The organism is Pseudoalteromonas sp. TB64, assembly GCF_000498095.1.
In the GTDB taxonomy this organism is placed as follows: Bacteria; Pseudomonadota; Gammaproteobacteria; order Enterobacterales; family Alteromonadaceae; genus Pseudoalteromonas.
Genome location: NZ_AUTQ01000216.1, coordinates 1 through 40,549, shown reverse-complemented (window position 1 = coordinate 40,549; position 40,549 = coordinate 1). Strand labels below are relative to the sequence as shown.

Genomic DNA, 40,549 nt, shown 5'->3' with positions numbered 1-40,549 from the left:
GGATAGCTTATCTGCACATATCGGTCAGCGAATTCGCTGGGCGCGAGGTATGGCACAAATATTTAGGTTAGATAATCCTTTACTTGGCAAAGGCCTTAGCATCCCTCAACGTATGTGCTATATAAATGCAATGCTGCACTTTTTATCGGGCGTACCGCGTATTGTATTCCTAACCGCTCCTCTAGCATTAATATATTTTAATGCATACATTATTTACGCACCATTTATAGCTATATTTATTTATGTAGTACCAACATTAATACAAGTTAAAGCAACAAACTCACGTATACAGGGTAAGTACCGGTATTCTTTTTGGGGCGAAGTTTATGAAACTGTTTTAGCTTGGTATATATTAAAACCAACTACAGTCGCGTTATTTAATCCTAACAAGGGTAAGTTTAATGTGACTGAAAAAGGTGGGCTAAATGATAAAGAGCACTACGACTGGGGTATCTCAAAACCGTATCTCGTATTACTTAGCGTTAACTTAATTGGTATAATATATGGTGTTTTACGCTTAATATTTGGCGATCCATCTCAAGTTGGTGTGTTAATTATAAGCATGTGTTGGGCTATTTATAATATTATAATTTTAGGCGCAGCGGTTGCTGTTGCAGCAGAAGCACGACAAGTTAGGCACTCACATAGAATAAAAGCCAACTTTCCAGCGGGTATTCGATTAGCAAATGGTCATACATTAAAAGTTAAAATTACCGATTACTCAGATAATGGTGTAGGTATTGAAACCGAACACGCTCATTTATGTAGAGTTAACGATAAAGTTGAGCTATTAATGAGCAGAGGTAATAAACAGTTTTCGTTTACAACTTATGTATGTAACACACGAAAAAAACAAATTGGTCTTACTATTAAAGACTTATCGCTCGAAAAACAAAGAGCCTTTATACAATGTACTTTTTCAAGAGCGGATGCTTGGCTTGATTGGCAAAATAACTTTAGACATGACCGTCCGTCATACAGCTTTAAAGAAGTACAAAAAACGAGTTTAAGAGGCTTTAGCAATTTATTGTTTCATGCTCCAAGACCGTTACAGCCTATTATTAAACTTTTTACTCGTTTAGTGATTTACATAAATTCATTTATTCCAAAAAAACCTATAGTGCAAAATAATTATGATCAAAAAGCTGCTTAATACACTCGTTATATTTTTGCTTATTAGCATAGCTTGGCAAACTAATGCTATAGAGCCTATGCACGATAAATCTATGTTCATCAATGGCTATCCTGAGAGCGCTCAAGTTACTAGCTTGCGTCTTGATTTTGAAGCCCTCGGATTTACTGACTATAAGTTGGATGGAATAAACAATAATTCACGTGTTGATTTCACTAACCGTATAGATAAGTTAAGTAAAAATTTAATGCTTAATTTTTCATATACAAACTCACCTTCACTTATTGCTAATGTTTCGCATTTGAAAGTGTATTTTAACGAGAGTTTAGTAACAGTATTACCTATCAATAAACACTCAAGTGTTGTTAAAAACACGGTTAATCATAACCTTGCTCTAAACTCAAAATATATCCAAGATTATAATCAAATACGTTTTGAATTAGTTGGTTACTACGATTTAACGTGCCAAGACTATTTTAGTCGTTCAATTTGGACCGAAATAAACAAATCAAGTAACATTACACTTGATGAGACATCGCTTGCTATCGATAGCCGTTTAGAATATTTACCAGAGCCATTTTTTGATAGTAAAGATTACAGCAAACTTATGCTTCCTTTTGTGTTTGCAACGACACCTAACAAAGAAACAATTGAAGCTGCTGCGACTCTTTCTAGCTGGTTTGGTGCTCAAGCTGATTGGCGCGGTGCTGACTTTCCAGTATTAATAAACAAAACACCTGAACAACACAGTGTTGTGTTTATTACTAATACGTCTAAACCAGACTTTTTAGCTGACTATCCAGATGTAGAAAAACCAACAATAGACATCATTTCTAGCCCAATTAATCGTTATAAAAAAATGCTACTTATTTTAGGTCGTGATGAAAAAGACTTAAAAACAGCAGTTAACGGCTTAGTATTTGGTCACAAAATAATGACAGGTCGAAGTGCTAGTATAGAAGGCGTTAATCAAATACCTATGCGTAAAGCTTACGATGCTCCTCGCTGGCTTAGAGGTGACCGACCGGTACATTTTAGTGAACTAACTGACTACCCAACACAACTACAAGCAAAAGGACTTAATAACGGTCCTATTAAACTAAATATTCGCTTGGCACCTGATTTATTTACATGGCGTGAAAAAGGTATTCCAATTACTTTGCAATACCGTAATACACCTGAAGACGAAACGCTTGATTCACGCTTAAATATGCTAATAAACCAAGAGTTTATTAGTGGGTTCATATTAGAAAGAAATGATTCAGCACTAAGTACAACTAAAACATTATTACCTCTAATAGCTAATAGTGATACAACTCAAAACACTGAAGATTTTTCGCTTGATGGTATTGATTTAGCAAAGCGTAATGAACTTAACTTTGATTTTCGTTTTGCAGTATTAAAAAAAGGAGAATGTGCAGTTGCTCCTCCTGGTGGTGAGTACGGTGTAATTGATGGTCACTCGAGTATTGATGCAAGTGGTTTTGATCACTACATTGCACTACCTGACTTAAATGTATTTGCAAATAGTGGTTTCCCTTTCACTAAATATGCAGACTTACAGCAAACACTTGTTGTTTTAGACAATAATCCAACACCTAAAGCAATCTCTGTATTACTTAACCTAACCGGTCACTTTGGTGCTATTACAGGCTACCCTGGTCACCGTTTAACAGTGCAGCATTTAAATGACAATATTGACTATGATGATAAAGACTTACTTGTTATTACCAAGCATAATACGACTACAAATAACGTAGACGATGGTTCACAAACTAATATTTTACTGCACAATAATCAGCGTGCTATTAAACAAGCTATTTATAATGGTGCTTATGACGATGATGACGCAGAAAAAATACAAATTAATGTGAAAAGTAGTGGTGATATGGCCGTTATAACTGGCTTTCAATCTCCATTTGATTCAGAGCGTTCAATTGTTTCATTAACAGCAACCACAAATAAGGCTTTTACTTTATTAGATAATGCCTTAATGAGTTCTGAAAGCTTAGAGCTAATTAAAGGAAGTGCTGCAATAATTAACACTCAGGGCATCAAAACCATCAAAACAGATAAACAATACTTTGTTGGTCATATACCTGTACATACACTTATTTGGTTTCACCTATCTGATCACCCATTTATATTGGCGCTACTTTCAATTTTAGTGTTGCTTTTAATCTCATTTATTTTGTGGCGATTATTGCAAGCTCTTACTTACAAACGTTTAGCTGAAGGAGATAAATAATGAAGTCTGTAATTTATGCATTATTTTTAGCACTTAACTTATCTTCCTTTGCCGCAAGTGCACAAGTTGAACAATGTGCCCCTTGGCAAGGATGGAGCACCTTTAAAAGTAACTTTATCAGTGAAGATGGTCGTGTAATTGATTTAGGAAGTAAGCAAAATATAACTACTTCTGAAGGTCAATCTTACGCTCTCTTTTTTGCCTTAGTCGCAAATGATAAAGCAATGTTTGATTTAGTACTCGATTGGACTCAAGAACACTTATCAGAAGGTGATTTAAGTACGCGGTTACCTGCATGGCAATGGGGTGAAGATAATAATAGAGTAGGTACTATTTTAGATTCAAATCCAGCATCCGACTCAGACCTTTGGATTGCATACAGCCTATCTCAAGCAGCTATTTTGTGGGACGAACGTCGTTACAGCATTTTAGCTTCAGTACTTGCACAGCGCGTTATGCGTGAAGAAACAGCTCATATTCAAGGTCTTGGCTTAACACTACTACCTGCACCATCTGGATTTGAATTTGCTAATGAACAGTATAAATTAAACCCAAGTTATTCACCGTTATTTATATTCCAACAGTTTAGCAAGCTATACCCTCATTCACCGTGGCAACAACTACACGATAGTTCAGCTAAATTAATACTAGAGACAAGTAAAAAAGGCGTCAGCCCTGATTGGATTATGTATGGAACAAATAAAGGTTTTTACTTTGATAAAAAAGTAACTGATGTTGGCAGCTATAATGCAATACGTGTTTATCTTTGGGCGAGTATGATGGCTGATGATGCTCCATATAAAAAAGATCTTGTTAAACAATTTACTCCTTTTATTGAAACGATTAAAAATCGAGGTTATGTACCATTAAATACATACTCGCAATCGGGTAAATCAGAGGATAAGGGTCCAGTTGGCTTTAATGCTGCTTTACTTCCTTTATTAGCAAGTCAAAACGATAATGCTTTAGTTATGTCTATACAGCAAAAGTTAATGGTTGATAGCTCGTTTAGTCAATCTCGTTATTACGATAGCGTACTTAATTTATTTGGTACAAGTACCTTAAATAAACGCTTTTTAATTTCAGCAGACGGAACACTGCAGCCAAAGTGGAGCTCTGAATGCCGTTAAGGGCTGCCTTAGTTTGTGCACTAACATTGAGTCCAATGTTAAGTGCCAAAACAGTAAACGACATTGATACCAAGTCGGTTGAATGGCTATTAAGCCAGATAAATATTGGTGAAGCACAGCAAAATAAAAAGCTTATTGAAGATAGCTTACAAAAGCTAGTTGCTATAGCCCCTGCCCGCATTGAAACTCAATGCGCGTTAGCACGCCATTACTTTACCAACGACGATGTTAATAAAGCAAACCAGTTACTTAGTAAAGTAGATAATGGACTTTCTAAACAGCATCCGTGTGTTAAAAAACTCAGAGTTATATCTCGGGTTGAAGGTAAAGATAAAGCACAAGTTCAGCAAGCAAAATTACTTGCTCGTGCAGGGCAATACGTACAAGCACGCCAAATATACAATTCTCTTTTTAAAGATATATACCCAACTCTTGACTACGAGCTTGAGCATTTAAGTTGGTATGCACAAGATAGTGCTCAGTGGTTAGGCGTAAAGAAAGGGTATGAAGAGCTATTAAAGCAATACGCTAATATCGGAAAAGTTGAAATAGCCTACGCACGTCACTTATTAAGACGTAAACCTAATGATAAGAAAGCCATTGATATTTTAAGTACATACGCTTCAACTTCTCATTTTAATAATGATGTAGAAAACATTTGGTTAAGCGCCCTGTCTAATATGTCTATTAGCAGCAATACCGAGCAGCAGTTTCAGCGTTATTTCACACTTTACCCTTTTAGTAGTAAAGGTGAATTACAATATCAAGATTTCAAAAAGGTTTTAAAGGATCGCCAAAAATTACTTGCCGATCCGGCTTATCAGCTTTGGGTTAAAGGTGATGCTTTACTTGAAAAAAATAAGCTCAATGCAGCTGAACCCATATTATTAAAAGCGCTTAAGGGTCGCCCTGAAGATGGCGCTATAATGCGCAGTTTAGGCACTCTTTATCTACGCTCTGGAAATAATCAAAAGTCTTACCAATACTTTACACTCGCACAAAAATTCACTGCTGATTTTGGTGAGCGTGAAACATTAAAAGATTTAGCTAAAACGGCAAAGTTTTGGCTTTATATCCGTCAAGCTAAAGATGCAATAAGTAGCAGTGAATTTAAAATAGCACAGTTAAAGCTTAATTTAGCTGATGCCTTGGAGCAAGACCCAAGCACTGTTTTATATAATAAAGGATTACTAAAGTTTTATCAGGGTCAATACTCTCAAGCAGCTAACATTTATAGAGTTGTATTAAAAAGTGATCCTCTTAATAAAAGCGCTTTATTAGGGTTATTAGAAATTGCAGAATTAGAACAAAAAGAGCAATCTCTAAAATCATTTTACAACAGTCTCTCTGCTTCACAAAAAAGCTTAATACAACCATCATATCAAGTTTCTATCAGTAGCAGTTTACGTGCAGAAGCGACTTTATATTCACAAGCTGGTGAGTTAGATAAAGCAGAAAAAACATTAAAACATGCCATTGAGTTAGCGCCAGAACAACCATGGTTATACTACGACTTAGCTTTTATTTATCAGCAAAAAGGCCTTACCAAACAAGCTCGTTCTTTGTTTAATAATGTATTGTGGCAGTTTCCTCTAGATTCATCACTACGTTATAGCCACGCGTTATTTTTACGCTCGATTGATGATTATCAAGGCGCTATTAATACTTTAAAGTTCATTCCTGTTAAAGCCAGAAACGAAGATATAATTGCCTTAGAGCAACAGTTACAGCTTAGCGAGTCACTTGCACAAAGTGAGCGTCATCTAAATACAAAAAACAAAGCGACTGCCATTTACCATCTGAGCAATCTAGAAGCTCAACCTCTAACACCAATTATGCAAGCTGAGTTATCACGCAGCTGGCATAGAATAGACGAAAAGAAACATGCTCTTAAGCTACTCGAAAAGGCACTAGTGGCTGAGCCAACTATTTCAGCATATTGGCATATGCTCTTTGGGGAATGGGTATTAGAGCAAGGTGATGAAAACTTAACAACACAATGGTTTAACCAATATATATTACCTGAAGCGGCTTCAGAGAGTGAAATCGCACAATATGTACAGCTACAAAATAGTTATATAGGTCAGTATTATAATGGAAGTGATTTGATTGCTAAGCTTAATCAGCTTGATCAAAAATATAAAAATTCACCAGCAACAACAACTGCATTGATTAATGCAAACTTAGCACTTGAACAACGCGAAGCCGCTATTATTATATACAAACAAAAAGTACAAAATAAACACGTTATTGAACCACAAGCATTAATGGCAATAGCTAAAGCTTACAGAGAGCTTGGCGATGACTTTCAAGCTAAAAAAGTAACGCAACAAGCTATTACTCAAACTACGTCTCAAGAAAACTATTTACAACGCCAAATTATGTCATCGCTAAATGAGTTTAATTTCTCTGGCGATGCTCTTTATTTAGCTGAGCAATTAGTTAATAAGTCGCCTAACGATCAAGAGCTACGTTATTTAGCGGCGCAAGTTGCAGATAAATTCAATGAAAACGAGCAAGCACAAAACTGGTATAAGCAAACGTTGTCACCTAATCAAACTTTAAGTGACAAAGAACTTTATAGCACGCTTGCTCGCGTAAACGATGATGACCCTTGGTATGTTAATGGGGCAAAAAGAGAACTAATAACACAACAAAATAAAAACCAAGCCTATATTGCAATTGGTGTTAATTTTAGTGGTCAAACTAGCACTGAAAGCGATGCAACACTTGGCGCAGGCTTAGTTCCTATAGAGGCTTATTTTCCACTTTGGCAAGGTCAGGGTTTTGTAAAGGTAGACCCAACAACTATTAGTGCTCAAACTACGCGTTTTGACGAACAATTTGCGGGTAGTCGCTATGGTCAAGGTGCTTTGTGCATATTTACTTGTCCTTTAGATGAGGTAAGTCCTGAAGCAACCGGTGTCGATATCGGATTTGGCTGGCAAAACGAAAACTGGCGCTTTGATTTAGGCACTACTCCGCTTGGCTTTTTAATTGAAGACATAGTGTGGGGTATTAATTATGCAGATAGCTTTGGTGACTTTGGATATAGCCTTGAGCTTGAGAAGCGCCCTGTTACCAGTTCGGTACTTTCATATTCTGGGTTAGAAGATGTAAGAACAGGTGAAGTTTGGGGCGGTATACGCTCCACTGGTATCACGGCTAATATTTCACATGATTTAGGTGGCGATTGGGGCTTTTGGTCAAGTGCAGACTTTCAGCTTTACAAAGGTCAGAATGTTAAAGACAACCAACGGTATCGCGTTATGGGCGGTACTTACTATCGCGTGATTAGTAATGAAGAGCGAGAGTTTACTGTCGGCGCGAGTTTATTACACTGGGCTTACAAGTATAACTTAAGTGAAGAAACATTCGGACACGGTGGTTATTACAGCCCGCAAAATTATGTAGGGTTATCTATTCCGTTAAGTTACGACGCTCGCTGGGGTAATGATTTTGTGTATCGTTTAAAAACCGGTATTTCATATTCACAAACAGACACCCAAGCAATTGACTTCTTCCCGAACGATCCTGATTTACAAAATGAAGCGTTTATCAGGCAGCTTGAAACAGGTGTAAATCCATCATTCGAAAGCGATAGCAGCTCAGGTGTTTCATATAATCTTGAAGGTAGCTTTGAATACAGAGCCACACCTCACTGGTCTTTTGGTGGCTACTTAGCAATAGATCGTTCTGATTTTTATGAACCGAATTTTGGTCAACTCTATTTACGTTATTACTTTAATCCGGTATACGGAACATTAGAGTTCCCAGGCACACCAATAATTCCTTACGCTGATTTTTAAACTATTGCACGGTGTTTATGACAACCACCGTGCAATACTTCCCCTCGCACAAAGGTCTATGTATACTAATGCGCAATTGTAGCTAGGATAAGGGTGTGACTCTTACCTGATGGTATAACAGCCATACAGCAAATCATTATCTTAGATACAAATAAATATACTGATGGTCGAGCAATTTAGCCTTTGAAAAAATTAGGCTAATTTTGCTAAAGCAAAAAATTATAAGCCCATCATAACAATAATATGAATTAGGAAGTAAATATGAGTTCAGCTCCAGATAGTGGTTGGTTTGGCCACCCTAAAGGACTTTCAACCTTGTTTTTCACTGAAATGTGGGAACGAATGAGTTATTACGGTATGCGAGCTATGCTCGTATTATTCATGACCGCAAGCTTACAAGAAGAAGGCTTAGCTTTTACTGTAGCATCTGCTGCAGCAATTTATGGTTTATACACAGGCGCAGTATACTTTTTAGGCTTACCAGGTGGTTGGCTAGCTGACCGTTTATTTGGTGGTCAGAAAGCGGTTTGGTACGGTGGTATAATTATTATGGTTGGCCATATTATTTTGGCTATTCCTCATGATTATTCATTCTTCATTGGTTTAATATTTGTAGCAACAGGTACTGGTTTACTTAAGCCAAATATAAGCGCCATGGTTGGTCAGCTATACAGCGATTCTGATGAACGTCGCGATGGCGGTTACGCTATTTATTATATGGGTATCAACTTAGGCTCTTTAATTGGTTACTACGTTTGTGGTTACTTTATGGAAAATGTAGGTTGGCACTGGGCGTTTGGTGCAGCAGCTGTTGGTATGGCTATTGGTTTAGTGCAATATAAACGTTCACTTAACAACTTACCTGAGCATAGTGCTCTACCAGCTAACCCATTAGGACCAAAAGGTACTTCGCGTGCATGGGTTGGTATTGCTGCATTCGTAATTATTGCAGCTGCAATCACTACAGCCGCAATGACTGGTGCACTCATAATTGACCCAATAACTGTTGCAGGTTACGTTGCTGTTGTATTCACTATTATCTTTTTTGTTTATTTTGGTCTTATTTATTTTAACGGTAAATTAACAGATGCTGAAAAACAAAGAATGTGGGCACTATTTTTAGTATGTATCGCATCAGCATGTTTTTGGTCTGGCTTTGAACAAGCCGGTTCATCTTTAAACTTATTTGCTCGCGATTACACTGACCGCCTTATCGGTACTTTTGAAATCCCTACAACATGGTTTCAATCATTAAATTCTTTGTTTATTATTGTTTTATCGCCATTTTTTGCAGCTCTTTGGATTAATTTATCTAAAAGCTTAGTATCGCCTAGTTATAGCGTTAAATGTGCTCTTGGTTTAATTATCATGGCATCGGGCTTTTTAGTTATGTTTATGGCGGCTCAGTATGCAGCTGAAGGTCTAAAAGTAGCGCCTTACTGGCTTGTTACCACTTACTTTTTACATACTGTGGGTGAACTTTGTTTAAGCCCTGTAGCGCTAAGTGCCGTAAGCAAGTTATCGCCTAAACGCTATACAGGTCAAATGATGGGTGTGTTTGTATTAACTTACTCTATCGGTAATATCATTGCAGGCTTACTTGCTGGTAATTTCGACCCGAATAAAGTTGAACAAATCCCTAACTTATACTTACAAATTGCATTATTTAGCATTGGTGTTGGTATTGTTTTAGTACTAATGACATTTAAAGCTAAAGTATGGGAAAAACAAGGTTTATCAAACGAATAGTTTTTTAAATTAAAAACGCCCTCCTCCCTTCATATAAAAATATATGAAGGGAAATTTACTCATTCATCTTTGTTGCTTCCTTTGTTAACTGGTATTATGTGTTAATTGATCATTGAATACATATCAGGGCAATAGTCCATGCAATCATTAACTTTTACTCAAAAGAGTTTACTTTTCTTTTTCTCATTATGTTTAACTGCCTGCGGTGGCGGTGATGATGTAACTCTAAATCCAAATGATCCCGTTGAGCCTACACCATCTCAATTGAGCATCTCTAACACCTCTGGTTTATCTGTTGTACTTGATGATGGAAATTTCGAACTCAACATTTCAGCCAATGCTGTAACAACCAATGCAGAACTCACCTTCGAAAAGTTATCTTCCGCTGAAGAGAACCAAAGTGAGAATATAGTTTCTGGTACGTATTTACTTTCACCTAGCACTATTACATTTTTTGATTCAATAACGATTACTATAAAAATACCCGAAGACTATGAATTAGGTGGTCAGCTATTTATTGCCCGTTTAAACGGTAATAGTTGGGAAACTGTTAATAACTCAATCGTGTCTGAGGGTTTTGTTAGCGCACAAGTAAGTACATTAGGCACATATGCAATACAATTACAGCGCAAGGAAGCCTTTGCTGATATTGGTCCTACATGTGATATTAATGCCACAGAGCAATCTGTTAGGTTTATTCACGTTGCAGATATGCATGCCCGCTTTGGTTACAAAGAACAACTTTTTAGTCGTATTAAGGCATATCATAAAAAAGCACTTAGCGAGTCGCCGTATACATTATTTACTGATGGCGGCGATGATTACGAAAAAGGAACTGTAGCAGAGCAAGTCTCACAAGGGCTCGCTACTGATGAAGCAATAAAAGCGATGGCTTTTGATTTGCGTGTATTAGGTAATCATGACTATGCATGGGGACCTGAAAAATTACTTGAATTTTCAAAAGACGAAAACGCGATTGTTCTTGCTAGTAATACTCGTTACGAAGGTGCTCAGGCACAAGATTTTGACGGTGTAGACTTTGCTAAAGTACAAGTAGGTTGTATTACTTTTGGTGTACTTGGTATGACGTCTGTACCATGGAATGAGCTCGACAAGCCATTCGATGACGAACCAATCCCTGATTTTATAAAACAATTTAAAATGAGTTGGAAGTGGCAACAAGTTGCACAGAGTATTGTAAGTCAATATAGAGATGATGTTGACTACATGATAATGCTGAGCCATTTAGGTAAAGGCACCGATGTTGAAATAGCAACCAATGTTACAGGCATTGATTTAGTGCTTGGTGGTCATACTCATGGCGGTGAAGAATTAGTTGAACTCGATAATGGCTCTCTAGTTATTCAACCTGATTTTTATGCTCGTGGCGTTACTGATTTAAACTTAGTTTTTAATACTACCGATAAATCATTAAATCGTTACGACTATCAAACTGTAGATACAGAAACATCTATTGAACCTGACGAAGATACTAAACAAGCTATCGATGTAATTATGGGGCGTTACGCACCTGATGCTCAAACAGAAATAGCTATTTCAGAAAACTATCCGAATGCTCAAGAGCTCGCTGAAATCACAGCTCTAGCAGCAAAGCACTCAAGTACAATTATTGCGGCACTGCTTAACCCTGAATTAGTACAAAAACGTTGGACACCAGGCACACTTACTCAAGAAGACTTTCATAAAGCATTTTATGTTGAAAGGCAGCCTTCAAACACACCAGGTTTTAATTCTTTATATCAAGTAACCGTAAGTGGCACAGACTTAAATAGTATGTTTGCCAGCCAACCAGACTGGTTTTTACTAAAGCCAGAAAATGTTCAAGCAACAACTAATTACGATGTAGCATTATTTAAAGGCGCGGCGCTTAATCCTGAATTATTTTTTAACGGTGTTACCTTTACTAATATAAAACCGATTGCCGAAGCATGGTGGCTACTTGATCAATACGCACGCTTTAGAACAACTCAGTGTCTTCACATCGATACAGATACACAACTTAATGCCTGCCAAGATGACGCGAATGTCACTATTTGGAATTTTGACGACCCAGAAAACCCATTCACTCCTGACTTTGGTCCATCTGTATTAAGCTACTTTGACCCAGAAAATGAAAACTGGGGACCAGAAGAAACAGTATACGACACAACCACAGCACTCAATATTGCAGATTTAAATGATGGTCCTTCTGGCGTTATGGCTTTTTCTCGTCATGCACCAACAGAAGGCTTATTAATTAATTTAAATACCGCAGCAAATGGTGATTTTAAAAATGAAGGCTTAGTTTCTGACTACACAATAGTTATGGATATAAACTGGCCATTAGGTACACAAGATATCTACCGCGCTATAATNCGATACAGAAAATTACGCTACAGATGATGCCGATATCTTTGCAAGCCCAGACGGCGGCTATGGCGAAGCAACCAGCAGCAGTGGTTACTTTGGTACAACAGAGCCTGATAGTTGGCACCGTGTTGCTTTTGTATTTTATACCGCACCAACAAATGGCGTATTTGAAATATACGTTGATGGTGAATTTGCAGGCGTTAAAGAAGAAGGCGAGATAAATCGCCGATGGGCACTTAATAAAACAATGCTATTACTGACTGATAACAACTACGAAGCCCGACCTGGTTATTTAAACGCATTACTTTATGCTGGTCGTGCAATGACACGTGGCGAAATAAAAAGTATGGGAAGTGCGCAGAAAAAACTTAACTATGAGCAAGCAACGCGAACACTAAATCAGACCATTGAACGTCATTACAAAACAGCCCCAGCTATTAAAACTAACTTATGGATAGAACAGAGAAACAAGTTTTTCAATTCTCATAGTGAAACTGTAAATAATTAATTACAAAAAAGGTAAGTTTTATACAAATACTGAAGAGGTTTAGATATACCTAAACCTCTTTATTAATTTAAAAATAACAATTAAAATCAATAGTATAAGATAAACATTATCGTATTATTAAAACTCTAATACACTTAAATTAATGTCATCTGTATTTCAAAAAAGCAACTTGCGTGTAACCGTCCCATTAAATTTACAAACTCGCTACGTACTAAATAACACCTCCCTCTTCCCCAAATCAAAAATCTGGTTGATTATCTACTGCAATATGACAACAACACATAATCGCAGTGCTTAATTGCGGGAGTAATAATAATGAGTGAAGTAAATAATTATTTAGGTTTAGTTGGTATCGAGTTTACCGAATACGCAACACCTGATGCTGATTACATGGATAAAGTATTTACTGATTTTGGTTTTTCAAAACTAAAAAAATTCAAAGGTAAAGACATTGTTTATTACAACCAAAACGACATTCATTTTTTATTAAATAATGAACGTGAAGGATTTTCTGCCGAATTTGCTAAAAGTCATGGTCCTGCTATTTGTTCTATGGGCTGGCGTGTTGAGAATGCAAAAAAAGCATTTGAAACCGCAGTTGAGCGCGGTGCAAAACCAGCAACCGATTCAACTCATAAAAATCTACCTTACCCTGCAATTTACGGTATTGGCGATAGCCTTATTTACTTTATTGAACAATTTGGCGACAAAGGTACTATTTACGAAAGTGATTTTGAAGACTTAGAAACGCAAAGCGTTGTTGAAGATAAAGGCTTTATCCGAATCGATCATTTAACTAATAATGTTTATAAAGGCACCATGGAAAAGTGGGCTAACTTTTATAAAGATGTATTTGGTTTTACCGAAGTACGTTACTTTGACATTAAAGGTCAAAAAACGGCGCTTATTTCGTATGCACTTAAATCACCATGTGGCACCTTCTCTATCCCTATTAATGAAGGTAAAGGTAACGATAACAATCAAATCGACGAATACCTTGGTGAGTACAACGGTCCTGGCGTTCAACATTTAGCATTTTTAACAGATGACTTAGTAGGCTCTCTTGATAAGCTTGATAAATCAACAATTGCAACGCTCGATATTATTCCTGAGTACTATGACACTATTTTTGACCGTGTACCTTGGGTTGCAGAAGACAAAGAAAAAATTCGTCAGCATCAAATACTCGTAGATAGCCAAAGTGAAAATTGCTACCTATTACAAATTTTTTCTAAAAATTTATTTGGTCCAATCTTTATAGAAATGATCCAACGCGTTGATGACGGTGGCTTTGGTGAAGGTAACTTCCAAGCATTGTTTGAATCAATCGAACGCGATCAAGAGCGTCGCGGCGTTTTATAATATATTTGAGTAGATTAAAAGCAGCGATATTCGCTGCTTTTGTCGTTTTAGTATTTAAAAAGTATTGCGCTAAGTACAAGTATGATTAAATAAATTGCACCTTGTCGCTATATTGTAAAGTCCAAAGGAAATGTAATGAGCCTAATTAACGAAACCCATAATATTAATTTAACTAGCTGGGTTGAGTCAGCTAATGTTGCAAATTGTGACTTCCCTATTCAAAACTTACCATTTGCAGAGTTTCGACTCAAAGGCACCAATGAGGCTTTTCGTGGCGGTGTTGCAATTGGAGATCAAGTAATTGACTTGGCACAACTAAGTAAACTCAATATATTAACTGGTGATGCACAAATAGCAGCAGACGCAGCAAGTGAATCAACACTAAACTCATTTATGAGCTTAGGTCAGCAATATTGGTCAGCATTGCGATTGGCGCTTTCAAAAGCTCTACGAGTAGGTTCTGGGCATCAACAAGCACTTAGCAGCACTTTTGTACATCAATCTGATATTGAATTTTCTTTGCCTTGTCGTATTGGTGACTATACCGACTTTTACACATCTATTTATCATGCAACCGCTGTGGGTCGCTTATTTCGTCCAGACAACCCGTTACTGCCAAACTATAAATGGGTTCCGATTGGTTACCATGGCCGCTCTTCATCTATTGATGTATCGGGTCAAACGTTTCATCGCCCAAAAGGTCAAACTAAAGCGCCTGATGCAGAAGCACCATCATTTGGTCCATGTAAACGTCTCGATTACGAACTAGAAATTGGTATTTATTTAGGCAAGGGTAATGCATTAGGTGATGCAATCGCTATCGAAAATGCTGAAAATCATGTGTTTGGCTTTTGTGTATTTAACGACTGGTCTGCACGGGATTTACAAGCGTGGGAATACCAACCATTGGGTCCATTTTTAGCTAAAAACTTTGCCTCAACTGTATCTCCTTGGATTGTGACAACAGAAGCATTAGCACCATATAGAACAAGTTGGACCCGTGATAAAAACGACCCGCAACCTATGGATTATTTAGAGTCAAAAGCAAACCGAGAGCAAGGTGCTTTTGATATTCAAATGGACGTTAAAATTCAAACACAAAAAATGCGCAGCGAAGGTCATAACCCAACACGTGTATCAACATCTAGCTTTAAACACTCTTATTGGACTGTCGCGCAAATGGTTACTCACCATACTGTAAATGGCTGTAACTTTATGCCAGGTGACATGCTGGGGTCTGGGACTCAATCTGGTCCAACGCATGAAGAGGCAGGTTCCCTACTTGAGCTTTCTCGTGGCGGCAAAGAAAAAATAACTCTCAGTAACGGTGAACAACGCAGCTTTTTAGAAGATGGCGACAACGTTATTATGCGTGGCTGGTGTGAAAAACAAGGATATGCACGAATTGGCTTTGGTTCAGTAGAAAGCAAAGTACTTCCAACTAAGTAACACATTTTTATAAATTAAATATACAAAGGACTGCTTTTAAAGCAGCCCTTTTTTATTAATTTTTGAACAGTTACAATTTTTTTCTGGCTTTTTAAGCTCAGATTGATATCTTAATCCGGTTAATAGCCAGTGTTTATATGCCATGTCAGTATTTATAAAGTCTTTTTATCATAAATTTTTTCCAACTCGTCAGCTACTTATACGCCAAAATGGCGAAGTTAAGCATGTTGTTTTAGCGTCTTGGTTCCAACTTCTTGTAGCATTGCTTATTTTAGTTACTTTCGCTTGGATGAGTGTTTCTAGCTTTCGTGTTTATATGCAAACTGGCAAAATTTCCGATATTGAACAAAGTCGAATAGATACGCAAACACTCTGGCAAAAAAAGGCCGATGAACAGCAACGCCTTCACTCAAAACAATTAGAACAACTTGCTATACTTGAACAAAAGCAGGTTCTTTTACAAAGTATGATCGAGTCACTCCCTGCTTCTATTAGTAAAGATTCTATTAAACTTGATGATGAACTCGAATCGCCAATTAGCGAAGATAATAATGACTTCCATGAGCCACTCATTGGCAGTGAATCAGAAAACAAACACGCAAACCTAATTACTCCAATAACATTTGCAGCAAGATCAGCCAATTTAGAAAAACAATACGAGCAAGATTTTGCGCTACTCAGTCACGAAATAGATAAACGCCATAACGTTATTTTAACGATGCTAAAAGGTGCAGGACTTGAATCGGCGTTAGAGCAGCATTTAACTCTCGACACACAAAAAACAGCTCAAGGTGGTCCACTTGATATATTTGACGAGACTAAAATCCCAAGCAATTTTTTAGCTATAGTCGACAAGCTTCTTGTATTAAATAACCTAGAAAAATTTTTAACTGAATTACCAAACACACTACCTTTAGCCAATTCCAAGTATTATGTTTCGAGCAGCTTTGGGCTTAGAAAAGATCCTATGAACAGTCACCATGCGTTTCACAAAGGTATTGATTTAGCTGGTTGGCACAAAACCGAAATATTTGCTCCAGCAGACGCTGTAGTACTTCGTGCTGGCCGTAACGGTGGTTATGGTAACTTTATAGAGCTTGAACATAAAAATGGCTTAGTAACACGATTTGGTCATTTAAATAAAATTAAAGTTAAAAAAGGTCAATTAATTACTAAAAATGATGTTATTGGCTTAATGGGCAGCACAGGAAGAAGTACCGGCACCCATTTACATTACGAAGTTTTGCTTAACGGCAAACAAGTTAATCCTCTAAAAATAACAAAGGCGCTTTCTCGTGTTCGGTAAAAAAAAGCAAACAACAAGTAACACATCTTTGAAAAGAGTGAATCATACGCCGTCTATTATTTCACAAGACGTGCGTTTAACGGGTACATTAGTTAGCCAAGGAGAAGTTCAACTTGACGGTCGAATAGATGGCGATATTAAAGCAGAGCACTTAGTTATTGGCTCAACGGGTATGGTTGAAGGCATTGTTGAAGCTAAAAGCGTTATTGTTAAAGGTAAAATTATTGGCTCTATAAATGCCGAAGAAGTAAAAGTTCAAAGCGGCGCACATGTCCACGGTGATGTATTTCACGATACGTTGAGTATTGATGCTGGCGCTATTATTGAAGGCAGTTTAAAGCAACGCTTCGAAAAAGAAGATGTTGAACTAATTAGCGAAAAATTAAAGCCGGCAAGCGAAGTAAAAGCATTATTAGAGGAAGACGACAGCAGTTTGTCTTTTGTAAATAAACAAGCTGCTGATAAAAAGCACACTACAGAGAAAAAATAAGTTATTTTTTCTCTGTTATATACATTGTAATATCTGCAGTGAAAACAAGTTCATTGCGGGTATTATAAAGTTTTACCGGTACAATTAAATCTTCTTTATCAATCCACTCATGTGGTAAATCAATTTCAGCAATCGCTGTCACATCGGTATCTACTTTAGCTAAATATTGCACTGTCATCCCTTTTGGGATCCAGCGATGTGTTTTAACGGGCACGGTGGCATCAACCATCACTCCAGCGCACAGTTCAGCTAAATTACACTGCGCAATAGCATGAATAGTTCCAATATGATTATGGACGCTGCGACGGTTTTTAACTACCGCGCTGCAATGCCCTTCTCGCAAATCAAGTACATAAGGTTTCATAGAAGCAAAGTAAGGTGCTTTAAAGCAAACGGCTTTAGTAAAAAGCCAATTTCCAAAAGGCAACCACTTAAATTTAAGCCATGTTTGTACAAGTGCAGATTTATTACTCATTAATATTTTCCGTCAACGATTACTTTTCTCAAATTAACACATCAGACCAGTTTAAAAAAGTGCATTTATGCTGTCTTTTTAGCTTAATCTAATCAAAAAATTAAAATCACACCCTATGCAGGGGTCATAAGCCCTTTCTTTTTTATGAGTGCACACCTAAAATACTCGGCAAAAGGAGACTAAATGCAAACACAGCCCGCTAAACCAAATATGACCTTGTTACTTATCTTAGGGTTACTCGTTATATTTTGCCCTATGGCAATCGATATTTATTTACCCGCTTTTCCTACCATTGCAGAGCAATTTGCAGTTACAGAACAACAAGTACAACAAACTGTTGCTATTTTTATGCTAACAGTAGGTTTGGGGCAATTAATTGCAGGTCCTCTTGCTGATAAATTTGGCAGAAAACCTGTTGCCGTTGTTGGTATTAGCTTATATGCAAGTTCAGCATTACTTGCTTACTATTCCCCTTCTTTTGAAGTATTAATGGCTGCACGCGCCCTTCAGGGCTTAGGAGCTTGTGCCACATTTGTGGTGGCATTTGCTATTGTTCGTGATAAATATGGTGCGCAGCGCAGCGGACAAATGATCACTTACCTTAATGGTATTGTGTGCTTTATTCCTGCAATGGCACCAATTTTAGGCGCGTGGCTCACTGTGCAATTTGGCTGGCGAATGAACTTTATGTTTTTAACCGTTTTTGCTGTTGTAGGGCTTATTGTCACGTTATTCTTTTTTAGAGAAACCCGCCCTGCCGATAGCCACTATCAAGGACATATTTTAGATTTACGTCGCTTTACACCGATAATTAAAACACCTGTATTTTTGTTTAATAGCTTGATTTGTATGGTCGCTATGTCGGCTATATTAGTTTATGTGACGCTTGCACCAGGTTGGATCATTACGTATTTAGGCGGCACAGTCGCCGATTTTACTTTTTGGTTTACGTTAAATGCAGTAATAAGCATTGTCGCAAGCTTTATATTACCAACGTACATAAAACGAAATAGCCAACGTGCGTTACGTGTTGGTGTTAGCTTGTTGGTTTTCTCTGGTTTGTTAATGCTTGCCCTTAGCAATATCGAAACCGCATTTGCACTTATGCTTCCTATTTTAATTGCTGCATTAGGTTTTGCATTAAGCTTAGGCTCTGCAGCAGGCATGGCACTATCAAGCTTTCCTAAACAAGCAGGAACAGCGTCTGCACTACTAGGTGCAATGCAAATGAGTGGCGCTAGCATATTAGTCGTGCTAACCCAGTTTTTAGATATGAGTACACCGTGGCTTATTGCCTTTCATTTATTATTATTAACTCCATTGTGGCTTATTTTAATGAGTAAAAAAGCGAACACGCTGCACCCAGCTAAAACCTAATGATGATTAATCCTGATTTTTTAGTCTCATTTTTACTCGCTAGCTTTTTAATGGCTGTTGCACCGGGTCCATCTAATGCATTTTTAATGGCGCAAACATTTGCCAATGGAAGAAGCGCCGGTATGCAAAGTGCTTTTGGCTTTGCATTGGGTGGCGTAATACATACTTTTTTTGCTGTAGTAGGCTTAACAGCTGTATTAAGAGCTTCACCGACGGCTTATACAGCAGTCCAATATGTTGGTGCAGCATACTTATGCTATTTGGGACTTATGATGATTAAAGGGACATTAAAACAGCCAGAATCAGTATCTAAAAGTAAGCAAACTGATAAGCCCCATGTAAGCACTAGTAAAAAAAGTAATGTAATGTTTCAGGCAATGATGACTGAAGTACTCAATCCTAAAGTTGCATTATTTTTTATTGCATTTATTCCACAGTTTGTAGATCCAACGCTTTCATCTGCCACATTTCAGCTCGCTTTTTTTGGTTTGCTTTATCCTATTTTTGCTTTTCCGATCGACTGCACGTATATTTATTTTGGCGATAAAATCGCACAATTTTTTAGACGAAATCCGAATAGTCAGCTTTGGATTGATAGGATCACCGGTATTGTATTTATTGCCCTTGCTATCAATCTATTATTTTAACTAACCTACGCTTTGGTTAAGTAATTTATTACCCAGAGTTTAGGTTAACTAATAAAAAAGAATCAGCATGGAACAAAAAAGACAATCTCTTCCCGCACAAAAAAATATCGCTTTAGTTGCTCACGATGGTAAAAAAGCAGCATTAAAACTATGGTGTGAAAAACACAAAAGCATTTTAAGTAAACATACTTTATATGGCACAGGTACTACGGGGCATTTAATCCAAAAAACCACGGGACTGGATGTAATTCAACTTTTAAGTGGTCCAATGGGCGGCGATCAACAACTAGGTGCTAAAATTGCAGAACATGAAATACATGTTTTAATATTTTTTTGGGACCCATTAGCATCGCAACCTCACGACCCTGATGTTAAAGCATTGCTGCGCTTAGCAGCTGTTTGGAATATTCCGGTGGCGTGTAATGAAGTCAGTGCAGATATGTTGTTAAGCTCACCGCTTATGGACGTAGAACTTGAACGTACATTGCCAGATTACGAAAAATATCTCGCAACCCGACAAATAGATCTTTAAACCTGAGTATCATTCAGGTTATTTATAAAGCATGCTGGCCCATTTAGTCAGGCCAGCAGTTACACTACCAAAGTGATCTCCGTTAACCATTTTTATATCACCTAAATGTTTACTCAACGCAGCTTTAATTAATGGTGATTGCGCGCTGCCACCGGTTAAATAAATAACGTCTGGCGTTGTTGCAGCATCACTAATAGCTTGCTTGGCAAGCGTTACTATTTGGCTAATACTACTCTCTACTGCAACAGATAAATCATGCACTGATAAGTTTTTATAAAGGTCTGTATCTAAAAAGCTTAAATCACAGTTAAATTCGTTCGCTGACGAAAGTGCAATTTTTGCGGCTTCGCCTTGCTGTACTAACTGATGACCTTGTTTATTTTGCTGTAAATGTATTAAACGCTTATAAAGATCAGGTGCACTTACATCTCGTAATTGTGCGCTTAACTCACGAGCATGGTTTGCACTATAAAACTGACTTTGTAGATTTACGTCATTAATTTTACACGCTTGCCAAAATGCTTGGTTTGGTAATGGAAGCCCTGATTTAAACGTGCTACCTAAGCCCAACAGTGGCATTAATCCATGGTAGCTCAATGCAATATCTAAATCATTACCACCAACACGTTTACCACTGTGCGCTAAAAAGTCTGCATCGCGCTCACTGTTACCTCTAAAGCTTGGTCCCATTTGCACAAACGAGCAGTCACTCGTACCACCGCCTANCTTTCGTAATCTATACCGGCGGCTAGTGGTTCATATAAAAATGCCACATCTTTAAAACCAGCGCGTTTAGCTGCACGCTCTAAAATACCAACGGCTTGCTGATTTGACTGCTCACCACCAACAGCCTGAAAGTTAACCGGGCGACCAATCACTGTTTGCGTAAGAGATTGACCTAAAGAGTGCTCTGCACGTTGCTTTATTTTTAAGATCATCGCCGTAGCAATGTCTTCAAAAAAGTTAATTTGACCTTGCTTTAAGCCAGTCGCGCCAAAAAATGATTTAGGGGACTTAACAAAATAACCTTCTTCAGGAAACTGCACATATTCGCTAATCGCTTCACGACCAATAAATAGGGTTTCGTCTGAAGGGTGTAAATCAAGATCTGATTTAATACGAGGAAGTGTATTTAAAAGCGCTTGGCGCTGAATTTTAAATTCATGTTCGTCAGCAGTGCCTTGTAGATGCTTAGCAACAAAGTCAACTACCAACGCACTGTGATGAGTGTAAAGCGTAGAAGGTAAGTAATGTTTTCCTTGCTCTAATGGCACTAATTGAACGTTGCCCTCGTTCATAACACCCATAGCACAATTAGAACTACCGTAATCAAAACCTACAAACATACTTCACCACGCATTACCAAAAAGGTCGCGTAATTTAGCACACTTTGTAAAAGTTTCAAACGCTATAAACCAGCCCTTACGCGTAAATAACTCGCAAAACGCGGTAATCCATTTTTTGTTAAGCCATGATATCGGTACGTAACGACACTTCCTATTGGAGGCGGGCTCCTTCTGTCATCATCATTAAACCCTGTACCAATTGAAAATATAACTCCCTCTGGTGTTTTTACTCTAAGCGCGCCAAGCATATCTTGATATTTTCCTTTCCCTGGTAAATATGCAATCACAACGGCTTCCGCATCTAAATATGGTTTCAACTTTAACAACTCATTACTACGTCCACTGGTATGTTTAGCGCTTGCAAGATGTAGCATTACACCCTCCCCACCTTGCTTGGTTATGCTCTCAAAGTAATCTGTTAATAACTGATTATTGATAAAACGATACTGCTTAACCGCTTTTATATGTGGCGAGTTTAAATTAGTAATAAGTTTATTGTAGTTTTCGTAGCGAATGCTAAAAGGAAGATTTGTATCGGGCATATCAAACACCTGATAAGTAACACTTTGCCAATCATGATTGTTCGGGATTTTAGTCCTTACAATACCACTGAGTGATGCAAAATCGTTTTGCTTAGTCCACAGCTCGCCATCTAGCCACACATTAGGTAGTACAGCGGTAAACCAGCTTGGTGCATTAATAGTATTCCCTTTTCGGGTTACTAAGTGTGTACCTGTCCAAATAGCTCTAACACCATCAAACTTTTCACTAACCAAGTATTTGCTTACATCGTGATGCTTAGTTTCATCATAAACTTTAGCTAATAATACGCTTGGTTGCGCAGCACTTAAAAGTTGCGAAAAAAAGAGTGTTGCAATTAAAACGATTAATTTTATAACAGGCATTTACGCATCCAAGCTGAACAAAAGTGTTTTAAACTATAGTTGAGATTGCACCCATTGCCAAAATTCATCTAAGTTGTTCATGCGATACGTAGCCTGACTAAAATCATGTTCTTGGGTGTGGCTATTAGCAATTGCCACCACACGTAAAAATGCATTATTTGCAGCTGTTACACCTGTAAATGTATCCTCTACTGCAATTGCATTATCAGCCACTGTATTTATCTGCTCAAGTGCTAGTAAATAAGGATCCCCAGCTGGTTTGGGATTAACTACATCATCTTTTGTTACAACGGTATCAAATAACTCATAAAAACCTAAACCTTTAAGAATCGGCAAAGCCTCGCTACGTGCACTGCCTGTTACCAAAGCAATTTTGAGCCCGCTATTTTTTACCGCTTTTAAGGTTTGCTCAGTAAATGGCATGAGTGGCGGTAAGTTTGTTTTTACATATTCGCTAAACAAGCGATATTTTTCATCAGCTAAATAAGCAGCGCTAACAGACAAGTTATGCTCGTTCTTAATCTCAATAGCGGCTTCTAAAGTAGGACGACCTGAAAAGCGCTGACAAAATATATCTTCTGTATAGCTCACATTATATGGTGAAAGTACCTTATTCCAACACACAAAGTGCATAACTTCTGAGTCAACTAATGTGCCATCCATATCAAACAATACTGCTTCTAAAGTCATCCTCATTCCTTATTTAAACTAAATTTAAGTAACTTGATTATTGAATAATAAATATCTTAACCAACATTCAGATTAAGTAATAAAAAAGGCGCCTTAAGCACCTTTTTATTTAATTACAGTTATTCACTCAAACCTGCAGGTGGCTCGCCTGTGGCTTCTTCACCGGTTTCAACATCAACAAGCTCATACCCACGAGCTTTGCGCATAACTTTAAGTACTGGCTTTTCAAACGCTGTTTTTAAACGTTCCGAGTCATCTTTTAACCCATCAAGCGTAGTACCAAAAGGTGCAGCGCCGGTTTCTGACCAGTTAGTTACTTTACCATTAAGGTTATATTCTACTTCGTGTATTTGATACTGCGCAGCTTCATCTTTAGTTGCTTCACAATAAATAACACGGTAATTCCAAAATCCAACCATTTTCTTACCTCATTAAATTAATTAACGCTACTTTACCAGCTTTATAAAAACATAAAAGCCTGCACAAGGCAGGCTTTTAAAATTAAATGTAATTTAAAGTTAAATTATCTTATTAGAAAAATCTAACTTTAAATTCAGCGCCTACGTAGCGTTCTTCGTTAACAATACCTGTATTGTTATTAAAATCAACAGCACCAATAACTTGTTGCTCGTCGAATAAGTTACGAACAAAAGCAGCTACTTCGTATTCGTAATCACCTTCAGACCATGTGTAACCGGTACGAAGACCCGTTTCAATAAGCTCTTTACCTTCAAATTCTACTGATTCGTAAAGGAACATATTGATTTTACTGCGGTAAGAAAGATCACCGCTAGCAAAGAAGTTACCATCAGCTAATTCTTTAGTGTAGCGAAGAGTAAAGTTAGAGATCCACTCAGGAGCATGCGGTAAACTGTTGCCATCAAGTACAGCAAGTCCTGAAGCATTAATAGGGTCAGTTACTGTACATTGTGCACAAACAGCTACGGCTAAATCGTTATCTTTAATTTCAGTCTTGTTGTAGCTTAAGTTAAATGTAGCATTAAACTCATCGCTCAATACCCACTGACTGTCTATTTCAAAGCCATAACCAGTTGTTTTATCAGCATTAACCAAACGGTTAAAGTTAGCACCGCCACCAACAGCAGTAAGTTGCTGGTCGTCCATTGTGTAATAAAATACAGTTGCGTTAATACGACCTTGACCGTCTAGCACGTCTGATTTAATACCCGTTTCGTATGAAGTAACTGTTTCTGATTCAGCAGTTGTTACGTCATCACCAAACAAAATACGACCTTGTAAACTAGGAGCGCGGAAGCTATTTGCTACACGACCGTACCAGTTAACATCATCATTTACTTTATAGTTTGCAGATAAATCCCAGCTAACATGATCATCACTTACATCACGTTCTACAAGTAAAGCTCCGCCACCAATTGGGCTAAGAGTACGGTTTGCTACAAAATCTTTATCGTCATCAGAATAACGAAGACCAGCTGTTACTTTAAGCTTTTCAGTAAAAGTATAATCAACAGAGCCAAACACAGCCCAAGCAGTTGTATCTTGTTGTTGACGTACAAAACCATCTAACTCACCAGCAGGTGACGAAAATGTATTGTAGCTGTAGTTTTCAATTGTTAGCTCTTCATCAAAGTAAAATACACCAACTTGATAATTTAAATCACCATCGAAGTTACTAGATAAACGTAGCTCTTGCGTTAACTGGTCATGATCTGGAATACCATCAGCACTTTCTGAAGCAAATGGGATTATACCAGGTCCTTGAAAGTTACCGTCATCAATAAATGCTGCACCGTAACCGCCGTCGATATCAGCGCGAGAATATATTTCAGCACTTTCCCATGCAGAAATTGAAGTGATTGTGTGGTTTTTAAGTTCCCACTCAAGCTTTAAGCTTGCACCTTCAGATTCTACTTGTTGAGTAGAACGTGATGCTGCATCTTGAAAAACAACATCGTTTTCAAAGTTATCTACTAAATCATTGGTGCCGGTTTTAATTACGTTTGCACGAAACGCAATAGGCGAGCCATCTAAATCACGTGTGTGATAGTTTAATAAAGCAGTAAAATCATCGCCTTCGTATAAAAACTGAACGCGCGCTGCTTTTTCAGTGTAACCACCTTGCTCATCTTTAGCTTCAAAGCCAGGAGCTTGGTTATCAATGTAATCGTCTTTATCTTGCCATAGTAATGAAACACGGGCAGATAAACGGTCAGTAAGAGCACCACCTACAGCGCCACTTGTATCAACAGCGCCACGGCTACCGTATGAAACAGAGCCATAGCCATCAAACTCTTGACTTGGTTTAACAGAATCAAACTTAACAAGACCAGCTGGCGTGTTACGACCAAATAAAGTTCCCTGTGGTCCACGTAATACTTCTACGCGTTCAACATCAAAAACTGGGAAACCTTTTAAAATTGCATTTTCTTGAACTACTTCATCAACAACAAGTGATACAGGTTGTGATGCATTCAAATCGAAATCGGTATTACCTAAACCACGAACATAAAAGCGTGGGAATGAACGACCAAATGAAGACTCAATAGATAAACTTGGGATTTTCGCATTCAAAAAGCGAATATCCATACCTGCAGAGCTGTACGCGTCAAGGTTATCGCCTTGTAATGCAGATACTGCTACTGGTACTTCTTGAGCGTTTTCTACACGTTTACGAGCTGTTACCTGAATAACTTCTAGTTGGTTACTTTTTTTAGCGACTTCTTCAGCAGCTAAAGAAGAAAATGAAGTACCTGCTACTGCAGAGAACAACGTTGCATTGATTAGGGTGGCTAACGTAGATCTTTTCATTGCTTTCATGTTGGGTTTAACCTTTTTTGTGCACTCTTGTTCAACGGTTTTTTGTGTTGCGCGACTTAATACCTTGAAGGTAAGTTGCGGGCTCGTTCAATTTTTCGCGTCTTGCTATATGCTGCGCGGACCTTATTACCGAGAGTACAAAAACGATGTTATAAGGCTGAACGAACGATGAAGATTATACCACTGTGTGACAATTTTACTGCATAAAGATGTGCAAAAAAGTAAACTTTTTTGCAACATTTAACTACACGTTAGCCTATTTTTATACATTTTAAGGCATAAAACACCCAAATAGAGGACATATGTCCTTACTAAAAAAACACCTAATAAAGTAGCAACTTTAACTTTAATAACAAAAACCCAAAACAGAAACGCCCTCATAAAAACAAAAAGCCACACGTGGCAGCTTTATTATTTTAAATAATTAATCGTTTTTATTTGGTGCGTTTAAATGCTATCTCACCATCTATATGAATATCGCGCTGAGGAAAAGCAATAACAACATCATGTTTTTCAAATACAGCATAAATACTAAAGCGAATATCACTACGCACTTTTCTAAGCATTGTTTCAGACTCTGCACATACCCAAAAAATAGCATTAAATACAAGTGAGCTGTCAGCAAAGTCATCAAATAACACTGACGACTTTGGATTAACTAATATAGATTCATGGTCATCAAGTACTTGTTGTATTAACTTTTTAACAAGTAATACGTCTGATCCATAGGCAACACCTACACTGACCGATGATCGGGCATTGCCATCAATTAATGTCCAGTTTGTTACTGTGTTTTCTAGTAGTTGGCTGTTAGGTATAAGCATATGTACACCATCGTTTCGGCGAATGCGTGTTGAACGTGTATTTATTGTTTCTACCACACCTTTTGCATTACCTACTTCTAAAAAGTCACCTATACGTATTGGGCGCTCCCACATTAATATCCAGCCACTAATAAAATTATTAATAATATTTTGCGCGCCAAAGCCAACACCAATGGCAATAGCACCCGATACAAATGCAAATGCAGTAACGGGAATACTGAGCACTTCTAGTGAGGTGAAAACCAAAATAGCGATACTAATAATAAAATAAATACGCGTAAATAAATGTACGGCATCTTGGCTTAGTTTTTTTGCCAGTAAGGTTCTTTTTATTAACTTACCTATGCGCGTAACAACAAACCAAATGGCAAAGAGTATTAAAGGTATTTTAATAATTTTGGCTACGGTTATATGTATATCGCTGTAACTAAATACAACAAAGGCAAGAATTTGGTTTATTTGTTCTAACGTCATTTATTTTTCCAAACAAGCAAGGAGCGCTTTAAAATTAAATCGCTTTAAGTGAAATAGGTTCAGTGTTAGGTAAGTTTAACCGTCATAATATAACTAAAACGCGAAGTTAATAAGTTCAATATGTACTTTATATACAATTTATTAACTAACTATTGCAACAAGTGCTATATATGTAGTTAAAGAGCACTGGAGGTTACTATGTCACAACTTACTTTAAATCAACGACTAGCCACTCTACAACCGCAAGTAGATCTAAATTTATTTGAGAGTAGCCTAGATTATCGCAACAGAATTTTATGCTTACTTGCCCAGCAAGAGCAAACATTAGCTACTATTAATAAAGAATTTGGACAGCAGCAACCAACGAGCTTTGGCGCTGAAAAAAGATTTGTTCTTGGCTACAATTAAAATTCTCGATACACTAATTATTCCCTTTTTATATATCTAGAGTAGCTCAAAGGATGTTTTTAGAGCTACTTTACCTACCTTAATGTTAATTATTAGCTAATTTGCGTTCAAATCCCCCTTAATACCGATAAACTTTATTGTATATAAATCAAAATTTGGTAAGTTAACTGGGTTTTTCGACTCGCAAAGCCTATTTCGGCTAATTTTCCTATGGAGTTATTATGCGTAAAACCCTGATCGCCACTACTATAGCTAGTGCACTAATACTATCGGCCTGTTCAACAACTGAAACAAAAGACACGGCAAAAGAGAGCGCAGCTCAAGTACAAGATATGAACGCAGACAATGTTTTATTTAAACCAAGCCCATTACAATACATGGCACCAGAGTTTGATAAGTTTGGTACAAAAGATTACGAAGCAGCGTTTGATGCTGGTATTGCACAGCACACAGCACAAGTAAAAACGATTGCTAATAACCCTGCTCCTGCAACATTTGAAAACACATTAGTTAAAATGGAGTTGTCAGGGGAGCTATTAAATCGCGTATCGGCTGCTTTTTATAACTTATCTGGTTTGATTTCAGATGACGAATACCAACGTATAAGCAAAAAAATGGCACCTGTGTTATCTGCTCACTCAGATGATATTTACTTAAACGGTGAATTATTTAAGCGCGTACAAACAATTTACGACAACCAAGATAAATTGAACGCTGAAGATCAACGCCTAGTTGATTTTTACTACAAGCAGTTTGTAAACGCCGGTGCTAAATTAAACGACGCTGAAAAAGCTAAAATGCGTGAAATCAACTCGGAGCTAGCTCAGCTATCTACTGCGTTTTCACAAAACATTTTAAAATCGTTTAAAGAAGACGTTATTGTAGTTACTGATAAAAGCGAATTAGCGGGTCTTTCTGAAGGTGAAATTGCAGGACTTGCAGCTTCAGCTAAAAAAGCAGGCAAAGACGGCTACATGATTACTTTGGTAAATACAACGCAACAGCCAATTTTAAGCAGCCTTGAAAACCGCGATCTACGTGAGCGTATTTTTAAAGCATCTGCAAACCGTGCTGCAAAAACAAATGGTCCTATTATTATTAAAGAGACCAACTTACGCGCTCAAAAAGCAGAGCTTTTAGGTTATAAAGATTGGGCCTCTTATGTAATGACGTCGCGTATGGCGCAAACAACTGAAAACGTTTATGGCATCCTTGATGACCTTGCGCCAAAAGCAGTTGAAAAAGCAAAAGTAGAAGCAGCCGCTATCCAAAAAGTAATTAACGATTCAGGCGAAAGCTTTGAGCTTAAACCATGGGATTGGACTTTTTATGCTGAAAAAGTACGTGCAGAAAAGTACAACCTAGACCCAGCACTTGTTAAACCATACTTTGAAATGCAATCGGTTATTCACGATGGTTTATTTTTTGCGATGAACAAGCTGTACGGTATTACGTTTAAAGAACGTAAAGACCTGCCTGTTTATCATGAAGATGTAACAGCATACGAAGTATTTAACGCTGACGGCAGCGCTATTGGCTTATTTTATATGGACCCATATGCACGCGAAGGTAAGCGTGGTGGTGCATGGATGAGCGCATATGTTAGCGAAAGTGGTCTAAAAGGCACTAAGCCTGTTATTTACAATGCGCAAAACATTCCAAAACCTGCTGCAGGCGAGCCAACGTTAATGACGTTTGACGAAGTGTCTACAATGTTCCATGAATTTGGTCATGCTGCACACGGTTTATTCTCAGATGTTAAATACCCAAGCCTAGCGGGTACTGCAACGGCACGCGACTTTGTTGAGTTTCCGTCGCAAGCAAATGAAGATTGGATGATTGAACCAACGGTTCTTGCTAACTACGCTAAGCATTACAAAACAGGTGAGCCAATTCCAAAAGCTTTACTTAATAAAGTACTTGAATCGCAAAAATTCAATCAAGGTTACGGCACTACTGAGTATTTAGCTGCGGCACTACTTGATATGGAATGGCATTCATTTGGCTCTGATGAAAAAATTACTGACGTTCAAAAGTTTGAGCAAGACGCGCTAGAAAAACACGGTATTGCTTACTACCCTGTTCCACCGCGTTACAAATCAAACTTCTTTAGCCACACATTTGCTGGTGGTTATTCAGCGGGTTACTACGCGTACCTTTGGACTGAAGTGTTTGCAGCAGACGCCTTTGCACATATGGAAAACAACGGCGGCTTAACACGTAAAAATGGTGATAAGTTCCGTAAAGAAATCCTATCAAAAGGTAATAGCCGCGACTTAATGCAAAGTTACATTGAGTTTAGAGGTCAAAAACCAACGACCGACGCACTACTTAAGCGCCGTGGTTTGGTTGAGTAATCAATAAACTAATTTATTGATGTACTAATTTATAAAAGCCCGCTTGCGGGCTTTTATTGTTTATACATTAATTTATAAAAGATAAACTGCTGTCATTAATAATTTAAAGACGACGGTTATGCGGTACTTATTTGCGGTTACCCTACTTTGGGCATTTTCATTTAGTTTAATTGGCGTGTATTTAGCGGGTCAGGTTGATGCATGGTTTAGTGTGTTAATTCGCATAGCACTAGCCACTCTCGTATTTTTACCCTTTTTAAAGTTTAAACAAACGCCTAAACCTTTAGCCTTAAAGCTTATGTTGATTGGTGCCATACAACTTGGTGCTATGTATAGCTTTTACTACCACTCCTTTTTATTTTTAAGCGTCCCCGAAGTACTATTATTTACAGTAATGACCCCTATCTACATTACCTTATTAAACGATGCGCTTGAAAAAAAGTTTAATCCACGGTTTTTTATAGTTGCACTTATTGCTGTTTTTGGCGCAGTTGCAATTCGTTATGAGGACTTAAACAACAACTTTTTAATCGGCTTATTACTCGTACAGGCTGCCAATATTTGTTTTGCAACAGGGCAAGTTACTTACAAACGTTTAATGGTAAATAATACACTTGACGATAAAGCGATATTTGGTTGGTTTTTTATTGGGGCGTTAATTGTTGCTATTGTATGCTACGTTTTATTTGGTGATGCAAGCAAACTCCCAAGTACATCTACCCAGTGGGGCGTGCTTATTTATTTAGGTATTATTGCCTCTGGTCTTGGCTATTTTGCATGGAATAAAGGCGCAACGCTTGTAAATGTAGGTGCCTTGGCAGTCATGAATAACCTTCTCATTCCGGCTGGTATTATTATTAATGTACTTATTTGGAACCGAGACGCTGACATAGTCAGGTTAAGTATTGGAGCTGGCATAATGTTAGGCGCCTTGTTAGTGAATCAAGTTATTAATAAAAAAGTAAATTAATACGTTTGTAGCTAAATTGTCATTAATAATCATTAAGGTAGTACAAATTTTACTTTTTAAGGATAAACAATGAAACGTATTACCTTACTTACAAGCTGTATATTGTTAGCCATACTTGCTGGCTGCGACGACGATGTAGAAATAGTAGAAAAAGAAGTGGTTGTTACCAGCACAGAAGTTGAGATTGTTGAAGTGCCTACGCCTATTATTGTAGAGGTACCAAGTGGTGATGCGCCAGATATTCAACTAGGCACTCGTCCTTATTATTTAGTAGATGATATGAGCGACAGCAACTTAAAAACACAATTAGAATCTTGTAGTGAAGGTCCTTTTTACCGTACCGACTTTTCTATTGGTCATCGCGGTGCATCAATGCAATACCCCGAGCATACTAAAGAAGCCTATATTGCTGCAGCCAGAATGGGCGCAGGCATTGTTGAATGCGATGTTACATTTACAAACGATAAAGAACTAGTATGTCGCCATTCTCAATGCGACTTACACACCACAACTAATATTTTAGCCATTCCTGAGCTTGCAGCTAAATGCAGTGTGCCATTTACACCCGCAGACCCTACTAATGGTATTGCTGCGTCAGCTAAATGCTGTACCAGTGATATAAGCTTAGCGGAATTTTTAACCCTTGAAGGTAAAATGGATGGTGCAAACACCAATGCAACTACCGTTGTTGATTACATGGATGGTACACCAAATTGGCGCACTGATTTATATGCCACCAATGGCACATTAATGACCCATAAACAAAGCATTGCACTGTTTAATGGGATGGGGGTAAAAATGACCCCAGAACTTAAATCGCCACAAGTAAGCATGCCATTTGATGGAATGACGCAAGAGCAATATGCGCAAAAAATGCTAGACGAGTACACACAAATGGGCGTGCCAGCTTCAAAAGTTTATCCGCAATCGTTTAACCTTGATGACGTAAAATACTGGATTAACACTAACCCTGACTTTGCAGATAAAAGCGTATACCTTGATGGTCGCGATAGTGAAGCCGGATTTGATCCAAGTAACCCACAAACATGGCAACCTGGTATGGATGAACTTGTGGCTGACGGCGTTAAAATTTTAGCCCCTCCTATTTGGATGATGCTAACAATAGATAACGAAAATAATATCGTGCCATCACAATACGCAATTGACGCAAAAGCAGCAGGTTTAGAGCTTATTGCATGGAGCCTTGAGCGCTCAGGTCCGCTTAATGAAGGCGGTGGATATTACTATCAATCAATTGCTGATGTTATAGATAACGATGGCGATATGATGACAGTCGTTGATGTGCTCGCAAAAGACGTGGGGGTAATGGCTATATTTTCAGATTGGCCGGCTACCGTAAGTTATTACGCTAGTTGTAATAAAATGCCTGCAAGTATTTAAATACTCGACAACAAAAGTCGTTTATTTTATCGCGCTCAGTTACCATATCATTATATATAATTTTATTTAACTGAGCGCTTTTATGATAATTCAACAACATAACGCAGACTTGCCAACACCTACAGGTTTAATGCGAACAACCGTATATCGCCCTCAGGCGCAAGGGCAATTCCCTGCTATTATTTTTTATTCTGAAATTTTTCAGCAAACTGCACCTATTGCTCGCAGTGCAGCTATTTTAGCAAGCCATGGTTTTGTAGTGTTCGTACCGGAAGTATTTCACGAGTTAAATCCTATGGGCACTGTGCTTGCTTACGACGATGCAGGTAAAGATAAAGGCAATGCAGATAAGTGGGCAAAACCACTTGAGCATCATGATAGCGACACGCAAACCATGATCGACTTTATAAAGCAGCAGCATTATTGCACAGGTACAGTGGGCGCCATGGGCGTATGTATTGGCGGGCATTTAGCTTACAGAGCGGCGCTTAACCCTGAAATTAAAGCGGCTTTTTGCTTATACGCGACTGATATTCACAGCGACACATTACCGGCAAAATCAGGTAATAACTCATTTGAACGCATGGCTGATATACAAGGCGAAATTCACTTTATATGGGGTAAACAAGACCCGCATGTGCCACAAGAAGGTCGCACTAAAATATACCAGCAATGCGTAAGCACTGGCATTAATTACCAATGGCAAGAAGTTAATGCCCAGCATGCCTTTATGCGTGATGAAGGTGAGCGATACGATGCAGCCCTTGCAATTAATATGTATCAACAAGCGGTTGCATTATTTAGCCGAACTTTATAAGTGTTTTATAAATATTTAAAAAGCGAAAATAATTAAACGCTTTTCAGCATACCCAAGGCGGTATGCTGTTTTACAAAATATGCTTTTAAGTAATCAATAAATAACCGTAGCTTTTTAGAACCCGCAGCTCCTGGTGGAAATACTCCGTACAGTTCAATATCTTTGCTTTTATAATCATCTAATATTATTTCAAGCAGCCCAGCTTGTACTTTAGGCCACGCATCGTAAAGCGGAATACGCCCAATGCCATGCCCTGCTTCTACAAAGGCAGTACGTGCAGCTGCGTTATTGGTACTTAACCCTCCTTGCATTATAATGTCGTGTTTTTTACCATCTTTTGAAAGTGTTAACGTTTTACTTCCTAGCTGATAAACCACCCATTGATGATCTGCCAATTCTAAAGGTGTTTTAGGTTTACCAAAATGTGTAAAGTAATCCGGCGCGCCACAAATACAAGTGCTCATTGTAGTAAGCTTGGTTGCTTGCAAGTTGGAGTCACTCAGTGCCACGCCCCTAATTGCAAAATCGAACCCATTTTTAATAATATCAACCACATCGTCAGTAAGCTGTAAGTCTATTTGAATTTTAGGGTATTGGCGCTTAAACGTATTTATTGCGGGCACAATTAGCTGCATTCCCACATTTACAGGGCAGCTAATTTTAAGTAAACCTTGTGGCTCACTCTTTATATTTTCTATTTGCTGATTAGCTGCATTAGCTTGTTCGGTAATTATTCTACAACGCTCATAATAAGCAATACCCGCTTCAGTCAGCGCCATTGTGCGAGTTGAGCGATTTAATAAAGTGACTTCAAGCTGGGTTTCTAACTTTTTTAAATGATAACTTGCTACGGCTCGCGTAAATCCTAACTGTTTAGCGGCAGCGGTTAAGCTGCCCTGCTCTACAATTTGCGCAAATACAACCATGCTCTTTAACTGCTCAAACGACACCTTCATATGTGCTCCGTAGCGTGTTTTAAATTCAACCCCTCTATTGTATCAATTATTAAACCAATAAAGTTAAATTTATCATCGTTGTTTAAAGCTCTGTTAGTGCATATAGTAGTTGGTAAGCAAGATAAACTAATTCAAATCATCAGAAGGAATATATTCAATGTCTAAAAAAATACTTATGGTTCTTACATCTCACGCAGAACTTGGTAACACTGGCGAAAAAACAGGTTTTTGGGTAGAAGAATTTGCAGCCCCTTATTATGCATTTGTTGATGCAGGCGTTGAAGTAACATTAGCGTCTCCAGCTGGCGGTCAACCACCAATTGATCCGACAAGTACACTTGTCGATTTTCAAACAGATGCAACTAAACGTTACGACGCCGATAGCGCAGCACAAACACTTATGGCAAACACTAAAGTGTTGAGTGAAGTGAAATCTAGCGATTTTGACGCTGTATTTTACCCAGGCGGTCACGGTCCATTATGGGACTTAGTTGATAACACTGATTCAATTTCGCTTATCGAAAGCTTTATTAAAGAGCAAAAGCCCGTTGCTGCGGTATGCCATGCAAGTGCTGCATTTTTAAATGTTAAAGATACAGACGGCAATGCATTAGTAGCTGGTAAAAAAGTAACCGGCTTTACTAACTCTGAAGAAGCTGCAGTGCAACTTACCGATATCGTGCCATTTTTAGTTGAAGACGAACTAATTAAAAAAGGTGGTGATTATCAAAAAACTGACGACTGGGGCGTATTAGCACTAGAAGACGGTTTAGTTATTACAGGTCAAAACCCTGCAAGTTCAGAACTAGCAGCTAAAAAACTATTAACTAAGTTAGGTTAATAGCGATTATTTACCCCAATTTTGGATAATAAATATCTTAACCAAAGTTCAGGTTAATTAGTAAAATTAGCACAGCTTTCATGCTGTGCTTTTTTAATTGCTTTTCATTACCAAGTACAATTCCTATACTGGCTACTCTTAAAGTCAATTAGGATGATTATATGGCAGCTAAGCCAACCACACAGTTATTACTAACCAGCACACGCTTTGCAATTTTTAGCGTTGTTACTATTTGCTTTGTTTTGCAGATAATTAATAGTCTTCCCGGCATTAATCTCAATAGCTTGGGTATTTATCCGCGTAGCATTCAAGGCTTAATTGGTATTTTATGTGCACCATTTTTACATGGCAGCTGGTGGCATTTTGCCAGCAATATGATTCCTTTTGTGGTGTTAAGCTGGCTAATTTGCCAGTACAGCGTAAAACGCTTTTATAACATATTTATTTTTACAGCTTTAGTTGGTGGGCTGTTGGTGTGGATGTTTGGTCGCAGTAATATCCATGTTGGCTTAAGCGGTGTTATATATGGTTTATGGGGTTTTATACTGTGCTACGGCGTAGTTAGGCGTTCACTAAAATCCATTATTATTGCCGTGGTTGTAGCAGTCCTTTATAGCGGTTTTATTTGGGGTGTATTACCACAACGTTTTCATATTTCATTTGAAAGTCACTTGTTTGGTGCCTTAAGTGGATTATTTTTAGGCTACAAACTTGCAAAAGCCGACAAGCTAAAAGGTCGATAAATTAAATATTAAAAAAACACCTTTAATTAAATTTTTATGACCACACTTATTACTTATATCAATAGCATTAAATAAGTGAGCTATTATAGCGCAAATAAAATAGCACAATAACAAGGCGAAAATTATTCATATAGTTGTGCTATATAAATAATTTTTAATGCAGTTAGTGAGTTATTTAATGCAATAGAATGCTCATGTTTTTAATAAAATTGGTATTATCGCATTTATATGTATTTCATCTAACAGAGGTTATTTATGAGTGATCAAAACGAATACACGCCCCCAAAAGTATGGACGTGGGAAAGTGAAAGTGGTGGCAAATTTGCCAGTATTAATCGCCCAATTGCTGGCGCCACTCATGACAAAACCTTATCAATTGGCAAGCACGCATTTCAACTTTACTCTCTTGCAACGCCAAATGGTCAAAAAGCCACTATCATGTTTGAAGAGCTTCTTCAGCTTGGCTGCACCGATGCCGATTACGATGCGTACCTTATAAATATTGGTGATGGCGATCAATTTGGATCCGACTTTGTAGATATTAATCCTAATTCAAAAATCCCTGCGTTAATGGATCATTCAACAACGCCACCTACTCGTATTTTTGAATCAGGTTCTATTTTGCAGTATTTAGCTGAAAAATTTGACGTACTTATACCTAAAGATCTAAAAGCTAAAACAGAATGCCGTAATTGGTTATTTTGGCAAATGGGTTCGGCTCCTTATTTAGGAGGGGGCTTTGGGCATTTTTATAGCTATGCACCAAGTAAAATGCAATACCCAATTGATCGTTTTACCATGGAAACAAAACGTCAGCTTGATGTGTTAAACCGTCATTTAAGCGAAAATGAATATATGGCTGGTGATGAATATTCAATTGCCGATATCGCTATTTGGCCGTGGTACGGATCGTTAGTTCTGGGTGCTTTATATGATGCTGCAGAGTTTTTAGATGTTGCCTCATACACTCACGTTGTACGTTGGGCTACACAAATATCAGAACGCCCTGCTGTAAAACGCGGTCGTCGCGTAAATCGCACATGGGGACCTGAAGAAGAGCAAATGGCTGAACGTCATAATGACAGCGACTTTTAAATAATCGCCATCATTTATTAAAGTTCAGGTTAAATAAAAAATCAGCTGCAATGGCTGATTTTTTAATTTTATAAGTCTTCATTTTAAAATGAGATCTGTAGCGATTAAATTAATTACCAATTTATAACGTAAATATACACTCCCAATAATAAGTTCAATTACAAAAAATACATACTCAACCCTAATAACTTTAGTGCTTTATTTAATTAATTGTTACAACCATGCGCTTAATTAAATTGACATTAAAAAACTGGTTAACACATAACCTTACAATTACTTACATTGGGTTAATATTTTATAGTGTAGGCTTAGCCACATAAATCTAATAACAACCGATATTTTTACTATCGTATAAAAGGAATTTGAATGTTAAAGCCACTTCGTTATAGCTTACTTATTTTACTTGCTCCTATCGCGGTATCCGCACAAACAATGATAATAAAAACCACTAATGAATTAGTCACAACCGACTCTGCATTGGTGTTTGCCTACAATAAAAAGCTAAAGCAATTAGAGGCTGTTAACTTATTGACCGAGCAAAGCAATGAACTTATTTTACCAAGCAATGCCATTGGTTTTGACGTAGCAACACTTGCCAGCACTGACGATAAACAAGCTGTTATTTTAACTAGCGATGGCGTTTATAAAACCAGCAGCGACAAAGCAACACTATTATTTAATTACAAATCAGTACTTAATGATTTGCACGTGGATAAGTTTGAGAAGATAAATTTTATTTTTGATGCTAATAACGATGGATTAAGTGATATTTTACTTCCCGACTTAAATCACTCTATTTTGTACACTCAAAATAAACAGGGGGAATTTACTGCTCACTCTTTTGGAAAAAAAGCACTTTTTGATGGTGAATTTACAAGCAATGGATTAACTCTCGAAGTAGATATTAATAACAAACCCACTATTATCGATTTTAATCACGATGGACTAAATGATTTAGTTTTTTTAAATAAAAACGGCGCCAATGTACTTTATGCCAAAGTAGATGGTTATGCTGAAACCATGACCGCTGTAAATTTTAATATTGAATTAGGCGAGCTAAACAGTGGTGAAACCCGAAAAATAAAAGAGCTTATTGATATTAATAATGATGGGTATCTCGACTTTATAACCAAGCAATATAAACCAGCACAAGGTATGGATTCACTCGATATAAAAATAGCATATAATTTATATCTGGGTAATAAAAATGGCTTTAGTAATACACCAATTAAGTTATTGGAAACAGAGGGACCGAGTGAGCTGTTATTAAAAACAGATTTTAATAACGATGGTTTAATTGATCTGCAAAAAATGGACTTAGATATAGGCTTTGGCACTATTGCCTCAATGGCTATGGGTGGCGGTAGTACTGATGTAGATATCGAAATGAATATTTATAAACAACAACCTGATGGCTCCTTTGCCAGCGAATCAAGTATTGAGCTCGACCTAGAGGTTGAAATAAGTATGGACGGCGGCAATATTGATCCCCCACTCTACTTAGGTGATATAAATGGTGATAATAAAATTGATGCTGTTTATAAATACAGCAAAAAAACACTGTATATTTATTATGGCGAGCAAGATTCACTGCTTAATAAAAAACGTAAAAAACTTAAGTTAACATTACCTAAAAATAATAAAGATATTCTTCTAGTCGATATTAACCAAGACGGTAAAAAAGATTTCGTATTTAAATTTACCGAAGAAGACGGCACCAGCAAAATAAAAACACGCCTAAATTAACCATACACGCATAATTTTAAGCTGTTCAAAAATTTATACGCATTGGTATAAATAAAAAAGCCCTGCATTAATAAAATAATGCAGGGCTTTACACCTAAAACATAAATCAAACTCTTTTGATTTATAATTACGCTTTAACACTCAGTATTGAATCACCTTGCGATAAACCGAATTTTTCTTGGACTGCAGATAAAATAGAATCTTTATCTTCATCATTAAGCTGGCTTGAATACTGCTCTAAAAGCTCATCTAAATAACTAACAACATCATCGGTATTTACTTGCTCAAGTGAATTTTGCGGCGGCGGAGGTGGACGCTGACCTTCTGGTCGGGATGCATCACCAATACTTTTAGCATCAAATTCAAGCTCGCCCATTAACTCGGCTAGCTCTTTTGTGGGTGCAATACCTTGTTCTTCAAAAGCGGCTTGAATGCTTTGTGCATCGTCGCTTGTTAAGTTTTCAGGGTCAAATTCAGAAAGTGTTTCTTTTACAAAATCACTTTGTTCTGTTGTTAACTTTGCTGCTTGGCTGCTTTGTTGCGGCATATAGCTCGCAGAACCACTAATACTGTTAATCATTTTAGTATCCTTTCAGCGTTCGCGGCGAGGTGGTTTATGATCGCTTAGTTCTTGTTCAGTGATTTCACCGTTACCGTCTGAATCTATTTCGTCAAAAATAGTTTGCGCATCACCGTGTGGTGGCTTTTTAGCGCTAAATTCTTCAAAACTAATTACACCATCACCATCGGCATCAATAGTCGAAAAATCAGGCTTTGGAGGACGTTCACTGTCACTTTTTGCAGCAACATTTGCTGAAAAAGCAACCGATAATAATGTGATAACTGCAAGTGATGATAAATTTTTCATGGTCGTAACCTTCTGTTTAGTTAATAACGCGGATTCAAATCTGAAGTGCATAACGTTTAGGCGGCTTTAGCCGCCAAGTGATCCTGCATCAATTTTGCAGGCGTTTCAAATCCTAGTGTCTTCCTCGGACGATTATTAAGTTGCTCAAGTACTGGTATAACTTGCGCTGGTGTTACCGTCTTAAAATCTGTGCTCTTCGGCCAATACTGGCGTAGTAATCCATTCGTGTTTTCATTCAATCCGCGCTCCCATGAGTGATAAGGGTGAGCAAAATAAACAGGTACACTTAAAGCCTCTGTGATTTGCTCGTGATAAGCGAACTCTTTTCCATTGTCAGCCGTGATGCTATGAAGCGCTGACCTATATGGCCTTAATAGTTCTATCGTCGCCGCAGTGACGGCTTGTGCTGTTTTGCCTGCCACCTGAGTTGATACAGTGAATTGGGTGACCCGCTCTACAATGGTAACAAGGGCGCCTCGATGACCTTTACCTATAACGGTATCTATTTCCCAATCTCCGATACGACCTTTCTCATCAACTATTTGTGGACGTTCTTCAATGCTAACGCGATTTTTTATTTGCCCTCGGTTTGTTTTACCATGACTGCGCTTGTGATATTTCTTACCGTGTCGGCGCAGATGTAGGTATAACTCACCACCTGCTTTTTTATCTTCCCAGATATACAGATAAATGCATTCATGGCTGACAGACCGTTCACTTTCTTT

The 40,549-nt window shown here is 37.7% G+C and carries 31 protein-coding genes and 2 pseudogenes; 22 read left to right on the top strand and 11 right to left on the bottom strand.

Annotated elements, in window-relative coordinates; all coding sequences use genetic code 11:
* The 10 genes and pseudogenes from L647_RS0118015 to L647_RS0117970 form a co-directional block, all read left to right on the top strand.
* On the top strand, nucleotides 1–1,153 hold a 1,153-nt coding region (locus L647_RS0118015; RefSeq protein WP_024612279.1), incomplete at its 5' end, for a PilZ domain-containing protein.
* Nucleotides 1,134–3,380, top strand: coding sequence for a cellulose biosynthesis cyclic di-GMP-binding regulatory protein BcsB (gene bcsB, locus L647_RS0118010; protein ID WP_024612278.1), 2,247 nt, complete (start codon nucleotides 1,134–1,136; stop codon nucleotides 3,378–3,380). The genes L647_RS0118015 and bcsB, both read left to right, overlap by 20 nt.
* A complete protein-coding gene (gene bcsZ, locus L647_RS0118005) occupies nucleotides 3,380–4,510 on the top strand; it encodes a cellulose synthase complex periplasmic endoglucanase BcsZ (RefSeq protein ID WP_024612277.1) in 1,131 nt (376 codons plus the stop codon). The genes bcsB and bcsZ overlap by 1 nt, the downstream gene beginning before the upstream one ends.
* The gene (locus L647_RS0118000) at nucleotides 4,501–8,319 is read left to right on the top strand and encodes a cellulose synthase subunit BcsC-related outer membrane protein (protein ID WP_024612276.1); all 3,819 of its coding nucleotides are present in this window, start codon (nucleotides 4,501–4,503) and stop codon (nucleotides 8,317–8,319) included. The genes bcsZ and L647_RS0118000 overlap by 10 nt, the downstream gene beginning before the upstream one ends.
* Nucleotides 8,320–8,580: 261 nt before the next feature.
* Entirely contained in the window at nucleotides 8,581–10,068 is a 1,488-nt protein-coding gene (locus L647_RS0117995; RefSeq protein ID WP_024612275.1) for a peptide MFS transporter, read from the top strand.
* A gap of 138 nt (nucleotides 10,069–10,206) precedes the next feature.
* Nucleotides 10,207–12,946: pseudogene (locus L647_RS01000000124530) on the top strand (metallophosphoesterase).
* A gap of 315 nt (nucleotides 12,947–13,261) precedes the next feature.
* Complete coding sequence (gene hppD / locus L647_RS0117985; protein WP_024612274.1) at nucleotides 13,262–14,308, top strand: 4-hydroxyphenylpyruvate dioxygenase; 1,047 nt, start codon at nucleotides 13,262–13,264, stop codon at nucleotides 14,306–14,308.
* 135 nt (nucleotides 14,309–14,443) lie between these two features.
* On the top strand, nucleotides 14,444–15,757 hold the full coding sequence (fahA, locus tag L647_RS0117980; RefSeq protein WP_024612273.1) for a fumarylacetoacetase: 1,314 nt from the start codon (nucleotides 14,444–14,446) through the stop codon (nucleotides 15,755–15,757).
* A 142-nt stretch (nucleotides 15,758–15,899) separates the two neighbouring features.
* Entirely contained in the window at nucleotides 15,900–17,063 is a 1,164-nt protein-coding gene (locus tag L647_RS0117975) for a M23 family metallopeptidase (protein WP_024612272.1), read from the top strand.
* Nucleotides 17,053–17,553 (top strand): polymer-forming cytoskeletal protein, encoded by a 501-nt coding sequence (locus L647_RS0117970; RefSeq protein ID WP_024612271.1) that lies wholly within the window; start codon nucleotides 17,053–17,055, stop codon nucleotides 17,551–17,553. The genes L647_RS0117975 and L647_RS0117970 overlap by 11 nt, the downstream gene beginning before the upstream one ends.
* A 1-nt stretch (nucleotide 17,554) precedes the next feature.
* Here L647_RS0117970 and L647_RS0117965 read toward each other — a convergent pair whose 3' ends face one another.
* Nucleotides 17,555–18,028: a hotdog fold domain-containing protein gene (locus tag L647_RS0117965; RefSeq protein ID WP_024612270.1), complete on the bottom strand. Its 474-nt coding sequence runs from the start codon at nucleotides 18,026–18,028 to the stop codon at nucleotides 17,555–17,557.
* Between the two features lie 183 nt (nucleotides 18,029–18,211).
* Here L647_RS0117965 and L647_RS0117960 point away from each other — a divergent pair, with 183 nt between their 5' ends.
* The 3 genes from L647_RS0117960 to L647_RS0117950 all read left to right on the top strand — a co-directional run bounded on the left by L647_RS0117960 (nucleotide 18,212) and on the right by L647_RS0117950 (nucleotide 20,584).
* On the top strand, nucleotides 18,212–19,405 hold the full coding sequence (locus tag L647_RS0117960) for a multidrug effflux MFS transporter (protein WP_024612269.1): 1,194 nt from the start codon (nucleotides 18,212–18,214) through the stop codon (nucleotides 19,403–19,405).
* Between the two features lie 2 nt (nucleotides 19,406–19,407).
* Complete coding sequence (locus tag L647_RS0117955) at nucleotides 19,408–20,052, top strand: LysE family translocator (protein ID WP_024612268.1); 645 nt, start codon at nucleotides 19,408–19,410, stop codon at nucleotides 20,050–20,052.
* A gap of 67 nt (nucleotides 20,053–20,119) precedes the next feature.
* Nucleotides 20,120–20,584, top strand: coding sequence for a methylglyoxal synthase (locus L647_RS0117950; RefSeq protein WP_024612267.1), 465 nt, complete (start codon nucleotides 20,120–20,122; stop codon nucleotides 20,582–20,584).
* Nucleotides 20,585–20,602: 18 nt separating this feature from the next.
* On the opposite strand, the pseudogene yegD reads toward L647_RS0117950, so the two are convergent.
* The 6 genes and pseudogenes from yegD to L647_RS0117920 all read right to left on the bottom strand — a co-directional run bounded on the left by yegD (nucleotide 20,603) and on the right by L647_RS0117920 (nucleotide 27,622).
* Nucleotides 20,603–21,930, bottom strand: a pseudogene (gene yegD, locus L647_RS01000000124525) (molecular chaperone).
* A 62-nt stretch (nucleotides 21,931–21,992) separates the two neighbouring features.
* Nucleotides 21,993–22,835 carry a DNA ligase gene (locus L647_RS0117940; RefSeq protein ID WP_024612266.1) on the bottom strand — a complete coding sequence of 281 codons (843 nt, stop codon included), beginning with the start codon at nucleotides 22,833–22,835 and terminating at the stop codon, nucleotides 21,993–21,995.
* A 33-nt stretch (nucleotides 22,836–22,868) separates the two neighbouring features.
* Nucleotides 22,869–23,525, bottom strand: a complete 657-nt coding sequence (locus L647_RS0117935) for an HAD family phosphatase (protein ID WP_024612265.1) — start codon at nucleotides 23,523–23,525, stop codon at nucleotides 22,869–22,871.
* A gap of 119 nt (nucleotides 23,526–23,644) precedes the next feature.
* Nucleotides 23,645–23,944, bottom strand: a complete 300-nt coding sequence (locus L647_RS0117930) for a hypothetical protein (protein ID WP_024612264.1) — start codon at nucleotides 23,942–23,944, stop codon at nucleotides 23,645–23,647.
* Nucleotides 23,945–24,056: 112 nt separating this feature from the next.
* Complete coding sequence (locus L647_RS0117925; protein WP_024612263.1) at nucleotides 24,057–26,324, bottom strand: TonB-dependent receptor; 2,268 nt, start codon at nucleotides 26,322–26,324, stop codon at nucleotides 24,057–24,059.
* A 434-nt stretch (nucleotides 26,325–26,758) separates the two neighbouring features.
* Nucleotides 26,759–27,622 carry a mechanosensitive ion channel domain-containing protein gene (locus L647_RS0117920; RefSeq protein WP_024612262.1) on the bottom strand — a complete coding sequence of 288 codons (864 nt, stop codon included), beginning with the start codon at nucleotides 27,620–27,622 and terminating at the stop codon, nucleotides 26,759–26,761.
* Nucleotides 27,623–27,820: 198 nt separating this feature from the next.
* On the opposite strand from L647_RS0117920, the gene L647_RS0117915 reads away from it, so the two are divergent.
* The 5 genes from L647_RS0117915 to L647_RS0117895 all read left to right on the top strand — a co-directional run bounded on the left by L647_RS0117915 (nucleotide 27,821) and on the right by L647_RS0117895 (nucleotide 33,575).
* Nucleotides 27,821–28,030 (top strand): hypothetical protein, encoded by a 210-nt coding sequence (locus tag L647_RS0117915; RefSeq protein ID WP_024612261.1) that lies wholly within the window; start codon nucleotides 27,821–27,823, stop codon nucleotides 28,028–28,030.
* 221 nt (nucleotides 28,031–28,251) lie between these two features.
* On the top strand, nucleotides 28,252–30,387 hold the full coding sequence (locus tag L647_RS0117910; RefSeq protein WP_024612260.1) for a M3 family metallopeptidase: 2,136 nt from the start codon (nucleotides 28,252–28,254) through the stop codon (nucleotides 30,385–30,387).
* A gap of 118 nt (nucleotides 30,388–30,505) precedes the next feature.
* A complete protein-coding gene (locus L647_RS0117905) occupies nucleotides 30,506–31,357 on the top strand; it encodes a carboxylate/amino acid/amine transporter (RefSeq protein ID WP_024612259.1) in 852 nt (283 codons plus the stop codon).
* 69 nt (nucleotides 31,358–31,426) lie between these two features.
* The gene (locus L647_RS0117900; RefSeq protein WP_024612258.1) at nucleotides 31,427–32,758 is read left to right on the top strand and encodes a glycerophosphodiester phosphodiesterase family protein; all 1,332 of its coding nucleotides are present in this window, start codon (nucleotides 31,427–31,429) and stop codon (nucleotides 32,756–32,758) included.
* Between the two features lie 82 nt (nucleotides 32,759–32,840).
* The gene (locus L647_RS0117895) at nucleotides 32,841–33,575 is read left to right on the top strand and encodes a dienelactone hydrolase family protein (RefSeq protein ID WP_024612257.1); all 735 of its coding nucleotides are present in this window, start codon (nucleotides 32,841–32,843) and stop codon (nucleotides 33,573–33,575) included.
* Nucleotides 33,576–33,607: 32 nt separating this feature from the next.
* On the opposite strand, the gene L647_RS0117890 is transcribed toward L647_RS0117895, so the two are convergent.
* The gene (locus tag L647_RS0117890) at nucleotides 33,608–34,531 is read right to left on the bottom strand and encodes a LysR family transcriptional regulator (protein WP_024612256.1); all 924 of its coding nucleotides are present in this window, start codon (nucleotides 34,529–34,531) and stop codon (nucleotides 33,608–33,610) included.
* 157 nt (nucleotides 34,532–34,688) lie between these two features.
* Here L647_RS0117890 and L647_RS0117885 point away from each other — a divergent pair, with 157 nt between their 5' ends.
* The 4 genes from L647_RS0117885 (at nucleotide 34,689) to L647_RS0117870 (ending at nucleotide 38,956) form a co-directional block, all read left to right on the top strand.
* Nucleotides 34,689–35,372: a type 1 glutamine amidotransferase domain-containing protein gene (locus L647_RS0117885; protein ID WP_024612255.1), complete on the top strand. Its 684-nt coding sequence runs from the start codon at nucleotides 34,689–34,691 to the stop codon at nucleotides 35,370–35,372.
* Nucleotides 35,373–35,533: 161 nt separating this feature from the next.
* Nucleotides 35,534–36,115: a rhomboid family intramembrane serine protease gene (locus L647_RS0117880; RefSeq protein WP_024612254.1), complete on the top strand. Its 582-nt coding sequence runs from the start codon at nucleotides 35,534–35,536 to the stop codon at nucleotides 36,113–36,115.
* Between the two features lie 255 nt (nucleotides 36,116–36,370).
* Entirely contained in the window at nucleotides 36,371–37,210 is an 840-nt protein-coding gene (gene yghU, locus L647_RS0117875) for a glutathione-dependent disulfide-bond oxidoreductase (protein WP_024612253.1), read from the top strand.
* A 366-nt stretch (nucleotides 37,211–37,576) separates the two neighbouring features.
* Nucleotides 37,577–38,956, top strand: coding sequence for a VCBS repeat-containing protein (locus L647_RS0117870; RefSeq protein WP_024612252.1), 1,380 nt, complete (start codon nucleotides 37,577–37,579; stop codon nucleotides 38,954–38,956).
* A gap of 127 nt (nucleotides 38,957–39,083) precedes the next feature.
* Here L647_RS0117870 and L647_RS0117865 read toward each other — a convergent pair whose 3' ends face one another.
* The 3 genes from L647_RS0117865 to L647_RS0117855 form a co-directional block, all read right to left on the bottom strand.
* Nucleotides 39,084–39,536 carry a hypothetical protein gene (locus L647_RS0117865; protein WP_024612251.1) on the bottom strand — a complete coding sequence of 151 codons (453 nt, stop codon included), beginning with the start codon at nucleotides 39,534–39,536 and terminating at the stop codon, nucleotides 39,084–39,086.
* Between the two features lie 12 nt (nucleotides 39,537–39,548).
* Nucleotides 39,549–39,824, bottom strand: a complete 276-nt coding sequence (locus L647_RS0117860; RefSeq protein WP_024612250.1) for an EF-hand domain-containing protein — start codon at nucleotides 39,822–39,824, stop codon at nucleotides 39,549–39,551.
* A 56-nt stretch (nucleotides 39,825–39,880) separates the two neighbouring features.
* The coding region (locus tag L647_RS0117855) for an IS30 family transposase (protein ID WP_024610111.1) at nucleotides 39,881–40,549 on the bottom strand (669 nt) is incomplete at its 5' end.

Bases quoted from the DNA above. Each gene is read 5' to 3' on its own strand.
- L647_RS0117940 (WP_024612266.1), bottom strand. From the start codon at position 22,835: ATGCCTGTTATAAAATTAATCGTTTTAATTGCAACACTCTTTTTTTCG.
- L647_RS0117950 (WP_024612267.1), top strand. From the start codon at position 20,120: ATGGAACAAAAAAGACAATCTCTTCCCGCACAAAAAAATATCGCTTTA.
- fahA (WP_024612273.1), top strand. From the start codon at position 14,444: ATGAGCCTAATTAACGAAACCCATAATATTAATTTAACTAGCTGGGTT.
- L647_RS0117935 (WP_024612265.1), bottom strand. From the start codon at position 23,525: ATGACTTTAGAAGCAGTATTGTTTGATATGGATGGCACATTAGTTGAC.
- bcsZ (WP_024612277.1), top strand. From the start codon at position 3,380: ATGAAGTCTGTAATTTATGCATTATTTTTAGCACTTAACTTATCTTCC.
- L647_RS0117975 (WP_024612272.1), top strand. From the start codon at position 15,900: ATGTCAGTATTTATAAAGTCTTTTTATCATAAATTTTTTCCAACTCGT.
- L647_RS0117865 (WP_024612251.1), bottom strand. From the start codon at position 39,536: ATGATTAACAGTATTAGTGGTTCTGCGAGCTATATGCCGCAACAAAGC.
- L647_RS0117890 (WP_024612256.1), bottom strand. From the start codon at position 34,531: ATGAAGGTGTCGTTTGAGCAGTTAAAGAGCATGGTTGTATTTGCGCAA.
- hppD (WP_024612274.1), top strand. From the start codon at position 13,262: ATGAGTGAAGTAAATAATTATTTAGGTTTAGTTGGTATCGAGTTTACC.
- L647_RS0117895 (WP_024612257.1), top strand. From the start codon at position 32,841: ATGATAATTCAACAACATAACGCAGACTTGCCAACACCTACAGGTTTA.
- L647_RS0117915 (WP_024612261.1), top strand. From the start codon at position 27,821: ATGTCACAACTTACTTTAAATCAACGACTAGCCACTCTACAACCGCAA.
- L647_RS0117905 (WP_024612259.1), top strand. From the start codon at position 30,506: ATGCGGTACTTATTTGCGGTTACCCTACTTTGGGCATTTTCATTTAGT.
- L647_RS0117920 (WP_024612262.1), bottom strand. From the start codon at position 27,622: ATGACGTTAGAACAAATAAACCAAATTCTTGCCTTTGTTGTATTTAGT.
- yghU (WP_024612253.1), top strand. From the start codon at position 36,371: ATGAGTGATCAAAACGAATACACGCCCCCAAAAGTATGGACGTGGGAA.
- L647_RS0117910 (WP_024612260.1), top strand. From the start codon at position 28,252: ATGCGTAAAACCCTGATCGCCACTACTATAGCTAGTGCACTAATACTA.
- bcsB (WP_024612278.1), top strand. From the start codon at position 1,134: ATGATCAAAAAGCTGCTTAATACACTCGTTATATTTTTGCTTATTAGC.
- L647_RS0117880 (WP_024612254.1), top strand. From the start codon at position 35,534: ATGGCAGCTAAGCCAACCACACAGTTATTACTAACCAGCACACGCTTT.
- L647_RS0117925 (WP_024612263.1), bottom strand. From the start codon at position 26,324: ATGAAAGCAATGAAAAGATCTACGTTAGCCACCCTAATCAATGCAACG.
- L647_RS0117995 (WP_024612275.1), top strand. From the start codon at position 8,581: ATGAGTTCAGCTCCAGATAGTGGTTGGTTTGGCCACCCTAAAGGACTT.
- L647_RS0117870 (WP_024612252.1), top strand. From the start codon at position 37,577: ATGTTAAAGCCACTTCGTTATAGCTTACTTATTTTACTTGCTCCTATC.
- L647_RS0117955 (WP_024612268.1), top strand. From the start codon at position 19,408: ATGATTAATCCTGATTTTTTAGTCTCATTTTTACTCGCTAGCTTTTTA.
- L647_RS0117960 (WP_024612269.1), top strand. From the start codon at position 18,212: ATGCAAACACAGCCCGCTAAACCAAATATGACCTTGTTACTTATCTTA.
- L647_RS0117900 (WP_024612258.1), top strand. From the start codon at position 31,427: ATGAAACGTATTACCTTACTTACAAGCTGTATATTGTTAGCCATACTT.
- L647_RS0117885 (WP_024612255.1), top strand. From the start codon at position 34,689: ATGTCTAAAAAAATACTTATGGTTCTTACATCTCACGCAGAACTTGGT.
- L647_RS0117930 (WP_024612264.1), bottom strand. From the start codon at position 23,944: ATGGTTGGATTTTGGAATTACCGTGTTATTTATTGTGAAGCAACTAAA.
- L647_RS0118000 (WP_024612276.1), top strand. From the start codon at position 4,501: ATGCCGTTAAGGGCTGCCTTAGTTTGTGCACTAACATTGAGTCCAATG.
- L647_RS0117860 (WP_024612250.1), bottom strand. From the start codon at position 39,824: ATGAAAAATTTATCATCACTTGCAGTTATCACATTATTATCGGTTGCT.
- L647_RS0117965 (WP_024612270.1), bottom strand. From the start codon at position 18,028: ATGAGTAATAAATCTGCACTTGTACAAACATGGCTTAAATTTAAGTGG.